Annotated in this window: 80 protein-coding genes, 2 tRNA genes and 1 pseudogene (1 of these 83 cut by a window edge); 18 read left to right on the plus strand and 65 right to left on the minus strand. The window is 71.2% G+C overall.

The genetic code is table 11. The features are described from left to right. The first annotated feature begins 248 nt into the window (after positions 1-248). The 9 genes from ACYVLJ_RS31305 to ACYVLJ_RS31345 all read left to right on the plus strand — a co-directional run bounded on the left by ACYVLJ_RS31305 (position 249) and on the right by ACYVLJ_RS31345 (position 4,072). The gene (locus tag ACYVLJ_RS31305; RefSeq protein WP_460441383.1) at positions 249-419 is read left to right on the plus strand and encodes a hypothetical protein; all 171 of its coding nucleotides are present in this window, start codon (positions 249-251) and stop codon (positions 417-419) included. Between the two features lie 433 nt (positions 420-852). Further along, complete coding sequence (locus tag ACYVLJ_RS31310; RefSeq protein ID WP_460441384.1) at positions 853-1,050, plus strand: hypothetical protein; 198 nt, start codon at positions 853-855, stop codon at positions 1,048-1,050. A gap of 242 nt (positions 1,051-1,292) precedes the next feature. Next, on the plus strand, positions 1,293-1,511 hold the full coding sequence (locus tag ACYVLJ_RS31315; protein WP_460441385.1) for a hypothetical protein: 219 nt from the start codon (positions 1,293-1,295) through the stop codon (positions 1,509-1,511). 226 nt (positions 1,512-1,737) lie between these two features. Beyond that, positions 1,738-2,088: a DUF6011 domain-containing protein gene (locus ACYVLJ_RS31320; protein WP_460441386.1), complete on the plus strand. Its 351-nt coding sequence runs from the start codon at positions 1,738-1,740 to the stop codon at positions 2,086-2,088. A 26-nt stretch (positions 2,089-2,114) separates the two neighbouring features. Continuing rightward, the gene (locus tag ACYVLJ_RS31325; protein ID WP_460441387.1) at positions 2,115-2,795 is read left to right on the plus strand and encodes a hypothetical protein; all 681 of its coding nucleotides are present in this window, start codon (positions 2,115-2,117) and stop codon (positions 2,793-2,795) included. Beyond that, positions 2,792-3,226, plus strand: coding sequence for a hypothetical protein (locus ACYVLJ_RS31330; protein WP_460441388.1), 435 nt, complete (start codon positions 2,792-2,794; stop codon positions 3,224-3,226). Before ACYVLJ_RS31325 ends, ACYVLJ_RS31330 begins: the two co-directional genes overlap by 4 nt. A 14-nt stretch (positions 3,227-3,240) precedes the next feature. Then, positions 3,241-3,708, plus strand: a complete 468-nt coding sequence (locus ACYVLJ_RS31335; protein WP_460441389.1) for a hypothetical protein — start codon at positions 3,241-3,243, stop codon at positions 3,706-3,708. Beyond that, positions 3,705-3,929, plus strand: coding sequence for a hypothetical protein (locus ACYVLJ_RS31340; RefSeq protein WP_460441390.1), 225 nt, complete (start codon positions 3,705-3,707; stop codon positions 3,927-3,929). The genes ACYVLJ_RS31335 and ACYVLJ_RS31340 overlap by 4 nt, the downstream gene beginning before the upstream one ends. Further along, positions 3,926-4,072 (plus strand): hypothetical protein, encoded by a 147-nt coding sequence (locus tag ACYVLJ_RS31345; RefSeq protein ID WP_460441391.1) that lies wholly within the window; start codon positions 3,926-3,928, stop codon positions 4,070-4,072. Before ACYVLJ_RS31340 ends, ACYVLJ_RS31345 begins: the two co-directional genes overlap by 4 nt. A 51-nt stretch (positions 4,073-4,123) precedes the next feature. On the opposite strand, the gene ACYVLJ_RS31350 is transcribed toward ACYVLJ_RS31345, so the two are convergent. From ACYVLJ_RS31350 to ACYVLJ_RS31590, 49 genes are all read right to left on the minus strand, one after another. Next, entirely contained in the window at positions 4,124-4,363 is a 240-nt protein-coding gene (locus tag ACYVLJ_RS31350) for a hypothetical protein (RefSeq protein ID WP_460441392.1), read from the minus strand. Next, entirely contained in the window at positions 4,356-4,880 is a 525-nt protein-coding gene (locus ACYVLJ_RS31355) for a hypothetical protein (RefSeq protein WP_460441393.1), read from the minus strand. Before ACYVLJ_RS31355 ends, ACYVLJ_RS31350 begins: the two co-directional genes overlap by 8 nt. Further along, on the minus strand, positions 4,877-5,353 hold the full coding sequence (locus tag ACYVLJ_RS31360; protein ID WP_460441394.1) for a hypothetical protein: 477 nt from the start codon (positions 5,351-5,353) through the stop codon (positions 4,877-4,879). The genes ACYVLJ_RS31355 and ACYVLJ_RS31360 overlap by 4 nt, the downstream gene beginning before the upstream one ends. Continuing rightward, complete coding sequence (locus ACYVLJ_RS31365; protein WP_460441395.1) at positions 5,350-5,754, minus strand: hypothetical protein; 405 nt, start codon at positions 5,752-5,754, stop codon at positions 5,350-5,352. Before ACYVLJ_RS31365 ends, ACYVLJ_RS31360 begins: the two co-directional genes overlap by 4 nt. Next, positions 5,751-6,128 carry a hypothetical protein gene (locus tag ACYVLJ_RS31370; protein ID WP_460441396.1) on the minus strand — a complete coding sequence of 126 codons (378 nt, stop codon included), beginning with the start codon at positions 6,126-6,128 and terminating at the stop codon, positions 5,751-5,753. The genes ACYVLJ_RS31365 and ACYVLJ_RS31370 overlap by 4 nt, the downstream gene beginning before the upstream one ends. Beyond that, positions 6,125-6,712 carry a hypothetical protein gene (locus ACYVLJ_RS31375; RefSeq protein WP_460441397.1) on the minus strand — a complete coding sequence of 196 codons (588 nt, stop codon included), beginning with the start codon at positions 6,710-6,712 and terminating at the stop codon, positions 6,125-6,127. The genes ACYVLJ_RS31370 and ACYVLJ_RS31375 overlap by 4 nt, the downstream gene beginning before the upstream one ends. After that, complete coding sequence (locus ACYVLJ_RS31380; protein ID WP_460441398.1) at positions 6,709-6,954, minus strand: hypothetical protein; 246 nt, start codon at positions 6,952-6,954, stop codon at positions 6,709-6,711. The genes ACYVLJ_RS31375 and ACYVLJ_RS31380 overlap by 4 nt, the downstream gene beginning before the upstream one ends. After that, a complete protein-coding gene (locus ACYVLJ_RS31385; RefSeq protein ID WP_460441399.1) occupies positions 6,951-7,325 on the minus strand; it encodes a hypothetical protein in 375 nt (124 codons plus the stop codon). Before ACYVLJ_RS31385 ends, ACYVLJ_RS31380 begins: the two co-directional genes overlap by 4 nt. Beyond that, complete coding sequence (locus tag ACYVLJ_RS31390) at positions 7,322-7,570, minus strand: hypothetical protein (RefSeq protein WP_460441400.1); 249 nt, start codon at positions 7,568-7,570, stop codon at positions 7,322-7,324. Before ACYVLJ_RS31390 ends, ACYVLJ_RS31385 begins: the two co-directional genes overlap by 4 nt. Continuing rightward, a complete protein-coding gene (locus ACYVLJ_RS31395) occupies positions 7,554-7,988 on the minus strand; it encodes a hypothetical protein (RefSeq protein ID WP_460441401.1) in 435 nt (144 codons plus the stop codon). The genes ACYVLJ_RS31390 and ACYVLJ_RS31395 overlap by 17 nt, the downstream gene beginning before the upstream one ends. Continuing rightward, on the minus strand, positions 7,988-8,524 hold the full coding sequence (locus ACYVLJ_RS31400) for a hypothetical protein (RefSeq protein ID WP_460441402.1): 537 nt from the start codon (positions 8,522-8,524) through the stop codon (positions 7,988-7,990). Before ACYVLJ_RS31400 ends, ACYVLJ_RS31395 begins: the two co-directional genes overlap by 1 nt. Continuing rightward, complete coding sequence (locus ACYVLJ_RS31405; protein ID WP_460441403.1) at positions 8,517-8,858, minus strand: hypothetical protein; 342 nt, start codon at positions 8,856-8,858, stop codon at positions 8,517-8,519. Before ACYVLJ_RS31405 ends, ACYVLJ_RS31400 begins: the two co-directional genes overlap by 8 nt. Continuing rightward, entirely contained in the window at positions 8,855-9,391 is a 537-nt protein-coding gene (locus tag ACYVLJ_RS31410; protein ID WP_460441404.1) for a hypothetical protein, read from the minus strand. Before ACYVLJ_RS31410 ends, ACYVLJ_RS31405 begins: the two co-directional genes overlap by 4 nt. A 6-nt stretch (positions 9,392-9,397) precedes the next feature. Then, a complete protein-coding gene (locus tag ACYVLJ_RS31415; RefSeq protein WP_460441405.1) occupies positions 9,398-9,862 on the minus strand; it encodes a hypothetical protein in 465 nt (154 codons plus the stop codon). Positions 9,863-9,866: 4 nt separating this feature from the next. Further along, positions 9,867-10,238: a hypothetical protein gene (locus ACYVLJ_RS31420; RefSeq protein WP_460441406.1), complete on the minus strand. Its 372-nt coding sequence runs from the start codon at positions 10,236-10,238 to the stop codon at positions 9,867-9,869. Beyond that, complete coding sequence (locus tag ACYVLJ_RS31425) at positions 10,235-10,459, minus strand: hypothetical protein (protein ID WP_460441407.1); 225 nt, start codon at positions 10,457-10,459, stop codon at positions 10,235-10,237. Before ACYVLJ_RS31425 ends, ACYVLJ_RS31420 begins: the two co-directional genes overlap by 4 nt. After that, positions 10,456-11,097, minus strand: coding sequence for a hypothetical protein (locus ACYVLJ_RS31430; protein WP_460441408.1), 642 nt, complete (start codon positions 11,095-11,097; stop codon positions 10,456-10,458). Before ACYVLJ_RS31430 ends, ACYVLJ_RS31425 begins: the two co-directional genes overlap by 4 nt. After that, positions 11,097-11,405, minus strand: coding sequence for a hypothetical protein (locus tag ACYVLJ_RS31435; protein ID WP_460441409.1), 309 nt, complete (start codon positions 11,403-11,405; stop codon positions 11,097-11,099). The genes ACYVLJ_RS31430 and ACYVLJ_RS31435 overlap by 1 nt, the downstream gene beginning before the upstream one ends. Then, a complete protein-coding gene (locus ACYVLJ_RS31440) occupies positions 11,398-11,757 on the minus strand; it encodes a hypothetical protein (protein ID WP_460441410.1) in 360 nt (119 codons plus the stop codon). The genes ACYVLJ_RS31435 and ACYVLJ_RS31440 overlap by 8 nt, the downstream gene beginning before the upstream one ends. Continuing rightward, positions 11,754-12,128 (minus strand): hypothetical protein, encoded by a 375-nt coding sequence (locus ACYVLJ_RS31445; protein ID WP_460441411.1) that lies wholly within the window; start codon positions 12,126-12,128, stop codon positions 11,754-11,756. The genes ACYVLJ_RS31440 and ACYVLJ_RS31445 overlap by 4 nt, the downstream gene beginning before the upstream one ends. Beyond that, complete coding sequence (locus tag ACYVLJ_RS31450; RefSeq protein ID WP_460441412.1) at positions 12,121-12,459, minus strand: hypothetical protein; 339 nt, start codon at positions 12,457-12,459, stop codon at positions 12,121-12,123. Before ACYVLJ_RS31450 ends, ACYVLJ_RS31445 begins: the two co-directional genes overlap by 8 nt. Then, the gene (locus ACYVLJ_RS31455; protein ID WP_460441413.1) at positions 12,452-12,667 is read right to left on the minus strand and encodes a hypothetical protein; all 216 of its coding nucleotides are present in this window, start codon (positions 12,665-12,667) and stop codon (positions 12,452-12,454) included. The genes ACYVLJ_RS31450 and ACYVLJ_RS31455 overlap by 8 nt, the downstream gene beginning before the upstream one ends. Further along, the gene (locus ACYVLJ_RS31460) at positions 12,660-13,430 is read right to left on the minus strand and encodes a hypothetical protein (protein WP_460441414.1); all 771 of its coding nucleotides are present in this window, start codon (positions 13,428-13,430) and stop codon (positions 12,660-12,662) included. Before ACYVLJ_RS31460 ends, ACYVLJ_RS31455 begins: the two co-directional genes overlap by 8 nt. A gap of 84 nt (positions 13,431-13,514) precedes the next feature. Next, entirely contained in the window at positions 13,515-13,787 is a 273-nt protein-coding gene (locus tag ACYVLJ_RS31465; protein WP_460441415.1) for a hypothetical protein, read from the minus strand. Further along, positions 13,780-14,418 carry a hypothetical protein gene (locus ACYVLJ_RS31470; RefSeq protein WP_460441416.1) on the minus strand — a complete coding sequence of 213 codons (639 nt, stop codon included), beginning with the start codon at positions 14,416-14,418 and terminating at the stop codon, positions 13,780-13,782. The genes ACYVLJ_RS31465 and ACYVLJ_RS31470 overlap by 8 nt, the downstream gene beginning before the upstream one ends. Beyond that, positions 14,415-14,816, minus strand: a complete 402-nt coding sequence (locus tag ACYVLJ_RS31475) for a hypothetical protein (protein WP_460441417.1) — start codon at positions 14,814-14,816, stop codon at positions 14,415-14,417. Before ACYVLJ_RS31475 ends, ACYVLJ_RS31470 begins: the two co-directional genes overlap by 4 nt. Next, positions 14,809-15,201 carry a hypothetical protein gene (locus ACYVLJ_RS31480; protein ID WP_460441418.1) on the minus strand — a complete coding sequence of 131 codons (393 nt, stop codon included), beginning with the start codon at positions 15,199-15,201 and terminating at the stop codon, positions 14,809-14,811. Before ACYVLJ_RS31480 ends, ACYVLJ_RS31475 begins: the two co-directional genes overlap by 8 nt. After that, complete coding sequence (locus tag ACYVLJ_RS31485; protein WP_460441419.1) at positions 15,198-15,629, minus strand: helix-turn-helix transcriptional regulator; 432 nt, start codon at positions 15,627-15,629, stop codon at positions 15,198-15,200. The genes ACYVLJ_RS31480 and ACYVLJ_RS31485 overlap by 4 nt, the downstream gene beginning before the upstream one ends. Then, complete coding sequence (locus tag ACYVLJ_RS31490; protein WP_460441420.1) at positions 15,622-16,224, minus strand: hypothetical protein; 603 nt, start codon at positions 16,222-16,224, stop codon at positions 15,622-15,624. Before ACYVLJ_RS31490 ends, ACYVLJ_RS31485 begins: the two co-directional genes overlap by 8 nt. Before the next feature lie 134 nt (positions 16,225-16,358). Then, on the minus strand, positions 16,359-17,363 hold the full coding sequence (locus tag ACYVLJ_RS31495) for a hypothetical protein (protein WP_460441421.1): 1,005 nt from the start codon (positions 17,361-17,363) through the stop codon (positions 16,359-16,361). Further along, on the minus strand, positions 17,356-18,324 hold the full coding sequence (locus tag ACYVLJ_RS31500) for a hypothetical protein (RefSeq protein WP_460441422.1): 969 nt from the start codon (positions 18,322-18,324) through the stop codon (positions 17,356-17,358). The genes ACYVLJ_RS31495 and ACYVLJ_RS31500 overlap by 8 nt, the downstream gene beginning before the upstream one ends. A gap of 224 nt (positions 18,325-18,548) precedes the next feature. Then, on the minus strand, positions 18,549-18,761 hold the full coding sequence (locus tag ACYVLJ_RS31505; protein WP_460441423.1) for a hypothetical protein: 213 nt from the start codon (positions 18,759-18,761) through the stop codon (positions 18,549-18,551). A 192-nt stretch (positions 18,762-18,953) separates the two neighbouring features. Continuing rightward, positions 18,954-19,385, minus strand: coding sequence for a hypothetical protein (locus ACYVLJ_RS31510; RefSeq protein ID WP_460441424.1), 432 nt, complete (start codon positions 19,383-19,385; stop codon positions 18,954-18,956). Between the two features lie 185 nt (positions 19,386-19,570). Then, positions 19,571-20,464, minus strand: coding sequence for a DUF2303 family protein (locus tag ACYVLJ_RS31515; protein ID WP_460441425.1), 894 nt, complete (start codon positions 20,462-20,464; stop codon positions 19,571-19,573). 47 nt (positions 20,465-20,511) lie between these two features. Beyond that, positions 20,512-20,874 (minus strand): hypothetical protein, encoded by a 363-nt coding sequence (locus ACYVLJ_RS31520; RefSeq protein ID WP_460441426.1) that lies wholly within the window; start codon positions 20,872-20,874, stop codon positions 20,512-20,514. A 31-nt stretch (positions 20,875-20,905) separates the two neighbouring features. Beyond that, a complete protein-coding gene (locus ACYVLJ_RS31525) occupies positions 20,906-21,106 on the minus strand; it encodes a DUF6011 domain-containing protein (RefSeq protein WP_460441427.1) in 201 nt (66 codons plus the stop codon). Beyond that, positions 21,103-21,615: a response regulator transcription factor gene (locus ACYVLJ_RS31530; RefSeq protein ID WP_460441428.1), complete on the minus strand. Its 513-nt coding sequence runs from the start codon at positions 21,613-21,615 to the stop codon at positions 21,103-21,105. The genes ACYVLJ_RS31525 and ACYVLJ_RS31530 overlap by 4 nt, the downstream gene beginning before the upstream one ends. Beyond that, positions 21,606-21,758 carry a hypothetical protein gene (locus ACYVLJ_RS31535; RefSeq protein WP_460441429.1) on the minus strand — a complete coding sequence of 51 codons (153 nt, stop codon included), beginning with the start codon at positions 21,756-21,758 and terminating at the stop codon, positions 21,606-21,608. The genes ACYVLJ_RS31530 and ACYVLJ_RS31535 overlap by 10 nt, the downstream gene beginning before the upstream one ends. After that, positions 21,755-23,248 (minus strand): hypothetical protein, encoded by a 1,494-nt coding sequence (locus ACYVLJ_RS31540; protein ID WP_460441430.1) that lies wholly within the window; start codon positions 23,246-23,248, stop codon positions 21,755-21,757. The genes ACYVLJ_RS31535 and ACYVLJ_RS31540 overlap by 4 nt, the downstream gene beginning before the upstream one ends. Further along, positions 23,245-23,718, minus strand: coding sequence for a hypothetical protein (locus tag ACYVLJ_RS31545; protein WP_460441431.1), 474 nt, complete (start codon positions 23,716-23,718; stop codon positions 23,245-23,247). The genes ACYVLJ_RS31540 and ACYVLJ_RS31545 overlap by 4 nt, the downstream gene beginning before the upstream one ends. Continuing rightward, positions 23,718-25,016, minus strand: a complete 1,299-nt coding sequence (locus ACYVLJ_RS31550; protein ID WP_460441432.1) for a hypothetical protein — start codon at positions 25,014-25,016, stop codon at positions 23,718-23,720. The genes ACYVLJ_RS31545 and ACYVLJ_RS31550 overlap by 1 nt, the downstream gene beginning before the upstream one ends. Then, on the minus strand, positions 25,013-25,924 hold the full coding sequence (locus ACYVLJ_RS31555) for a PD-(D/E)XK nuclease family protein (RefSeq protein ID WP_460441433.1): 912 nt from the start codon (positions 25,922-25,924) through the stop codon (positions 25,013-25,015). Before ACYVLJ_RS31555 ends, ACYVLJ_RS31550 begins: the two co-directional genes overlap by 4 nt. Further along, positions 25,921-26,115 (minus strand): hypothetical protein, encoded by a 195-nt coding sequence (locus tag ACYVLJ_RS31560; protein WP_460441434.1) that lies wholly within the window; start codon positions 26,113-26,115, stop codon positions 25,921-25,923. The genes ACYVLJ_RS31555 and ACYVLJ_RS31560 overlap by 4 nt, the downstream gene beginning before the upstream one ends. After that, positions 26,112-26,456, minus strand: coding sequence for a hypothetical protein (locus ACYVLJ_RS31565; RefSeq protein WP_460441435.1), 345 nt, complete (start codon positions 26,454-26,456; stop codon positions 26,112-26,114). The genes ACYVLJ_RS31560 and ACYVLJ_RS31565 overlap by 4 nt, the downstream gene beginning before the upstream one ends. Continuing rightward, positions 26,453-26,929: a hypothetical protein gene (locus tag ACYVLJ_RS31570; RefSeq protein WP_460441436.1), complete on the minus strand. Its 477-nt coding sequence runs from the start codon at positions 26,927-26,929 to the stop codon at positions 26,453-26,455. The genes ACYVLJ_RS31565 and ACYVLJ_RS31570 overlap by 4 nt, the downstream gene beginning before the upstream one ends. Continuing rightward, positions 26,926-27,174 carry a hypothetical protein gene (locus tag ACYVLJ_RS31575; protein WP_460441437.1) on the minus strand — a complete coding sequence of 83 codons (249 nt, stop codon included), beginning with the start codon at positions 27,172-27,174 and terminating at the stop codon, positions 26,926-26,928. Before ACYVLJ_RS31575 ends, ACYVLJ_RS31570 begins: the two co-directional genes overlap by 4 nt. Next, positions 27,174-27,662: a hypothetical protein gene (locus ACYVLJ_RS31580; protein ID WP_460441438.1), complete on the minus strand. Its 489-nt coding sequence runs from the start codon at positions 27,660-27,662 to the stop codon at positions 27,174-27,176. Before ACYVLJ_RS31580 ends, ACYVLJ_RS31575 begins: the two co-directional genes overlap by 1 nt. Before the next feature lie 78 nt (positions 27,663-27,740). Then, positions 27,741-27,917, minus strand: coding sequence for a hypothetical protein (locus ACYVLJ_RS31585; RefSeq protein ID WP_460441439.1), 177 nt, complete (start codon positions 27,915-27,917; stop codon positions 27,741-27,743). Continuing rightward, entirely contained in the window at positions 27,914-28,183 is a 270-nt protein-coding gene (locus ACYVLJ_RS31590) for a helix-turn-helix domain-containing protein (RefSeq protein WP_460441440.1), read from the minus strand. Before ACYVLJ_RS31590 ends, ACYVLJ_RS31585 begins: the two co-directional genes overlap by 4 nt. Positions 28,184-28,327: 144 nt before the next feature. Between ACYVLJ_RS31590 and ACYVLJ_RS31595 the strand changes: the two genes are divergently transcribed. Together ACYVLJ_RS31595 and ACYVLJ_RS31600 are read left to right on the plus strand one after the other, a co-directional pair. After that, positions 28,328-28,765 (plus strand): helix-turn-helix domain-containing protein, encoded by a 438-nt coding sequence (locus ACYVLJ_RS31595; RefSeq protein ID WP_460441441.1) that lies wholly within the window; start codon positions 28,328-28,330, stop codon positions 28,763-28,765. A 159-nt stretch (positions 28,766-28,924) separates the two neighbouring features. After that, positions 28,925-29,242, plus strand: a complete 318-nt coding sequence (locus ACYVLJ_RS31600; RefSeq protein ID WP_460441442.1) for a hypothetical protein — start codon at positions 28,925-28,927, stop codon at positions 29,240-29,242. 43 nt (positions 29,243-29,285) lie between these two features. Here ACYVLJ_RS31600 and ACYVLJ_RS31605 read toward each other — a convergent pair whose 3' ends face one another. Continuing rightward, the gene (locus ACYVLJ_RS31605) at positions 29,286-30,752 is read right to left on the minus strand and encodes a recombinase family protein (RefSeq protein WP_460441443.1); all 1,467 of its coding nucleotides are present in this window, start codon (positions 30,750-30,752) and stop codon (positions 29,286-29,288) included. An 88-nt stretch (positions 30,753-30,840) separates the two neighbouring features. On the opposite strand from ACYVLJ_RS31605, the pseudogene ACYVLJ_RS31610 reads away from it, so the two are divergent. Beyond that, positions 30,841-31,980, plus strand: a pseudogene (locus ACYVLJ_RS31610) (acyltransferase family protein); the annotation flags it as partial. 21 nt (positions 31,981-32,001) lie between these two features. Here the strand turns inward: ACYVLJ_RS31610 and ACYVLJ_RS31615 are convergent. The 7 genes from ACYVLJ_RS31615 to ACYVLJ_RS31645 all read right to left on the minus strand — a co-directional run bounded on the left by ACYVLJ_RS31615 (position 32,002) and on the right by ACYVLJ_RS31645 (position 37,288). Then, positions 32,002-32,898 carry an amidohydrolase family protein gene (locus ACYVLJ_RS31615; RefSeq protein ID WP_460441444.1) on the minus strand — a complete coding sequence of 299 codons (897 nt, stop codon included), beginning with the start codon at positions 32,896-32,898 and terminating at the stop codon, positions 32,002-32,004. Then, the gene (gene smpB / locus ACYVLJ_RS31620) at positions 32,895-33,377 is read right to left on the minus strand and encodes an SsrA-binding protein SmpB (RefSeq protein ID WP_043776590.1); all 483 of its coding nucleotides are present in this window, start codon (positions 33,375-33,377) and stop codon (positions 32,895-32,897) included. The genes ACYVLJ_RS31615 and smpB overlap by 4 nt, the downstream gene beginning before the upstream one ends. 47 nt (positions 33,378-33,424) lie before the next feature. Continuing rightward, positions 33,425-34,318: a permease-like cell division protein FtsX gene (ftsX, locus tag ACYVLJ_RS31625; protein ID WP_451982217.1), complete on the minus strand. Its 894-nt coding sequence runs from the start codon at positions 34,316-34,318 to the stop codon at positions 33,425-33,427. A 46-nt stretch (positions 34,319-34,364) separates the two neighbouring features. Beyond that, positions 34,365-35,054 carry a cell division ATP-binding protein FtsE gene (gene ftsE / locus ACYVLJ_RS31630; RefSeq protein WP_451982220.1) on the minus strand — a complete coding sequence of 230 codons (690 nt, stop codon included), beginning with the start codon at positions 35,052-35,054 and terminating at the stop codon, positions 34,365-34,367. A gap of 115 nt (positions 35,055-35,169) precedes the next feature. Beyond that, positions 35,170-36,267, minus strand: a complete 1,098-nt coding sequence (prfB, locus tag ACYVLJ_RS31635; protein ID WP_460441445.1) for a PCRF domain-containing protein — start codon at positions 36,265-36,267, stop codon at positions 35,170-35,172. A gap of 63 nt (positions 36,268-36,330) precedes the next feature. Beyond that, positions 36,331-36,831: a PadR family transcriptional regulator gene (locus tag ACYVLJ_RS31640; protein ID WP_451982226.1), complete on the minus strand. Its 501-nt coding sequence runs from the start codon at positions 36,829-36,831 to the stop codon at positions 36,331-36,333. Positions 36,832-37,211: 380 nt separating this feature from the next. Further along, positions 37,212-37,288: transfer RNA gene (locus ACYVLJ_RS31645), tRNA-Met, on the minus strand. A 327-nt stretch (positions 37,289-37,615) separates the two neighbouring features. Here ACYVLJ_RS31645 and ACYVLJ_RS31650 point away from each other — a divergent pair. After that, positions 37,616-37,765, plus strand: coding sequence for a hypothetical protein (locus tag ACYVLJ_RS31650; RefSeq protein ID WP_460441446.1), 150 nt, complete (start codon positions 37,616-37,618; stop codon positions 37,763-37,765). Positions 37,766-38,073: 308 nt separating this feature from the next. Here ACYVLJ_RS31650 and ACYVLJ_RS31655 read toward each other — a convergent pair. Both ACYVLJ_RS31655 and ACYVLJ_RS31660 read right to left on the minus strand, forming a co-directional pair. Beyond that, positions 38,074-38,147: transfer RNA gene (locus tag ACYVLJ_RS31655), tRNA-Met, on the minus strand. Between the two features lie 67 nt (positions 38,148-38,214). Then, positions 38,215-41,202, minus strand: a complete 2,988-nt coding sequence (locus ACYVLJ_RS31660; protein ID WP_451982262.1) for a UPF0182 family protein — start codon at positions 41,200-41,202, stop codon at positions 38,215-38,217. 167 nt (positions 41,203-41,369) lie between these two features. On the opposite strand from ACYVLJ_RS31660, the gene ACYVLJ_RS31665 reads away from it, so the two are divergent. After that, positions 41,370-41,900, plus strand: coding sequence for a PPA1309 family protein (locus ACYVLJ_RS31665; RefSeq protein WP_451982229.1), 531 nt, complete (start codon positions 41,370-41,372; stop codon positions 41,898-41,900). On the opposite strand, the gene ACYVLJ_RS31670 is transcribed toward ACYVLJ_RS31665, so the two are convergent. Beyond that, entirely contained in the window at positions 41,897-42,922 is a 1,026-nt protein-coding gene (locus ACYVLJ_RS31670) for a YlbL family protein (protein ID WP_460441463.1), read from the minus strand. The two genes, ACYVLJ_RS31665 and ACYVLJ_RS31670, sit on opposite strands and share 4 nt — an antisense overlap. 172 nt (positions 42,923-43,094) lie before the next feature. Between ACYVLJ_RS31670 and ACYVLJ_RS31675 the strand changes: the two genes are divergently transcribed. After that, complete coding sequence (locus ACYVLJ_RS31675) at positions 43,095-44,510, plus strand: zinc-dependent metalloprotease (RefSeq protein ID WP_460441447.1); 1,416 nt, start codon at positions 43,095-43,097, stop codon at positions 44,508-44,510. Positions 44,511-44,641: 131 nt separating this feature from the next. Here the strand turns inward: ACYVLJ_RS31675 and ACYVLJ_RS31680 are convergent, their stop codons facing one another. Beyond that, positions 44,642-45,151, minus strand: a complete 510-nt coding sequence (locus ACYVLJ_RS31680; RefSeq protein WP_451982235.1) for a M48 metallopeptidase family protein — start codon at positions 45,149-45,151, stop codon at positions 44,642-44,644. A 230-nt stretch (positions 45,152-45,381) separates the two neighbouring features. Here ACYVLJ_RS31680 and ACYVLJ_RS31685 point away from each other — a divergent pair, with 230 nt between their 5' ends. From ACYVLJ_RS31685 to ACYVLJ_RS31695, 3 genes are all read left to right on the plus strand, one after another. Next, entirely contained in the window at positions 45,382-46,428 is a 1,047-nt protein-coding gene (locus ACYVLJ_RS31685; RefSeq protein ID WP_460441448.1) for a ThiF family adenylyltransferase, read from the plus strand. A gap of 102 nt (positions 46,429-46,530) precedes the next feature. Further along, positions 46,531-47,832: an ABC1 kinase family protein gene (locus tag ACYVLJ_RS31690; RefSeq protein WP_451988718.1), complete on the plus strand. Its 1,302-nt coding sequence runs from the start codon at positions 46,531-46,533 to the stop codon at positions 47,830-47,832. Between the two features lie 162 nt (positions 47,833-47,994). After that, a complete protein-coding gene (locus ACYVLJ_RS31695) occupies positions 47,995-48,879 on the plus strand; it encodes a hypothetical protein (RefSeq protein ID WP_460441464.1) in 885 nt (294 codons plus the stop codon). Between the two features lie 360 nt (positions 48,880-49,239). Here ACYVLJ_RS31695 and ACYVLJ_RS31700 read toward each other — a convergent pair whose 3' ends face one another. The 4 genes in view from ACYVLJ_RS31700 to ACYVLJ_RS31715 are tightly spaced (at most 57 nt apart) and all read right to left on the minus strand, a layout consistent with a single transcriptional unit that may run on beyond the window. Beyond that, positions 49,240-49,425: a hypothetical protein gene (locus tag ACYVLJ_RS31700; RefSeq protein WP_460441449.1), complete on the minus strand. Its 186-nt coding sequence runs from the start codon at positions 49,423-49,425 to the stop codon at positions 49,240-49,242. Beyond that, entirely contained in the window at positions 49,422-50,285 is an 864-nt protein-coding gene (locus tag ACYVLJ_RS31705) for a class I SAM-dependent methyltransferase (RefSeq protein ID WP_460441450.1), read from the minus strand. Before ACYVLJ_RS31705 ends, ACYVLJ_RS31700 begins: the two co-directional genes overlap by 4 nt. A 57-nt stretch (positions 50,286-50,342) precedes the next feature. Then, positions 50,343-50,600 (minus strand): hypothetical protein, encoded by a 258-nt coding sequence (locus tag ACYVLJ_RS31710; RefSeq protein ID WP_451988713.1) that lies wholly within the window; start codon positions 50,598-50,600, stop codon positions 50,343-50,345. After that, a protein-coding gene (locus tag ACYVLJ_RS31715) for a WhiB family transcriptional regulator (protein ID WP_285999640.1) crosses the window boundary here: on the minus strand, positions 50,597-50,852 show its 3' portion. Its footprint extends 101 nt past the window's final position; 256 of the gene's 357 nt are visible here — the last part of the coding sequence; its start codon lies beyond the right edge, outside the window — the gene reads right to left on this strand; its stop codon occupies positions 50,597-50,599. The genes ACYVLJ_RS31710 and ACYVLJ_RS31715 overlap by 4 nt, the downstream gene beginning before the upstream one ends.

A 50,852-nucleotide genomic window follows, 5' to 3' on the forward strand; every position in this document is an offset into this window, starting at 1 on the left:
TGGTAGCTACCGAGAGGTCGAGAGACCGGAAGGCGGCGCCGAGCTGCCCTCGTCACGCGCACGCTCGCGCACACGTCCCCAGGCCCACGCTCCCGCCCGCACGCAGGCTCGCCGGCGACGGCGCACGCCCACACCCCATACCCGGAGCGCTACTCCGTTCGGCCCAACTTGGCGAGCCTGGTTGACAACCGTAAGGCTGCCTTGCTACTGTAGTTCTCACAGGGAGCGAGAGACACCAGGAGGACACCATGGCACTGCAGATCAAGAACCTCAAGACCGAGACCCTCGAGCAGGACATCGCCACCTACACCCGCCTCGCGGCCGACTACGGCTTCCAGAGCCCGAGCCTGCGGCAGCACCTGCAGGAGATGAAGACGGAGCTCGCTCGCCGGACTGAGCAGCCGGAGGACCGGGCCTGAGGGCCCGGGCCCCCGGCCCGCCGGCCGGGGGCCCACTGCCCAGGAGTACCAGGCCCTCCTGGTCCCCGGGCTCGCCCGCTGGCGCGCGGCCTGACCGGGCGCCAGCGGGCGGGCCCCTGCGGGCCTGAGCGCGCGCGAGCGGGCGCACCTGCCCGTGCGGGCGCCCGCCTCCGCCTGCGCGTGCTCACGCACCCCTGCGCGCCCCTACGCCCGCGTGCCTCCCCGCGTGCGCCCTCGGCTGCGCGCGTCCCTGGGCCCGCCCTCGCCTGCTCCCGCGAGGGCGGGCCCTTGCCGTTGCCGGGCCACGAGTGCCACCCCGCGAGCGTTGCCAACTCACCTCGCAAGGTGACTTGACAACTGTAAGGGCGTCTCGCTACTGTTGGTCTCGTAAGGCCGGGGACAGCCCCCGCCAGGCCCACAGGAAGGCAGGCAGATGTTCGGCAAGGGCGGCGACGAGCGGACCGAGAAGCGGCGAGCCAAGGAGGAGGCGCACGACCGGACGGTCCGGGCGAACGAGGACGAGGTGATCGCGATGGCCAACGAACCGGACGCGACGGACTACGTCAAGGAGGTGGCGGAGGACATCAAGATGCGCCGGGCGGGCTACAACCCGCACGGCCGCAACAACTAGCGACCCCTCCTGCAGGCCTGCCCTCGCGCGCTCCGCGTGAGGGCAGGCCTGCGTTGCGCGCAGGCGCGTCCGCGCGCACGAGGCAGGCCTGCAGGTGCGCGCCGGCGCCTGGGCGCGGGCGCGAGGTGTCGATCTTGGTCGAACCGTCTCGGGGTCAACATTGTTAGCTGACTTGACAACCGTAAGTCAACCTTGCTACTTTGGTTCTCGTCAGGTCAGCGCAGAGCCGAGAGGACCACGAGATGCGAGTCGACACCGAGGCCATCCTCAAGGCGCACCAGGAGCAGCAGGCCGCCAAGCTCGCCACCTTCCGCGTGAGCCTCAACCTGGTCGACGACCGCGCGCTCGCGCAGCTGGTGGCCGACTACCGCCGGAAGGTCGCCCGCGACCCGCGCAACGCCTGGTACCAGGGCAAGCTCGACGCGTGCCTCGCGGCGCAGCGCGCCCGCGGCCAGGCCTGAGCGTGCACGCGCGCGACCATTGTCGATCTTGGTCGCACCAGACTTGATCTTGAACGGACCAGTCCCGCCGGCCGGCTTCGCCCCAGGAGGGCGAGGCCGGCCTTTTCGTTGGTCGCCAACCGCGCACCCGTGAACCCGTATTGCGAAGTAACTTAACAAGTCCTGTTGACACTTGAGAGGTCGCCTTGCTAGTGTGGTTCACATCAGAGAGAGCACGGAGGCCCCGATGACCACCACCGCCCACACCGCCAAGTGCAAGCGCTGCGGCCGGACCCTCCGCTCCCTCGACAGCATCGCCCGCGGCCGCGGCCGCCACTGCGAGCGCCTGTACCGCCAGGAGCAGGCCGCGAAGCTGATCTTGGCCGCCTACACCGACGTCCAGGTCGAGAAGGTCAAGCAGTTGCTCGCCGACGGCGGCATCGCCCGCGTCGACCGCACGACCTTCCTGGCCGTCGCCTCCAACGGCGTCGACCGCTACGAGGTGTCCACCGCGCACGCGACGTGCACCTGCCCCGCCGGGGCGCACGGGCGCGCCTGCTACCACCTCGCCGCCGCGACCCTCGCCGCCACCGCCTGACCGTCCACACCAGACAGGAGCTCCCGATGAACGCCACCCGCCAGCCGACCACCGAACACCGTCAGCACATGGCCACGGTGCCCACCGCGGACTTGACTCGCTGGCTCGGCGAGGGCATGTACGGACCGGGCCCGCTGCACACGGCGGCGATGGACGAGCTGCACACCCGCGCAGGCCGCGAGAACGTCGCCCGCTCGATGGCCGCCGACGACCTGCGGGACATGCTGCCGGACTTCGCGGAAGTCGCGTCGGTGTGCGGCATCCGGCCGGAGCAGGCCGAGATCAACCGGCAGATCGTCGTCGACGAGCTGCGCCGCCGCGACGCTCGCCACGGCTCGACCGTCCAGAAAGGACGCACCGTGCGCAACCGCAAGTCCGACATGATCGCGCAGTTCCGGATGAGCCCGGCCGCCGAGCTCGTCGCCATCACCGACGAGCTGCGCGCCGAGGCCGCCGTCGAGAGCCCCGCCTTCCGCCACCGCCAGGACCTCGCCCTGCAGCTGCTGCAGGGCGAGCAGGACCACCGCAGCATCACCGACCCGGACGCCGCCCACGCGCACGTGCTGGCTGACCGCGACGGCATGAGCTGCGAGCACGGCTACAACCCGGCCGTGTGCGACGGCCACGGCAACGTGACCCGCCGCGACGGCTACACCTTCACCGGCGGCCGCTGGATCGAGGACGACCAGCCCGGCGACGACTGGTGACCGAGTTCAGCATCGACGTCACCCGCACCTGGTGCGGACGCACCCGGGCCCGCCTCACCGGCCGGGCCTGGGGCGTGACGATCGACGTCGAGGTCACCGGGTGGCGCCGCGCCTCCGTCCTCGCCGAAGCCCAGGCCACGTTCGAGGCGGTCGCTGCCGACCCCACCCACCCGCTCCCCCAGCCGAAATGGAACCGGATGCTCCGCGCGCTGCTGCTCCTGCTCGTCGCCCTGGTCCTGCTCGTCGGTCTCCCCGCGAGCACGCCCGTACGGCACGCGTTCGCCGACAGCGCCCCGCTCGACACGTCGCAGGTGATCGACATGCGCGACCTGTACGGCGAGCTGATCTGCCGGCCGGGCGACGCCGTCCCGGCCGACTGCGAGATCGACTACCACCCGACCACCGTCCACATCAGACAGGGGATCAGATGATGACCTTTCAGCCCGTGACCGAGCCGCGGCTGCGCGCGCTCGCCGCCGAGCTCGGCGTGTCGATCTTGGTCGACCCGACCATGACCCGATTCACCCGCCACGTCATCGGCGCCACCATGATCGACCGGCTCGGCCCGCGCCGCTGGTGCGTCACCCCGTACCCGTGCGCAGGCCGCCCCTTCGCCTACTTCTACCGCTCCCGGCAGGCCGCTCTCGTCGCAGCCGCAGGCCTCGACCCGGTGCACCGGTGGCCGCTGAGCGCGGCCGTGCACGGCATCACCGCCCGCTACCCGCTGGACTACCTGACCAGCGAGCCGGACGAGTTCCTCATCGAGTGCATCCGCGACCACGAGTCCGACCTGACCAACACCCGGCCGATCGACGGGCTCACCTGGGCCCAGGCCGAAGAGCGGTACGTGCAGGAGCTCGCCGACGTCGTCGCCGAGCTCGCCGCGCGCGCGTGGACGGAGGCGGGCCGGTGAGCGCACGCTACGAGTTCGCCGAGGGCGGGACGGTCGAGGTTGGCTTCACGCCGGTGGCGGAGATCGACGAGAACCTGCACGGGCAGGCCATCGTGATCGGCGACCCGCAGGCGACCGCCTTCGTGGTGTGCGGCACGGTCGCCGAGCTGGCGCGGTTCGCGACCGCAGTCACGCGCGCAGTCACCGCGGCCGCGCTGCACGTCGAGGGACGGCGCCGGTGACCGCGCGCGACGCCGCCGACGAGCTGCTCGCCGAGATGCTCGCGGCCTGGCGCCGGGACATCGACGACGAGCCCTTCCCCACCTTCGAGGCGGCCGTGCTGCGCGGCGAGCACAGCACGGCCCACGAGCTCGCTGCCCGCTGACCGCCCGCACAGCAGCGCCCCCGGCCAACCTGGCCGGGGGCGCACTGTCGTTCAGACCGCGGGGAGCTCGATCGCGAGGTGCGGCTCGACCCCGTCGACGATCTTGACCGGGACGTTGAAGATCAGCCTCGCGCCCCGCGCCTCCTCCGTCGGCAGGATCCACACCCACCGCATCGGCGGCCGGTCCTGTCCGAGCTGTCGCATCAGCAGGTACCCCGCCTGGAACCACGGCGACTCGCCGATCTCGGCCGAGTGCCGGAGCGCCTCCTCGTACGCCGCTGCGTCAGCCACCGCCGGCGTCCTCCTCCCCCGCGTCGCGGAACGCCGGGGCGTTCCACCCGCGCGCGATCTCCCCGAGGATATGCGGCAGCTGGTCGTCGCGGATCACCTGTAGCGGTTTGCCGGTGTCGTGGTCCACCCAGTCGCTGTCGAAGATGCCGAGGTGGGTGCGGAGCACGGCCTCGATCAGGCCGAGCCGCTTGGACGGCGGCTCGGCCGGCGCCTCCGGGTCGGTGGCCAGCTCGGTGTCGGGGTCGGTGTCCGGCGCGACCTGCACGGCGAACGGCGGGAAGATCCCGCCGTAGATCGACAGCCACACGTGCCCGCCGCGCGCGAGGTCGGCGAGCTCGCCGGGTTCGAACTCGCAGCGGATGGACCGGACCGGCATGCCGCCGACTTCGGAGCGCCAGAGGACGGCCTCGACCGCGGCGATCTGGCCGGTGGTGTCGTCGGGTGGCGGGCCGATGGTGACGCGCTGCCCGTTCGGCCAGAGGGCCGCGGCGTGGTCGGGGATCTTGGTCGGTTTCATCGCGGGCCCTCCCTGTAGTTGATCGAGAACCCGGGGATGCCGAGCCCGAAGTCGGGGTCGGATGATGCCGGGCGGATGGGGGCGCGCAGCTCGGTCTCGTCGATGCTGACTGCGGGCCGGGACCGGAGGATGCCGGCGGGCAGGCCCATGAACCGGAACGGTTCGTCGCACTGCGCGCACTTGATCTTGATGTCGGCGGAGAACGCGATCACCGGGCCGTCGTCGGTTTCGGTCAGCCGGCCGACCTGCACGTCGCCGATGAAGACGGTGTGCGGGCAGGGCTTGTCCGGGTCGGCGGGCGCGGGCCGCGCCCCGTCGTCGAGCTGGTCCAGGCGCACGGTGCGGACGGACCCGGTGCCGTGCTCCATCACGTTGATCTCGCCGGGCGGGAGGTCGCGCGGCGTGCGCATGACGGTGAACGGCTTGCCGGTGATCGTCACCGTCTGGCCGACGTAGAAGTCCTCCCGCGTCATGCCGTCACCGCCGAGGGCAGGTCGAGCACGGTGCTCAGGCGCGCCAGGCGCTCGGGCCACCAGCAGCCCGGCATCGGCGCCCGCTCGGCGAGCTGCCGCTGCGGGCTACCCTCGGGCGCCTGCTGCGCGAGCGCGAGCAACTTGATCCAGATCGCGTCCACCCACACCGTGTGGTGCGGGTGGTAGCCACCGCGGTGCCCACGGCTCCGGTCCGGGCAGCCGAGCTCGACGAGCGGGTAGGAGTAGCGGCCGATCAGCAGGTCGCAGGCCTCGTGACCGGCGACGCCGCCGAGCACCGCGGCCTCGGCCCGTTCGCGGCCGCCCGAGCCGGAGCTGAACTCGAGGTCGAGCTCGATCGCCGGGTCGTGCGAGAGGCACAGCAGCCGGTACGTGCTGCTCACGTCGCGTCCCCCGATGCCGCCTCGAGGGTGGCGCCGTGCGCGAGCACGACGACGCGGTGCTCCGGGAACAGCTGCGGCAGCAGCTCGAGCACCTCGGCGTGCTGCTCGTCGCCGTGCTCCGGGCCGAGCGTGACCTTGACGACGTCGTCCGGCTGCAGCTGCAGCCGCTCGGCCTGGCCGAGCAGCACGCCGGCGCAGGCGGCCTCGGCGATCAGCTCGGCGGAGACGTTGACGTACGCGGTGACGTTCGCTGGCGGCTCGGGCGTGGTCTCGTGGATCTTGGCGACCATCGCCTCGAGCGCAGCGGCGAACGTCGCCGGGGCGACGTCGTCGGGCAGCTCGTAGTCGATGACGAGCGCGAACCGTTTCGTCACGCCGGCACCTCCATTGCAAGCATCAGGTCGAGCAGCACTGCGCCGATCGACTCGCCGGTGCGGCCTTCCTCGGGGACAAGCCACGTCTCGGTGTAGTCGCACATCGTGTAGTCGCCGCCCTTCCAGCCCTGGAAGGTGCGGCCGAGCGCGGTCTGCGCCGCGGCCAGCATGTCGCCGACGGCCACGTTCTCGGCGCGCGCGAAAGCCAGCTGCTCGTAGTAGCCGCGGTACGAATGCGGGCTCGTGAACCCGACCCGGACGTGCTTGGTCGGGTTGGCCTGGTGCTCACGGTCGAGCCGGGCGATGAGCTCTCCGAGGCTCAGGTGCGACGGCTCCTCGGAGATCTTCGCGCCCGGTGCGGTCCACCCGAGGGCGAGCAGCGCGATGCGAGTGCGGTCGTCGACCTGCACGTCGGTGTCGACGTCGAGCGCCTCGACGAGGCCCATGTCGACCACCGCCGTCGTCCCGCGTCCCGGGCCCTGCGCGGTGATGGTGACGGCGGAGACGGCGTTCGCAATGTCGGTCCCGTTGACGACGATGCTGCCGCCGCCGTGCTCGTTGAGGGTGATCTTGGAGCGGGTCACAGGTCGGTCCCCTCGGGCAGCGGCCAAGGCGCGACCTGGTCCACGGTCACGGTCTCCAGCTGGCCGGCGCCGTCGGCGAACACGACGTTGCCGTTCTCGTCCCGCTGCAGCCGGGTGAGGGTGACCTTGCCGTCGTCGACGGTGATGTCGCTCAGGATCGGGACGTCGCCCGGCTCGACGCCGTGTGCAGCGATCCAGTCCTGAACCTCTTGGTGGTAGCGGGTAACCGCGTACGTTGTCACGTTTCTGTCCTATTCGGAATGGAAGTGTCCAGGTTCTGTCCGGCCCCGGCCGGCGACTGCCGGAGCACGGTGAGCTCGCCGGCCTCGACAACGGCGACCCGGTGCCCGGGGAAGGCCTCCCGCATCCGGGCGTGCAGCGCGTCGAGCTCGGCCGCCGAGTGCGTGCGGCCGTGCACGGTGAGCGCGACGACGTCGTCGCGCCCGACCCGCAGCGCCCGGGTGGGGCCGGGCAGCGACGCGGCCGGGTAGAGCTCCCCGACCGCGGCGACGATCGCGCACGCGAGCCCGGCCTGCCCCGGCACGTACGCGCCGTGCGCGCGCAGCTGCCGGTGCACCACGGCCCGGATCTGCTCCGGGCTCGGGGCGGTCATGTCGTCGCCTCGCCGGTGCTCGGGGCGAACCGGCCGCGGCGCGCGGCCCGGTCGCTCGCGCAGCTGGTGCACGCGTACAGGCCGTCGCCGTCGTAGGACCGGCCGCCCGAGCAGTCGCCGCCGCAGTACCGGCAGCGCGGGCCCGGGCCTTCGGGCGGGGTCCAGCCCATCGCGATCAGCGCCTCCCGGGCGCGGTCGTCGAGGTCGAGCCGGAGCTTGACGGTGATCTCACTCGGGTTGGCCATCGGCCGGCACCTCCTCGACGAACGTCGGGGCCTCGATGAGGGCGGGCACGGCCTCGGCGCTGAACCGGCAGATCAGGACGTCCGTCAGCCGCAGCGGGTCGGCGCGCGTCCACAGGACGTCGGTCCGCTGCGCGGGGATCGGGTTCGCGTCGTTGAAGACCCCGCGGTCGACGCGCTCGGCGGCGCGCCGATACCACCGCGGCGGGTTGATCTTGAGGACGGCGAGGCGCTGTTCGACGGCCGCCTCGAGGAAGTCTTCGCGGATCTTCTTCTCGATGAGGTCGATCATGAACTCGGTGCCCTCATGGGCGTCGATCCAGATCGTGCGCTCAGCGATCGTCCGCGTCGGCCACATCCGCTCGAGGTGGGCGAGCAGCTCGGCCGGCAGTGCCGCGGGCGCCTTGATCTTGGCCGCCATCACTTGCCGCCCGTCAGCTCGTCGATGCCGGTCGAGACCAGCCGGGCTCGGCCGTCCTCGGTCCGCTCGTACGTCGGGTTGACCTCCCACGGCGTGCAGTGCGGCGGGACTTCCGGGATGTCCGGCGACGAGAGCACCACGGCGAGTGAGAGGCCGTGGTGGCCCGGCGCGACGTGCAGCACCTCGACGTCGTCGGGCAGGCCGAGCAGGTCATGCACGATCGGCATGGCCACGTGCATCACCGCGCGCCGCGGGTACTTGTAGGTCACGGGCGCGACGTCGTCGGGCGCCTTGGTGGCCGACTCTTCGGTCATGATCTTGGTACCTCCTGAATCGGGGAACTTCTCCGTCTCGGCCCGCGCAGGCCCGAACAGCACAGCCGGCTGCCCGGTGCCCTTGCACGGGTACGTGCTTCGCCAGTACGTCCGGTAGATCCGCTTGTGCGTCCCCATCACCGCGCCGGCCCGCAGCCGCCGGAGCTCGCCGCACACCGGGCAGATCCCTTGCGGCCGCGGGCCGACGCGGTGGTCAGCCACGGTGCAGCGCCATCCCGGCGATGCCCTCGACCGGCGGCGGCGTCCAGCCCGAGGTGAGCAGGCCGCGCGCGATGGCCAGCGGCGTGTAGCCGGCGAGCGTCATCGAGCCGATAACCAGCGCGAGCTCGTCCTCGACCGTCGTGTTGAACGCGGTGGTGACGAGGAACGCGACCTCGGCAGGCTCGTCGGCCGGGTGGTCGTCGGCGTAGTCGAGCCACCCGTCGAGGTGGGGCGTGCAGATGAACCACACCGTGCCGTCGCGGTTGGTGGCGCGGGCGATGGCCGGGTTGGCGAGCTCGGCGCCGACGAGCTGCTGGCAGCGGGTGCACTTCACGTGAGGGCCTTCGGGTCGATGCCGTTGATCTTGTAGTTCACGGTGAAGTTCGACGTGGTGTCGACCCGCACCGGCGAGTCCGACCCGACGATCTTCGCCTTGCGCTCCAACAGGTTCCGGATGGTGTTGATCGCCTGCAGCTTCGGCGCGTCGTCGTGCACAGGCGCGCCCTGACCCTCGGCGATCTCGGCCTCGCCGTCATCGTTGACGAACGGCTTGCCGATCCGCACGACCCGGCCCTGCGATACCGCGATGTGGTCCCGGCGCATCACGGCGAGCGCGGTCCGCAGCGCCTCGTCGATCAGCTCGAGGTCTTCGGCGCGGTGCTCCTGCACCTCGAGCGCGGGGATGTCCCGGAGCGCCTTCTTGTACAGCTCGTGCATGTACTGGCGGGTGAACGGCTTCTCGCGCCCGGGCGGGGTGAGGCGCCGGCCGATCTCCTCGAAGGGGACGCGGTCGCGGCGCCACGCGACGATCTGCCGCATGTTCTCGGCAGTGAGCTCTTTCTGCTCGGGCGTGGTGGTGTCGGTCATGGCACGTCACTCCTTGGCGCGCTTGAGGTCGACGAAGTTGCAGTCGTAGCCGTGCGTCCCGGACCACTGGTAGGCGCGCTTGCAGGTGATCGACAGCGTGTCGCCCGGCTTCACGCCGGCCGCGCGGGTGTCGAGCACGCCGTACTGCTGCGGGTTGCCGCGGAAGGTGACGACGAACTTGTCCTCGGTGGCGCCCTGGTCGCCGGTGGCGACGCGTCGGGAGTCGACGGTGTCGACGACGCCCGACACCGGGTTCCAGTGGTGGTACTCGGATTTCCACGGGTACATGCCCCACCAGAACGCGCCCGCGACGACGGCACCGGCGATGAGGACGACGAGGGGGTAGCCGACGCGTTCGCGGCGGTTCTCGGCGATGAAGAACGAGAGGGGCAGGGCGAGGAGGAAGACGAGGGCGCAGGCGACCATGCCGAAGATGGCCCCGAGAGTTCCGCCGCTCAGCTCGGATTGCATTGGTCTATACCTCTTTCGGTTTTGGTTGGTAGCGATGGCAGGCCGGCCACCAGGCCCGGCAGTCCGTCCCCGGCCCGCCACTGGCGAAACGCCAGTCGCCGCCGTAGTTGCACTTCGGGTACCGCCCGGCCACCTCACGCACCGGCACCACGCGGTGCACGCAGCTGCCGCACCGCGGGCCGGGCGCTTTGCGGTCGTCGCCGCGCGGCGCGTCCGGGTGCAGCGGGATGTGCGTGCGCAGCGCCACGCCGAGCGGGTGATAGCCCGCTCGGATCGCCTCCGCCTGCCGCTGCGTGCGCCGGACGTCCCGGCTCACCTTCGCCGGTGCCGGTGCCGGGTCGGGTGCATCGGGCAGGTCGAACAGGGCGCCGGTCATAGCCGCCGCCCCGCGGGCCGGACCACGACCTCGACGTCCTCGCCGCGACCGAGCGCGAGCCCCGCCTCGATCACATCGAGAACCTCCTGCGCGCGCCGCGGTTCCTGGGCGGCCAGCAGCTTGAGCAGGCTGAGCACGATCTTGAACTCGCGCTCGGCGAGCGCCGTCCCGATGGACTCGACGATCTGGTCGGACGTGAACTCGCGCTCGGTCGTGGTCATCGCCGAGCCGCCTTGACCGCGGCCCGGATGGCGAGGGTGAGCTCGAACGCGCCGACGGCGAGCGCGGCCGCCAGGACCGCGACGAGCAGCAGCGGCAGCGTGATGACGAGCAGCACGGTGCCCGCCCGTCCGTGGAACAGCCGGACCGCGCGGTCGGCGAGGCGTCGCCACCACGGCCGCCGCGGCTGCAGGTAGATCACCGGCGTACCGAGCAGCCCACCGCCGAGAGGCGCGTTGATCGCCGCGTCCGGCGCGTGCTTGAGCAGCTTGTCGAACTGCGGCCGCAGGTCGTCAGGGACGACGAACGCGCCCGGCGGCCGCGGCATACCGGCATTGAGCGTCTGCGCGTAGAGGTCCGTCAGCCTGTCCACGGGCGACACCGTGGGCGCGGTCTCGACCGGGCCGAGGTTGCCGCCCCCGCCGGGGGTGATCACCGTCGCGAGGCCGGCCTCCTCGTACAGGCAGCGAGGGATCCGGAACGGGACGCTGTCGTCGGCCCGGTCCGTCGGCGGGCGCACCACGCCACCGGCCGCCAGAGTCGGCTCGCCGTCAGGCTCCCCGAGCGTCGTCGCGATCTTGGCCAGCGAGTCGGGCAGCTTCCGGAACGCCGCGCCGTGGGACGGCTTCTCGTCGGCCATCAGATGAACTCCGTCCGCGGCACCTCGGCCCACGCCACCGAGTCCTGCCGGTAGTGATCACGCAATCCGGTCAGCGACCGCCGCAGGTCGGGCACCTTGGCCGCCGGGAGCTCCGCGCACACGCACGCGTTCTGGTACGGCGAGCCCGGCTCCGAGAACCACACGCCGTGCACGTGCGCCGCGTCGACGAGCATCAGCGACCGGAACTGCGCGACGTACCGCGCCCACTCGGCCTGCGTCAGCTTGTCGTCGCTGTTGCCGATCGACACGTACACCGTGATCGTCTCGGGCTTGTCGTTGCTAGACAACGGGATTCCTCCGTAGTTCGTTCTGGATCCGGCCGGTCAGCCAGTCAAGCGGGCGCCACACTCCGCCGTGGTCGCCGAGCTCCTCGAGCCACCGGGCCTGATCGAGCCGCGGCTTCGCCGTCTGCCGCTTGAGCTCCCGCAGCAGCACCCGCCCGCCGCGGGCGAGAACGAGGTCGGGGAAGCCGGTGTCGCCCTTGATCGCGGTGCGCCACTGGTCCTCGCCGTCGTCGCCGCGCACGCGGGCCGGCCTGTGGTGGACGACGAGCCAGCCCTGCAGCTTCGCGGCCTCGATCACGTTGTCCTCGAGCTCGTCCTCGGACATCGCCTTGGCGAGCACCTCGATCGCCCTCACCGCGGGCCCTCGAGTTCGGCGAGCAGCACCTCGAGCGTCCGCTTCTCGTGGGCGTACACGGGCTCGCGCAGCCGTGCCTCAACCAGCCCGCGCACGCGGTCGAGCCGCTGCTCGGCCTCGGCCTGCAGGTGCCTCGCCGACTCGACCACGACCGACCGCGTGGGCGACACGGTGGCGAGCACGTCCTCGTCCTGCCACAGGTCCGACAGGGCAGCCAGCACCGCCGGGGCGGTGAGGTTCCGCTCGCGCAGCACCCGGCACACGGCGATCAGCCCGTCGATCAGCGACACCGTCACGCCGTCCGGGGTGCGGCAGTCGCCGAACGTGTGCTCGGTGCCGTCGCCCTTCCACGGGATCCGCGACTCAGGCATCGGCCACCTCCTCGGCGGTGAACAGGACGGAGGGCTCGGCGGCGTCCGGTGCCGGCCTGTACTCCAGCTCGTCGCGGTCTTCGCTGGTGCAGAACAGCCGCCACCGCGTCGGGCCCAGCTGCGGGCGCGCGGTCAGGCCGGAGCCGAAGTAGTGCCGGACAGCGGCGTCGGCGAGGGCCTGCGCACGCTCGACGTCGTCGGTGCCCCAGACGAGGACGCCGCGGCCGCCGTCGAGGAGGGCGCTGTTGTCCCAGTCGGACGCGGTGAGGCGGCCGTCGACGTAGGCGGTGCCCGAGTGGGTCTTGCGCAAGGACAGCGGGGTATCAGCCACCGGGGTTCACCTCCCGCGGGTTGGCGGCGTACCAGTCGACGGCGTCGCGGACGGCGGCGAAGTGCGCGTCGGGGTTGCGCCGGTAGTTGTCGGTGACGGCGCAGCGGAGGTCCCACGGGAGCCGGGCCCAGTCGGCCGGGCAGGCGAGCTTGCTGCGGGGGATCTGCGCGCCGCACTTGCCGGGGCAGGCGTGGGTTCGGTCAGCCACCGGACACCTCCGGGGCACGCTCGACGAACCGGCCGGGGCAGCTCTTGCCGTCGGACATCCGCGAGTGCGGGAGCACCCCGGCGGGGATGGGCTCGGTGCCGGCGTAGACCATGCCGCAGTCCTGCGTGCACGGGATGAGGGTCGGCAGCGCCCGATCGTCCACAATAGACTTCGAATCGCTGCGGATCCCTTGTGCTGCGGGTCCGGATGAGCCTGCCCGGAGCCCGCGCTCGACCGCGTACAGCCGGGCCGCCACCACATACCAGGCGTCCCGCCAGTAGCGCACGTGGTCGTGCCACATCCGGGTCTCGCGGCCTTTCTCCTCGAGCTGCGCGTCGAGGCTGGTGCACTGCCGGTGCCAGTTGTCGGCGTCGACGCGCGCCGCCCGTGCCCAGTGCGGCAGCAGGCGCGGGTCGTCGAGGACGGCGAGCACGACCTTGTGCCACAGATCCCGCTCGATCCCCTCGGCCGGGAGGTCGCCCTCGAACATCGCGTTGTGCCCGCGCTCCGCCGCGGCGTCGAGCAGCTCGAACGTGCTCAACGTCGTCTCGTCCGGCGCAGTCCATCCGCCGAGCGCGAGCCCGGCCGCGGCGAGGCACGCGTCGCGCAGGTTCCAGGCCCTCACCGTCACGGTGAACGGCAGCCCGGCCGGCTGGTCCGCATCGACGTACGGGCCGTCGCCGACCCGGTAGGCGCCCTGAATGTCGACGCTGAAATGGAACTGGTGGCCGTCGGCCGGGTTCGTGGTCAGGTCTTCGGTCATAGCTTCCCCTTGCAAACGGACACGATCACGACGACCAGCAGCGCCGCCGGGACACCGCCGATCAACGCGGCCAACACGAGCTCCTCAGCCATCGGCCACCTCGACCCCCACCGCCGCGCGCAGCCGGGCGAGCGTGGCCGGGTCCAGCGGGGGCGAGCCGACCCGGCGCCGCCTCGCGGACGGCTTCCGGGTGTGGCGCTGGTAGCAGTTCGTGCACCGGTCGCGGGCCCCGAACTTGACGAACCCCTTGCTGCGCCAGTCCTCGCGGTTCCGTTCGAACGCCAGCGCGGTGACCATCTGCTCACCGCACTCGGCGCACGGCCCGCGCTCGGGGCCCTCCCGCAACGCCTTAGCCACGGGACACCCCCCGCATGTCGGGCGCCTCGTAGTCGGCGAGCGCGTCGGTGACCGTCTGCCAGCAGCGGCCCTCGCCGGGCCGGGACACCAGCCGCACCCGCAGCACGTCGGCCGGCATGAGCAGCGCGCCGAGGACGTCACCGTCCGGAGACACCGCGACGTTGAAGGTGTTGGCGTAGACGGCGAACCACGGGTACAGCTCGAGCTCGTGGTGCAGCCCGTCGCCGCCGGGCGTGGGCACCCAGCCGCCGCAGTCGCAGCCCTTGACGAAACAGCGCTGCCCGCGGCCGCCCTCCGACAGCCGCCGCCCGGTCGGCGCCTTGGTCGCTTCGCCGGCGACCACCGGGCACGCGCGGCTGGTGTAGACCGCGCACTCCGGGTGCAACGGTGGCTCGGCGAACAGCAGCTGCCGCAGCGCGGTCGGGCCGCCGAGCAGCACCACCGGCTCGGTGAGCGGCTGCGCGCACACCTGGCACCGGCGGGCCTTGAGGGCGGCGCGGACGCGGGCGGTGTGCTGCGACCGGAAGTCGACGCCACCGTCGGCGAGCTGCACGTTGATCCACGGGATCACGCGGCCGCCGATGGTCGGGCGGTGCGCGCAGCGCGCGGGGATGGGCGGGACGGCGGTCACGTGTCGGCCTCCCGCTCCTCGAGGGCCGCGGCCGCCAGGTCGGCGCGCTCGCGCAGCTGGGCGGCGAACGACGGGGAGAGCGCGGCGTGCACCGAGTCGACCGCGGCCTTGAGCCGGTCGCGGACCATGGCGCCGTCGTGCTCGCCGAACATCGCGGTCTTGATCGGCCCGTCGGGGATGCAGGCGCGGGCGAGCCGGACGGCCAGGCGCAGCTCCTGGATCGCGAGCATCTCGGGGTGCTCGAGCATCCGGGCCTTCGCCACGCGGACGATCTCGTCGACGGCCTCGCGGCCCTCGGCGTCGAGGGGGCGTGGGCCGTGGATCGTCGCGGCGACCTCGCCGTCCGCGCCCCTGATCACGGTCACGTGCTCGCCGATGTCCGGGTTCCGGTCAGCCACGGGTCACCGCCTCGAGGTCGGCCAAGGCCTGCGGCCACGACGTAAACCGGATCCCCCGGTCGTCGATGTAGGCGATCGCCGGCAGCTTCCGATCGGTGACGAGCACGAGGTCCTGCCGGGTCCAGAACGTGAGCTCCCCCGGTTCGTTCGACACGTCTGCCTCGCAGACGGCATCGCAGGTCCCGTGCCGAGCGAGCCATGCCGCGACGTGCACGGGGTTGCGGGTGGTGTGGACGAACACGGCGAAGGTCTTGCGCAGCGTGCGCAGGCCTTCGAGCGCGCCGGCGATCGGCACGTCGTAGATCGTGCCGTCGTGCCAGCCCAGGCGGTAGGCATGGATCACGCCGTCGAAGTCGACGGCCACGGTGGCCACGCGTTCGGTCATGGGCTACCTCCTGTGGTGTCGGCCTGCCGCGCGGCGATCGCTGCGTCGGTCTGCGCGGTGCGGTGTTCGGCGAGGGCCTCGTCGAGCTGCGCGATGATCCGGGCGGGCATCGCCACCCGTTCGGCGATCTCCGGCCACCCGGCCAGCCGGTTCGTGGTCGCCGTCGTCTGCCACTCGGCGCGGATGCCGCGCAGCGCCGACAGCAGCCCGGCCGGCGCCGGGGCCTCCTCGCCTGCGGCGAGCCAGCCGACGGTCACGCCGAGCTCGGCGGCCAGGGCGACCAGCTGCGGGACGGTGGTGTCGGACATGCCGCGCTCGATGTTGGCGATGGTCGAGCGGTGCCGGCCGACGCGCTTGGCGAGCTGCCGCTGCGTGAGGCCGGCGTTGGTGCGGGCGAGGGCGAGGCGTTCGCCGAGGGAGTCAGCCACCGGACGCCCCTGCCGTCGAGGCCTGCGGCTCGACCGTGGCCAGCGCGGCCGCCGCCGTCGTGTACGTCGGGCACGGATGGGTGAGCCGGTCGCCTACGCAGTCGGTGCAGCGCATGCAGTGCGTCGAGCCGGGCTCGTCCGGGTCAGGCACGTGCTGGCCGAGAACGGCGCGCAGCGCGCCGCGGTACCGGATCAGGTCGGCGCGCTCCTGGAACAGCGAGACCGGCGTGAGCATCCCGCAGCGGGCGAGCTCGCGGACGGCGGCGTAGTCGGTCGCCGCGGGGTCGCCGTGCGGGGAGAGCCCGAGCTCGAGGCAGAAGGTGGCGTGGACGACGCGGGCGGCGTCGTCGATCAGCCGCTCGGCGGAGGCCTCGACGGCGGGGTCGGGCGCGGGCCGGTAGTCGCGGATCAGCTGCCAGAGCCAGTCCGCGTCCGACTGCGCGACGTGCGCGCCGTTGGACGGTTGCACGACGAGGTGCGTCGGCTGCCCGTCGCCGTCGACGGATCGGGAGACGTGCACGCCCCACGGGCGGGACTCCGGGCGCTCGTGGGTCGGGTCGCAGTGCGGGCAGGGGTCGGGTTTCCGGTCAGGCACGGCAGTCTCTTTCCAGGGGGTCGAGCGGCCACGGCTCGCGGTTCGGGTTGCTCGAGCAGGTCTGCGCGTGGGAATCCCGGGCGCCGGAGTCGGTGAACTCAGCGCCGCAGTGCGGGCAGCGCGGCACGGGTCCGTCAGGCGCCACGGGTGGCCTCCTCGAACCCGGGCAGCAGGCCGACGCGCACGAGGGAGTGCGCGGCCTGCTGCTGGTCGTCCGGCAGCGGCTCGCCCTGGCCGTTGACCCACTCGTCGGAGGGGCGCACGTAGCCGAGCTGGTCGGCCTGCTGCAGCTTGAGCACCGCGGCGACCGGCTCGACTGCAGGCCCGTCCGGGCGGTGGTCGAGGATCTTGAAGCCGATGACACGGCCGTCTGGGGCGAAGTCCACGTTCACGCCGTGGCCGGTCTCGTGGGTCTTCCAGACGTTCACGCGCGCCCGGAGGCCGCAGTAGGTGGCGGCGGCCCGGGGGTCGTGATCGACGTACCAGTTGGCGGCAGTGGCGCTGGTGGGGCGGCGGACGTCTTCGCGGCGGCAGTGCTTGGCGAGGCCGTACTCGCGGACGTCGACGCGCTGGTCGCCGTAGTCGCGGGCGACCGTGCCGACCCGCCACTGGCCGTAGGTGTGGTCGTAGAACTCGACGGGCTCGTCGAGGTCGAACCGCTCGAGCGTGAAGCCGGGCGGTGCCCACCCGTCGTTGAGGAGGGTCTCGATCAGCTCGGCGCCGCTGTGGTTGCAGCGGTAGACGAGCTGCAGCAGTTTGGCCCTGAGATCGTCTCTGCCGATCTTGACGTCCTGGCCTACCGGGGTGGCGGGGTTCGTGGCTCCTGGGGCGGATGGGGCGGCCGGAGCGATGGCTTGGGCAAGATCGGCTCGGGCGTCCTCGGGGGTCTCGTGCCAGCCCTTGCCGCCGCAGCCCACGCAGCGGGGCGCGCCGAGCCGGTGGGAGGCGACCCGGGTGCACTCGACGGCGCGGCCGCCGAGGATCCGGTCGGCGTCGGCGGTGCAGCCGGCGCAGCCCCCGAGAGGGCCTTCGTTGCAGGGCAGCAGCACGGTGGGCGGCTGCTCGGTGGGGCTGACCTTGTCGCCGGTGCCGATCCACCAGCCGTGCCGGGTCCACCCGGCGTCGACGACGTCAGCCACGACCGGCCTCCTCGGCGCGCTCGCGCAGCACCGCCATGACGGCCTCGGTGCCGCGCTCGAACGTCGGGTCCTCGAACTCGATCCCGGCGTAGGCGTCGCCGAGGGCGAGCGCGATCGCCTCGCTCAACGAGCCGACGCCGGACGCGGTGAGCTCGTCGTCGGCCGGGCGGTAGCGGCGGGCGAGGAACGGCGGCAGCTTCGCCGGATCCGTCCCGGCCGGCAGGTCCGGCTCGAGCCCGTCCTCCTCGGCCTCCGGCTGCTCGACCTCGACCGCGGTCTTGGTCATCCCGGCGTAGGTGCCCTGGTTGTCGGCGATGAACCGGTCGACCACCGCCTCGTCCGGGGAGGCGTGGATCGGGCCGTCCTCGTCGGCCACGACCCAGATCACCGGCTCGGTCACCTCGGCGGCCGGCGCCAGGCCGACCCGCTCGAGCGCGGCCTTGACCGCGGCGTCGGCGGCCGGGCTCGACGGGGCACCGATCCGGAGCTCGATCTCGGCCTGCTCAGCACGCACGCGGCCCTCCAGCGCCCGGTGCGCGTCGGCAACGACCGACTGCATCTCCAAGATCCGCTCGTTGTGCTGCGCTGCCCCAGCACCCGCCTCCGCCTGCAGCTCGAGCACGGCCAGCTGCACGTAGCCGCAACCGATCGTCGCCGCCGCCTGCGCGAACTCGCCCGAGCCGGACACGTGCTCGAGGCGCTCGGCTGCCTGGTCGAGGAACCGGCGGCCTTCGCGCGCGCACTCGAAGACGGACGTCAGTTCGCCTTGGTCAGGCATGGGTTGCTCCTGTGGGTGGGGTGGGCCGTAGATGGCGGTGAGGCAGGTGGGGCAGGTGAGGGGGTCGGTGACGACGGTCCATTCCGCGATGAGGCCGCATTCGGTGTGCCAGCCGTCGAGGTCGTGGTGTCCGAGGTGGACGTGGCCGCTGTTGTTGAGGGCGACGATGTGGGCGGTGGTCATGGGTCAGTCCTCGCCGCAGTAGCAGCCGTCGCAGTTGGTGCACATGCCGCAGCCGCGGGTGCAGCGTTCGCGTTCGAGGCAGCCGCAGGGCTGGAAGCGGCCGGTGGGTCCTTCGTCGAATCGGCCTTGGGGGCAGGGGATGGCGATGGAGGCTTTGCAGTGGTCGGCGGTGGGGCAGCTGCGGGGGCAGCCGGTCTTGTTCGTGGGTGTGGGGGCCGGGGTGGTCACGGGTGCTCCTGGTGGCGGGTGGCGCGGATGGTGTCGGCGTCGGCGATGGCGCGGCGGAGGTTTTCGCGGGAGAGGTGGGGTTTGCAGACGAGGCAGGGGCGGGCGGGGTTTGCGTCGCGGTCGATCCATCCGCCGTCGCATCGGTGGGGTGGCTGGGCCGCGGGGTCGTCGTCGTCGATTTCGTCGCCGGTGCGGTCGTGTCGGGCCATGGGTCACCTCCGGGTGCTTTGGCGGGTGGTGGGGGGCGGTTTGTCCACAGGCGACGGCGGCGCGTGGTGGGTTGCGTCGGGTGTCTCCCCGTGCTCTTTGGTCGCTCCTCGTACTCCTCTTACTCCTTAGTAGGACGGTTTTCGTCCTACGGTCCGGACGGATTCCGTCCTACGGTGCGACCACAAACCGTCCTACGGTGGAATGGTTTTCACGTTTGGCGGTAGGACGGTTTTCGTCCTACGGGCGGCCAGTTCGACGACTTGTCCACAGCCCTCGTCGTCGGGTTGTCCACAGGACGAATTCCGTCCTACGGTCGGGTCGAGCAGCAGCAGATAACGGACCGTCGGATGTTCGTTCCGACGCCCGTTCGCGGCGCGGTCAGCGATGATCGCTTCCTTCTGCAGCAGCGGGCTGATCGCGCGCCGAACCGCCCGCAGGTCCGCGTCGTCCGGGTCCGGGCGGTTCATGGCGTGAATGGCGAGCGCTTTGTGCCCGAGCCCGAACCACGGTTGTTCGTCGTGGTCGCGCGACACCAGCGCCATGTAGACCAGCAGCTGCATCGACAGCGGCGGCACCTTTCCCGCAAAGCGCACGTACGCGGCGAGCGCGTTCGCGGCGCCCATCACGTACCCATTCCGCGTAGACCGATCAATTCGTGCACCCCCGATTTCGTGCGTATGCCAAGTGCCGCCCCGTCCCCGGCCGTACGTGACGCGGCCGGGGACGGGACGGGTTACCAGCCCGGGCAGCCGGCGCGGTGGCATGCCCGGTGCGCAGCGGGCCGGCCGGGGCAGCGCCGGCCCGCGAGTCACTGCTGCGGCGCGATCGCCCCCGGCGGGGTGCCGAGCAGCACGGGCACCTCGTAGCCGAGGTCGTCGGGGTTCAGGGCGGTCCGGATGCTGGTGCGGATCTCCTCGAACGCGTCGCGCTTCACGACGTCGGGGCGGTGCAGCTTGAACCCGATCCGCAGATGCCCGCCCTCGATGTCCCACCGGAGCCGCCCGGCCACCTGGACCGGCGGGTAGCCGAGCCACGGCGTCAGGGCGACGGTGAACGTCTTGGGCAGCGGAATCTCCCCGGCCCGGCTGACGTCCTGCCGGACCTCCTCGGTGTACTCCAGCTGCATCGTCTTCGTGTCGAGGTCGATCGCCGAGGAGAAGTTCGCCTTCCGGTGGGCGCGGAACGCGACCGCGATCTCGAGCAGGGTCGCCGCGTCCGGCTCGATGAACACCGCCGCGTAGTCCTGCAGGAACTCGGCGAAATCCTGCTGCGTGGTCAGGCTGCCGTCGCGCTGCATGAAGGTGTTCCAGTCCGGATCGGACTGCAGCTGCAGCGTGGCGGTGTGGTCGCGCCACCCGGCGACCGCCGGGTCCTGGTGGTCGTTGAACACGGCGGTGAACCGCGAGGCGCTCTCGGCGCCCCACACGGTCAGGCCCAGGCTGGACAGCCGGCGGACGTACTCGGTGAAGTCGTCCGGGCTGTGCAGCGTCGCCGCGCCGCGGACCCGGGTCGGCTTGTCGAGCCAACGCTCGAGGTTGTACGTCCTGAGGTCCTCGTCGTCGCGCTCGATGCGCGCGATGATGTGCGAGCCCTCGGCGAGCGCGTAGTGCTCCGGCGCGGCCGCCGACTCCGCCGCCCGGCGGGCGAGGTCCTCGATCAGCGCCCCGTCGCCGCGGTCTGCGGTCAGCAAGGTTTCGGTCACGTGCGTGTGCTCCTGTTCAGGGGGTTAGTGGTGGTGGCGTGCCGGGGTCAGAGGCCCGGCAGTTCCTGCTGATTGCCCGGGTTGCGCGCGAGGCCGCCGTCTTCGGTGGCGTAGAAGATCGATCCCTGCTGGTCGAACTTCGGCAGCTTGGTGCCGACGCTGGCGGTGACCAACATCGCGTTGGCGATCCCGAGGTTCTTCTGCGGCTTGACGTTGATCGTGAGGGTCAGGCTGCCGCCCTTCTTGGTCTGCTCGACCGCCGTCACGAGCGCGGCCATCTGCTCCGACAGCTCCCGGTGCGCCCGGCCCTGGCCGATGCCGAGCAACGTCGCCGCGAAGTCCGGCGGCGCGTCCTTCGCGTCCGCGTCGCCCTTGGTGCTGGTGTCCTCTGTGGACATAGTGGCGGTCACCTGTCTTTCCTTCCGTTACCCTGCAACACTTCTACGAGGTCTCGACCAGTTCCGGGAATCCGGTGATCACCTCGTCGTCCTCGCCCGGGCGCGACGGCGGGCGCCGCGCGTACCCGGCGTTCTCCTCGGCCTCGAGGCGCTCGCACTTCGGGCCGATCCCCTTCCGGCGGCTGCGCGCGGTCCGCAGCGGCCGCTCGCAGCGCCGGCAGTCCACGTGCTCGGGCGCGGTCATGCCGCGCTCCCCGACCGCCAGGCAGCCACCGCGGGCAGCACCGTCGACGCGAGGTCCGGCAGCGGCGCCGAGTCGACGTCCGCGCGCCACGACGCGAAAACCGGGTCGAGCGGATCCACATACAGCCACCCGACCCGCAGGGCGACCAGCACCGCCTCCTCGCGGCTGGACACGCCGAGCTTGCGGAACAGCCGCTTGAGGTGCTCCTGCACCGTGCCGAGCGCGATACCGAGCTCGGTCGCGATCTCCGGGTTCGTGTAGCCGGAGGCGACCAGCTGCAGCACCTGCAGCGCCCGCAGCCCGAGGCCGCGGCTGCCGTGGCGTCCGCGGTCGGCGTTGACCTCGAACACCTGCCAGCCGTCCAGCTCGGGCGCGCGCAGGCCGGAGTCCTTGACGTCGATCCCCCAGTCGGCCAGGTAGCCGAGCGCCGTCGCGAGCGTCTCCGGGTCGAGGCCCCAGACGGCGACGCGGGGCTGCACCCGGGTGGCGACCACTCCGTTCAGAACCACGGCGTGCTCACCTCCGCCGCGATCCGCTCGTCGACGCCCGGCCACCCGTCCTCGACGAGCGGCGGCCGCGGCGGGACGACCGGACGCCGGGCGGTCACCACCGTGACCACCCGGCCGATCAGCGCCCGCAGGACGCCCGTCACCCTTGGCCACCCGCGGGCTCGTCCGGCACCACGGCCAGGTCGGTGACCGTCGCGGCCTCGTCGACGCCCGGCCACACCGGCTCGGTCTCGGCGGGCGGGCCCTCACCGAAGACCAGCTCGACGAACTCGTCGTCCTCATCCTCGGTCGTGACCTCCGGCGCGGCCGGGACCGGCGGCGTCATCGACCCGACCGTCACCCGGGCCCGCGCGGCGTGCGTCTCACCGGGGTGGCCGCAGCCGCCCGGCTCGAGCCCGCCGACGCACGCGAGGGTCGTCGGGCTCAGCTGCGGCTCGTCGAACGTCCGGCAGCACGGGCAGCCCTCACCCGCCCGGCGGGCGAGCGCGGCCGCGCGGCGGGCCTTCATGCGCTCGAGGCGCTGCGCGTTGCTCGGCGCGCCCCAGCTGTGCCAGCCGACCGGGTCGATCCACTGCCCGCCGTGCTCCCGCTGCCCGATCCCGCACCAGCGGCAGCCGTTCGGCTCCGCGGCCGGCCGGACGTCCGGGATCGCCTCGGCGACCTCGGGCACCTCGACCGCGGCCGCGGCCTCGGCGACGTCAAGCGCGTGGTAGGGCGAAGGCTCCGGCGCGGGCAGCTCGACGGGCGGCCGGTGTCCGGCGGCGATGTAGGCGTTCGCCGCGTCGAGCAGGAACAGCGACCAGGCCTTGTCGTGCGCGCCGACGGTGACGGCGATCTCGTGGTCGTTGCCCGGCCCGCAGTACAGGTGCCGTGCCACGTGCTTGCTCAGCCGGATCGGCCCCGCCGGGGGCTCGCCGAAGTGGAAGGCGAGCAGCCCGGGCAGGTCGTCGAGCGCGACCACCGGCTCCCAGCCGCACCAGTCCCGGTGCGCGCCACCGCCCGGCACCGCCTCGACGGGCGCGTCGCAGGTGCACACGTCGTCGTCGCGACGCTCGAGCAGATGGCCATAGCCGAGGCTGTAGCGCTGCTCCATCGCCGGGCGTGGCCGCCGGTCGACGTCGTCGCCGGTCGACTGGCACAGGCCTTCGATGACGTCGTGCAGCATGTTCACGTTCCGCACCGCGGCCGCGTACAGCCGGTCGACCCGCCGGTACTCAACCGGGTCGATCCTGGACTTGAGCGCGCGGATCTTGTCCAGGGCATGCCCGCTATCTGGGGCGACGTCGAGCAGCTCGAGAGAGATCTCGCCAAGGAAGTCGTGCGCGCGGTGGATGTTCTTCTGCAGCCGGAGGTTCTCCTCGCGCACGCTGTCGAACACCGCCATCGCGACGACGGCCAGGCCCTCGGCGATCTCGTTGTCGGAGGCCTCGCTCGCCCGCGCCACGGCGATGAACGGCTGCAGCCGGTTGGCCACCGAGTTGCGCAGCTGCAGCCGCTCGAAGTCGACCTCGCCGCTCGTGGCCTTCTCCCGCAGGTACTGCAACCGGTCCGCGGCGTCGACCTCCATCGCCCGCTCGACCGCGGTCTGCTCGTCGACGGGCGCCTCGTCCGGGCACGTGTAGGTGTCGGTCATGCCGGCACCGCCACACGGTCAGCCACGAACTGCTCGAGCACCGGCAGGTCGACCACGCCGACAAGGTGCCCGTCGTGCATGGCCCCGGCCGGGAGCGTGACGTACACGTTCAGCGCCGCGCCAGACCGGAGGTAGCCGGAGACCTGCAGCATGCCGACGACGTCGCGGACGTGCCCCGTGATCAGGCGGTCGGCGAGCGACTTCGCCCACCGGACGAACGTGTCGACCTCACGGTCGCGCAGCGTCAGCACCGCCCCGCCCGCACCTGAGCTGTCGAACTGCTTGTAGTAGCGCGGCACCTCGTTGAGCTGAGCGTGCTCGGCGATCTCACCCAGAATGTCCACGGTGGGCATCCGTTCCTCGTCCTTCCGGCAGAGCCGATCGATCCCCAGGTAGAAAAGCCATGGCACGCCGAAGAAACCGACGATGATGGCGAGCAGGACCACCGATCCCGCGTCCGACATGGACATCACACGCCCGCTTCCTGGCGGGCACGCTGCACCGTGGTCTCGAACAGACCGTCCTTCACGAGCGAGGGGATCCGGTTGAACACGTAGGTCGCCTCGTCCGCCGACAAGTCACTGAACGCGGGGAGCGGCGTGTTGAGCAGGATCCCGACGATGGCGAGCTGCAGCGTGCGGTTGTCCTCGACGCCGTTGTCCTTGAGCAGCGTCGTGATCGCGCTGATCTGCGCCTGCCGCGCCTTCGGGCCGCCCGCCTTCGGCGGCGCGTCGCCCTCGCCCTCGGTCTCTTCCCCGGCGGCCGCCGACGGCGTGCTGCCCGGCCCGGGCAAGTCCTCGCCCTCGACGTCGGTCTGCTCGGTCACCGTGCCGACGCCCGGCACCGCGGGCTTACCCTCCGGCTCGCCGTCGCCGCCTTCCGGTGCGCCCGTCGCCGGGGTGGCCGGGAGCGCCGGCTTCGCGGTCACCGCGTTCTCGCCCTTGCCCGCGATCGCGTCGGGCGTCTGGTCGTCGGTCTTCGGGAACTCGAGGTCGCGGGTGGTCTCGCCGTTGCGCAGCGAGGTGAGCGTGATCTCGATGTTCGCCGCGTCGACCGGGGTCCACTTCGTGTGCGGCCGCCCGACCTTCCGCTCGAGGTCGTCCATCGTGATGCCGTCCTGCGCGTAGTGCGCCGCGAGGTTCGCGATGCGCTTGTCGAGCGGGACACCGCCGCCGTCCTGCAGCGTCTTGAGGCACAGCTCCTTGGCCTCGTCGACGAACCACGGCGGGAGAATCGACTTGATGCACTCGCGTTCGCGGCGCGCCGCGTGGTTGGCGTTGTTCTCGTAGATGTCCCGGCCCTGCGTCAGCGGCGCCGTGCCGCCGTCGACGTCGCGGGTGTGCTTGACCACGAACGTCTTGGACACCCGCGAGTTGGTCTCGAGGTCCCAGGCGTAGGACAGCATCTCCGACTCGCCCGCCTCGTAGTCGCTGCGCATCTCGACGACGCCGCACTCGGCGTTGCCCCAGATGCGCAGCAGCTCCCGCATCAGGTAGACGGTCTCGCCCTGCACGCTCGTGCCGCCGCGCGGGAACTTGTAGAACGCGCGCTTGGCCAGCTGCGGGTAACGGCACGACTCGCGCATCATCCGGATGGCCTTCTGCATGTCGCGCGGGAACTGCTGCGCCACAACGACCATCGCCTGAACCTGCGCGACCGCGCGGGACTGCTCGACCGCCGTCCCCTGCCCGATGCGGCCCGGCCCGGCGACCGCCGTAGCGAGCGCCAGTTCCTTGCTGCTGCGGCCGTTCTGCGTCTCGGTGCTCACTTCTTCTTCCCCTTGATGTCATAGACGCCGGCGTCGAGCTCGTCGTTGAACTTCCGCTCCTCATACGGCGGGAGCGGGGTCTGCACGATCGACTCGACGTAGCCCGGCCAAACCCCGGTTTCGGTGCACTGCTTGTAGATCTCCAGCGCAGCCCTGTTCTTGATGTCCGCGATGTCCATTGCGGACTTCGGGATCCGCGCCACCGTCACCACATACGGCGGCTCTTTTTCCTGCACGATCAGCAGCGGGACAGGCCGCGTGGTCAAGCCCAGTTCCATGGCGCCGCTGATGTACCAGTCGAACTGTTGGTGGTAGCCGCGGTCGGCGATCACCTTGCTGATCTTGGAAGGTTCCGAGCTGACCGCTGTCTTGTAGTCGACGATCAGCAGCTGCCCTTGAGCGTCGTTGCGCATGCAGTCGATCCGCGCCCGGCACATGACGCCGGTGATCTTGTCCCGCCACACGAGCGTGACCTCGACGTGCGTGAGCTCCGGGTCGAGCAGCATCGACGCGTACTCGTGCTGCCGCAGCGCGAGCGCCATGTCCTCGATCTGGTCGTACTCCCACGGCAGCACCGGGATCTCGCCCGCCGCGTAGGCCGCGGCCTTCGCCTGCTGCGCGGCCTTGGTCTTGTAGTCGAGCGCGTCGATGATCTTGAGGTCGGCGCCCTTGCCGAGCAGCATGCTGTGTGCCGCCCGCCCGAAGTCGAGCTCGCGCTTGGGCGGCCGCGGGTGCGACCGCTCGTAGTGGAACTTCGCCGGGCACGACGGCGGCTGCAGCTTCCGCGCACCGGTCGAGGACAGGCTGCCGCCGACGACCGGGTCGCGGTGGTAGGTCTCGTCCGGGATGTCCAGGTACACCCCGGGCGCGGCGATGGCGAGGTCGAGCGGGAGGGCGGTGTCGGTCATCGGCCCGCCCTCCGCTCGCCGAGCTTGCCGTCGATGGCGGCCGCGATCGTGAACGCGACGATGCCGACGAACACGACGCCTTCGGCGACCCGCTCGAGGCACCACCCGGACCGGCGCGGACCACCGCGCGGGTACGGGTTGTCGTCGTCGGGCCCGAGCTCCGAGCGGATCATGTCGTCGGCCTTGCTCATGACGGCAGCACCAACGGCTCGTACGCGACCGGAGACTCGCTGGCCATCTCTTTTGCACTCGCCGACTTCTGGACCTTGAGCACGCCGAAAGTTGCGATCACGGTGCAGTTCTCGGGCTCGTTCCTGACCTCCACGTCGGCACCCGCGTCGCGCATACCGGTCGCGAACGCGGTCAAGTTCTCCCGCGCCGGGCCGTCAAACGAGACGTAGACGGAGGTGAGATTCTCGACGAGGTATTGCATGCCGTAGCTCATGTCAGCGCCGGACGCGACGGCGTCGGCCAGGCGGTGCAGGCCTTCGGCCTGCTGGACGTGCAGCGGTGTCTCGTCGGTGGTGGTCATCGATTCGTCACCTCGATGTCCTTTGTGGACCCCGCAGTGACGTACGCGGTGAGCTGTTCCAGGGGGATGATCACGGGCTTGCCGTCGTTGAGCCACGCGTGCAGGTCACCGGTCTCGGTGTGCCACACCCGGACCCGGAACTTGTCGATGCCGCCGAGCGCCGCGACCCGGGTCTCCCCGGCGCGGGCGCACGGGCTCAGCTCGATCACGGCGTCGGCGAGCGTCGCGGCCCAGGCCAGCACCGCGGCCGCGCCGCGCGGCTCGTCCTGGAACCAGTGCGTCGAGACCACGAGGTCGAGCTGGAACCCGTCGATGTACGGGCGGCCGTTGACGTCGACGTTCGGCAGCGTCGAGTTGTGGCGCAGGTGCCGGCCGAGGGCGATGATCCGCTCGGCGAGGCGCAGCGCGGGGGAGTCCGGCGCGGTCGCGGGCGGGGAGGCCGGCGCGGGCGTGGTGGTGGGCTGGTCGGTCATCGCACACCGCCGATCGCGCAGACCGGGCCGTAGGCGGCGCAGCCGGTCAGGGTCGGCGCCTTGTACGGCTGCGGCATCGAGTCGATCGCGGCCGCCCAGGCGTAGCCCACGGCGAACCCGAACGCGACGATGGCGGCCAGGACGAGGACGCCCTGCAGCAGCCGCATGGGGCAGCTGATCCCCGGGGTGGTGCCGTCGCCGGTCGGGACGACGACGCGGGAGGTGACGCGGGTTCCGGCGGCCACTACTCGCACACCTCGATCCAGAGGTCGCGGTCGACGGTGCGGGCCTGCGACAGCGCGAGCGCGACGGCGCCGTTCGAGCCGATGCCGCACCAGAAGCAGGTGTCGATCACGCCGTCCGGGCCGCCGAGCGGGCGGATGACGGCGGGGTGCGGGTCGACGGCGTAGATCCGGATGCAGGTGATGTTCGGCCGCTCGGTCTCGCAGCGGCCGCACTCGCCCGGGACGAAGTGCGGGTCGATCGTGACGTGCACGCCCGCGTTCTGCTCGATCATCGCGATGCGGTCTTCGAGCGGCGGCATGAGGTCACCGACCGCGGCGAGGATCTCCGTGGAGTCGGCGTCGTACGCGGCGGGGATGGTGGCCGCGCGGCGCCGCCGGGTGAACAGCGCGCACACCGCGCGCAGTCCGAACCGGGCGCGGGTCTGGTCGCGGGTGGCGCTGGCGCGGTGCCGTCCGACCGTTCCCGGGTTAACCTGAGTGCTGATCATGAGAGCCCTTTCCTGTGCCTCTCGTGTTCGGCCCGCCCCCGCCCTGGACCGGCAGGGGGCGGGCGTCTTTCTTCGTGATCAAGCGGCGTCCTCCGCCTGCTCGGCCGTGACCGGCGGGAGCAGGCGGCGGAGCTCGGCGGCGAGCTCGGGGCCGGGGCGTCCGGCGGCGGCGACGACGCGGGCGATGAACTCCGCTTCCGTCTCGCCGGGCAGGGCCTCGATCACGAACTCGTCGTCCTGGTGGGGGCTGGTCACAGCGCGACGGCTTCCGGCTCGTCGGTCACCGGCTGCTGCTGCAGCAGGTCGGCGACCTTCACGCGGAACACCTGTGCCAGGGCCTTGAGCTGCGGAGCGGTCGGGCGTTCGTGACCGTTCTCGATGCGGCTCAGTCGCGAGCGCGGAATGCGTGCCCCTCGTCGCGCAGTCCGCTCGGTGACGTCGCCCTGGTGCCAACCCCGCAGTTCCCGCAGTTCACGGATGCGTGCGCCGTCCGTCGGGAGTTTGAGGATCGTTCGTGCCATGTGTCGAAAGTACTCACACGTGTGTCGAATGACAACACATAGACACACATGTGAGGTCACGGGTTGATCTCGCAACGCTGAGTGTTGTCCCGACAACCCGTGTGCGTTAATGTGTGTCTATGTGTGGACAAGGACGGGGGAAGCGTGAACGAACGTCGCGCCCGACTTGCGCAACTCCTTGAAGATCAACGGGAACGCCGACACATCAAGTGGGTCGACGTAGCACGCGAGCTACACATGACACCCCAGAACCTGACGCGCATCCGCGACGGAAAGATCAGCATCTCGGACAAGGCCGCATCGATGATCGAGCGATTCCTACTCTGGGAACCGGGCGGCATGGAGATCTTTCTGGCGGGCGGCGAGCCGACACCTCTCGGCGTACCCGACACACCCCGCGGCCGGCATCACACCTGGTCACCGGAGTCGATCGACCGCATCCGCGCGATGCCGTTCGACGAGATCATGGAAATCGGCCGGCAGTTCAAGGCCACCAGCGGCGAGGACGCCGCCGTGCTCTGGCTCGCCGAGGCCTGGCAGATCAAGAAAGAGCAGGTCACCCTAGACCGAACGGCCACGTAAGCCAAGGCTGTGATCGGTTTGTGCCAACATTACGTCACCCACGTGGCGCAATTTGTCGTAAATCTCGGCGATGTCCTAACACAATGGACAGTCCGGACGAACCTACCTGTGACAGATGGCGGAACATCGCCACCCAAACGGGCAAGGAGGCCCCGAAGAATGTCCACGTTCCCGGACCAGACCACCACCGGAACCGACGTCCCCAAGGTTCCCCTGCACGTCGGGATCCTGTTCGGCATCGCCGCGGCGGTCACGCTCATCAACGCCGCCGTCTGCGTCGCCACCACGATGCTCGACTGGTCGCCGGCCCCCCTGAACCTCGGCCTCGCCTCGATGGTCGTCCTCTGGCTCGCAGCCCTGCTCGAGCTGTTCGAGTTCCGCAGATCAACACCACCAGCTGTACCGGCCTTCCCCGACGCCGCTCGCGCGCTGGAAAGCGCATTCAACGACCTCGACCGCAAGCTGCGCGACTACTGACGCCGCGGCGGGCGGGCGACTGGGGAACGCCCCGCCCGCCGCGCTACGCGGCCGCCCGCCGGTACACCCGCACTCGATCCAGCAGCGGCACCGGCACCGCACGCCGCCCCCGCCCCACCGGCTTGACCTGGATCTCACCGACGTACTCGGGCACCAGCAGCGACCGCGCGATCCGCCGCTTGCTGTCAAGCTGCAGCTTCTTCCACCGTTCCGCCACGTCCGGCCCCGGCTCGATCAGGCCCTCGAGGATCGACGGCCGCAGCGCCTTCTCCTCCGCCTCGAGCTTCGCGATCCGCTCCTCGATACCGGCTGCCACCTTCGCCGCGAACGCCAGCGAGAACCCCGGCTCGTTGCGGCCGACCCGCTCGGCGAGCTCGTCACGGTCGGCGATCGCCTTATCGAGGTCCGCGCGCACCTCGCCGAGCCGCTCGTTGGCCGCGGCGTCGGCCCGGCCCAGCACGCCGTAGCAGTCCGGGTCGGCCAGCCACGCCAGCATCAGGCCGGTGGCCAGTCGGTCGAGGTCGTCGTACCCGACGCGCGAGCAGCCCTTCGCCGAGTGGCAGGCGTAGCGCAGCTCGCCGGAGGTCCGGCACGGACGCGCCGAGACCACCGAGCCACACACGGCGCACTTCGCGATCATCGACAGCAGGTGCCGGGCGCCGCCGTCCCGGGTCGTTTTCCGCTCCGGTTCGCTCAGCAACCGCTGCACGTCGTCGAACGTCTTCTTGGACACCAGCCCTTTCCAGACAGCCTGGACCTTCCGCGCGCGCGGGCCGAGCTTCGGCCTGCCGGCCTTGCGGTCCGGGTCGTGGATCCGGATCCCGGCGTAAGCCTCGTTGATCAGGATCGTGCGCAGGTGCGCCGGCGTGAACGGACCACCCGACCGCTTCTCCACCCCGCGCTCCTTGAACCGCTCGGCAACCGACCGGATCGACTCGCCGCGGCGGACGCGCCGGAACAGCTCACGCACGATCGGCGCCTCGGTCTCCTCGGGCACCTGCTCGAGGAACTCGCCCGTCCGGTCGTCGTAGATCCGGCGGTAGCCGTAGGGGATCCGGCCGTGGGGCTTGCCGTCTGTGGCCGCCTCGCGGGTGCCGCGGCACGAGCGGAAGCTGATCAGCGCCGATTCGTATGCAGCGTCCGCGGCCGCCTTCACGAGCTCGCGGCGGTCGTGCGGGTCGGCCGGGTCCATGATCTTGCCGAGCATCTCGATCCAGAACACGACGCCGCGCAGTTCGGCCAGATCGATTAGCTTGATCCACTCGCTCTCGCGGCGGGATCCGCGGGAGTTCTCCCACATCATCAGGATCTTCGCGCCAAAGCGGTCGAACTCGAGGTCCTCGATGAGGCGTTCGAAGTCCTTGCGGTGCTCGGGCCCGAACTTGGACGCGGACACGAGGTCGCGGTACGACGGGCCGACCAGCTTCCACCCGCGCTCCTTGGCGGTGCGCCCGTGGTCGCGGTGCTGGTCGTCCGGCGACTTCTCCTTGCCGAACTTGTCGTGCGACACCCGGACAAGATCGCGTGCGTTTGCGCCGTCGAGGGTGTTCGTTGCGTGTGCGCCGACCATGTGCGTAAACTACCATAAAGAAGGGTCCACCCAGGTCATGCCACTGGTCTTCTTCGCCGGCGGCGCGGCCAACCTGATCTCCCTGCGCCGCGCGGAATCCACGCAGAAGTGGCTCGCCGGGCGCGTCAAGCGGCTGATGGTGCCGGTGCTGCCGCTGATGGCCGTCTGGCTGGTCGTCCCGGACTTCCTGCGCGGCATGGGCGTTCCACCGCAGCCGCTCCAGGTCGGCAGCGCGATCGCCGCGCAGCTGCTGTGGTTCCTCGCGGTCTACATGCTGGTCGTGCTGCTGACGCCGCTGATGGTCGCCGCGCACCGCCGGTGGGGCCTGAAGGTCCCGCTGGTCATGGGAGTCGCCGGGATCCTCGTCGACGTCGCGCGCTTCAACGACTTCGGCTACATCGGCTACGCCAACGCGATCTTCGTCTGGGTCGCCGTGCACCAGCTCGGCTTCCACTACGTCGAAGGCCGGCTCGGCACGCTCACCCGCCGCGGCGCGCTGACGCTGTCGGCCGCCGGCTTCGGCGTCACCGCGCTGATGGTCGCGTTCGGCCCGTACCCGGCCAGCATGATCGGCATGCCGGGTGCGCCGGTGTCGAACATGAGCCCGCCGACCGTGCTGCTCGCGTTCCTCGCCGTCGGCCAGATCGGCCTCCTGCTCGCCTTCCGCCCGCAGCTGAACGCGCTCGCGGAGCGCCCCGGCATCGGGCACGCGCTCGGCTGGCTCGGCGCGCGGTTCATGAGCGTCTACCTCTGGCACATGCCGGCGCTGATCGTGGTCGCGGGCGTGACGGTCTACGGCCTCGGCTACCAGACGCCCGAACCGGGCACGGTGTTCTGGCTCGTCATGGCGCCCGCGTGGTTCGCGGTGTGCGGGCTGGTCCTGCTGGGCCTGCTGAAGCTCTTCGCGCACTTCGAGACGCAGCGCGACACCGCCGTCGTGACGGCGAGGGTGCCGCAGCTGGTCGTCGCCGGCCTGATGATCTCCGGTGGCCTGCTCGGCCTGGCCGCGCACGGCTTCGCGCCGCTGTCGGACGGCATCGCGCACGGCCCGCTGCCGTGGGTGGTCCTCGCGACGGCCGGGTTCCTCCTGGCGGGCAAGCAGGTTCCGGTGGTCGACCTGCTGGGCCGCGCGGTCGTGGTGAGCGAACGCGCGGCGCTGCGTCGCTGAAAGAACGGCGCTGAAACGGCTTCAGGGCTTGAGCAACCGCAAGGGCGAGTCGTGCAGGACGGCCCGCAGGAACGGCTCCCCCAGGCGATCGTCGGCCGCCCAGCCGGCGATCGCCTGCAGCTGCGTCGCGTACGAGTACGGGATGTTCGGGAAGTCCGTGCCGAGCACGACGCGGTCGGCGTACTCGGCCAGCCGCGCGGTCCAGTCCGGCGGCAGCGGCGACATCTTCTCCGCGAACGGGACCCCGACCATCGTCGTGTCCAGGTGCACGCGCGGGTACTTGGCCAGCAGGTCGAACGCGGCGCCGAACTCGGGCATCGCCGCGTGCGCGAGCACCGCCGTCAGCTTCGGGTGCCGCTTCAGGACCTCTTCGAAGACCGACAACCCGGTGAAGTCACCCCGCAACGGACCGTGTCCACAGTGGACGACGACGGGCACGCCCGCGTCGGCGAGCGCACCCCAGACCGGGGTCAAGTGCTCGTCACGCGGGTCGTACGCGCCCACCTGCACGTGCGCCTTGAACACCCGGGCGCCGGCGCGCAGCGCACCGTCCACAGCGGAGCCGGCGCCTTCCTCCGGGTAGAACGTGCCGGTCGGCACGGCGTCCGGGACGCGCGATGCAAACTCGAGCGCCCACGAAGTCAGCCACTCGGCCATCCCCGGCTTGTGCGGGTAGACGAGCGGCGCGAACCGCAGCACGCCCAGCGAGCGCAGGGTCTCCAGCCGCTCGTCCTCGGACGTCCGGTAGTGCACCGGCCAGTCGGTGCCGTAGTGCGTCGAGGCCTGGTCGAAGTACGCCCAGACCTTGTCCATCACCGGTTTCGGCAGGAAGTGGACGTGCAGGTCGACCAGGCCCGGCAGGCCCAGTGACGCCGTCCAGCGCGCTACGTCGCTGTCGGAGGCCGGGCCCGCCGTCACTCCGTGAACCGGCCCTTCAGCGCGCGGCCCATGGCCTTCCTGATGTCCCGCTCCGCGTCGCGCTTGGCGAGCGTCTGCCGCTTGTCGTAGGCCTTCTTACCCTGGGCCAGCGCGATCTCGACCTTGACCTTGCCGTCCTTGAAGTACATCGACAGCGGCACCAGCGAGAGACCGCTCTCCTTGGTCTTGCCGATGAGCTTCTCGATCTCCCGCCGGTGCAGCAGCAGCTTCCGGGTGCGCCGCGGCATGTGGTTGGTCCACGTGCCCTGCGTGTACTCCGGGATGTGCACGTTGCGCAGCCAGACTTCGCCGTCGTCGACCGTCGCGAACGCGTCCGCCAGCGACGCCTTGCCCTCGCGCAGGCTCTTGACCTCGGTGCCGACGAGCACGAGACCGCACTCGTAGGTGTCGAGGATGGAGTAATCGTGCCGCGCCTTGCGGTTCGACACGATCACCTTCTGGCCACGTTCCTTGGGCATACGACCACTCTACGTGATTCCGGAAACGACAAGCAGCTGGTTAAACGCTAGTGCCGGACGTACAGGCGCAGCGTGACGTAACCGGTGATGGCGGAAATCACCACGGACACCGCGAGCAGGATCGGCGCCACCGGGAACAGCAGCTCCAGCGTGGTGATCTTCGGGAACACGTCACCGGTGAACACGGAGTCGAGGAAGCCGGCCTTCGTGATGATCAACATGATGATCCCGATGACCGCACCGAACACGCCGGCGACCACCGCCTCCAGGAGGAACGGCAACTGCGTGTACCACCGCGTCGCGCCGACGAGCCGCATGATGCCGACCTCGGTGCGCCGGGTGAACGCGGACACCTGGATCGTGTTGGCGATCAGCAGCAGCGCCGCGATGGCCATGATGAGCGCGGCGCCGAAGGCCATGTTCCGGACGCCGTTGAAGGCGTTGAACACGCGGTCCAGGAACTTCTTCTGGTCGTCGACCTTCCGCACGCCCGGCTTGGTGCCGTACTCCTGCACGATCGCGTCGCTGCGGTCCGGGTCCTTCAGCTTCACGTGCAGCGACGCGGGCAGCGACTCCGGCCCGGTCAGCTGGATGAGCTCCGGCTGGCTCTCGAAGATCTTCTTGAACCGGTCGAAGGCCTGGTCGCGGTTCTCGAACACGACCGACTCGACACCGTCGTTGCTCTGCAGGGAAGAGCGCAGCGACTGGCACAGCGACTGCGTGCAGTTCTTGTCGGTCGCGCTGATGTCGTCGGTGAGGTAGACGGAAACCTCGACGTCGGCGAGGAAGTTGGACTTCATCTTGTCGATCGTGCGCACGGCCAGGAGACCGCCGCCGAGCATGGCGAGCGACACGGCCGTGGTCAGGATCATCGCGATGGTCATCGTGACGTTCCGGCGCAGGCCGGTGATTACCTCGCTGAAGACGAAACTTGCGCGCATGTCGGGGTCAGGTCCTTGGGGGTCGGGGTGGTTCGGGCGGGGTGGGTCAGCGACCGATGCCGTAGACGCCGCGGGCGTCGTCGCGGATCACCCGGCCGAGCTGCAGCTCGACCACGCGGCGCCGCATGGAGTCCACGATGGAGTGATCGTGGGTGGCCATCAGGACGGTCGTGCCGGTGCGGTTGATCCGCTCCAGCAGCAGCATGATGTCCTGGCTGGTGTCGGGGTCCAGGTTCCCGGTCGGCTCGTCGGCGAGCAGCACCAGCGGCCGGTTCACGAACGCGCGCGCGATCGCGACGCGCTGCTGCTCACCACCGGAGAGCTCGTTGGGCAGCCGGTCGGCCTTGCCGTCGAGGCCGACGAGCTCGAGCACCTCGGGCACGACCTTCTTGATGGTCGGGCCGGGCTTGCCGATGACCTCGAGGGCGAACGCGACGTTCTCCGCGACGGTCTTGTTGGCCAGCAGGCGGAAGTCCTGGAAGACGCAGCCGATGGTCTGCCGCAGGCGGGGGACCCGGCGGCGGGCCAGCTTGGCGACGTCGAAGTTGGACACCATCACGCGGCCCTTGCTCGGCGTCTCTTCGCGCAGCAGCAGCCGGAGGAAGGTCGACTTCCCCGATCCCGAGGGACCGATGAGGAAGACGAACTCACCCTTGTCGATGTCGACGGACACCCGCTCGAGCGCGGGCCGCGTCGAGGTCTTGTAGACCTTGGAAACCTCTTCGAGCCGGATCACGATTCGGCATACTACCCACCGGTCTCGTGAAGCCCCGGTTGCCCGGTCCACCCGGGTGGAGCAAGGGTCGTTTGCGCACGGTGAGCGGTCGGCCGAACACCGCGCGCCGACCGGCCTAGCTGCTCTGCTTCCGCCAGCGGATCCCGGCGTCGAGGAAGCCGTCGATGTCGCCGTCGAGCACCGCGGTCGGGTTGCCCACCTCGAACTCGGTCCGCAGGTCCTTGACCATCTGGTACGGGTGCAGCACGTAGGAGCGCATCTGGTTGCCCCAGCTGGAGCCGCCGTCCTTGAGCGCGTCCATCTCCTTGCGCTCCTCCTCCTTCTTGCGCTGCAGCAGCCGCGCCTGGAGGACCTTCATCGCGGCCGCCTTGTTCTGCAGCTGCGACTTCTCGTTCTGGCAGGAGACGACGATGTTCGTCGGGATGTGCGTGATGCGCACCGCACTGTCGGTCGTGTTGACGCTCTGGCCACCGGGGCCCGACGAGCGGTAGACGTCGACCCGGATGTCCTTTTCCGGGATGTCGACGTGGTCGACCTCTTCGACCTCGGGCAGCACCTCGACGTGCGCGAACGACGTCTGGCGGCGGCTCTGGTTGTCGAACGGCGAGATCCGGACGAGCCGGTGGGTGCCCTGCTCGACCGAGAGGGTGCCGTAGACGTAGGGGGCGCTCACCTTGAACGTCGCCGATTTGATCCCCGCCTCTTCGGCGTAGGAGATGTCGTAGACGTCGGTCGGGTAGCCGTGGCGCTCCGCCCAGCGCAGGTACATGCGGAGCAGCATCTCGGCGAAGTCGGCCGCGTCGACGCCGCCGGCCTCGGAGCGGATGGTGACGACGGCGTTGCGGTCGTCGTACTCGCCCGAGAGCAGGGTGCGGACCTCGAGGCCGTCGATGGCCTTGCCGAGGTCGGCGAGTTCGGCCTCGGCCTCGCCCATGCTGCCGGAGTCGCCCTCGGCCTCGGCGAGCTCGTACAGCACGCCCAGGTCGTCGAGCCGCTGGCGCAGGTCGGAGACCCGGCGCAGCTCGCCCTGCCGGTGGGACAGCTGGCTGGTGACCTTCTGCGCCGCCTCCGGGTCGTCCCAGAGCGTCGGGCTCGAAGCCTGCTGCTCCAGGTCGGCCACCTGGGCACGCAGCGCATCCAGGTCCATCACCGACTCGATCTGCGTCAGCTTGCCGGCCAGGTCCTTCAGTGCCGCGTCGAACTCATCACTCACGTTTGTCAAGGTTACGGCAAAACCCACGACCGGTTGCGAGGACCGGTCGTGGGTGCGCGAACCTCAGGCCGCGGGAATGGCGTCGAGCAGCTTCAGCGCGGCCTTGGCCTGCGCTTGGGCGAACTCGGCCACGGCCTTCTCGTACGGCCCGTCGGCCGCCTTGGTGGCCGCCTTCGCGTCGTCGAGCTGCTGGCCGTAGCTGGCGCGGGCGGCCTCGAGCAGCGTCTGGCGCTGCTTGGCCGTCAGCGACCCCGCGTGCACGAGCCGCAGGATGAGCGGGCTGCGCAGGTGGTCGGGGCCGGCCTCGGAGGTCAGCCAGGCCTTGAAGGCCTTCTTGCCGGCGGCGGTGATCAGGTACTGCTGGCTGGAGCGCGGGCCCTGCTTGCCGAGCCGGACGAGGCCTTCCTTGGACAGCGCCGGGAGCTCCCGGTACACCTGGCTGCGGGTGACGCTGAAGAAGGCGCCGAAACGCTCACCCGCTCCCGCGACGAGCTGCCCGCCGGTGGCGGGACCGTCGTGGAGCAGACCGAGCAGGGCGGCGGCTGTTGCATTCAATTCGGACACGCCCCCTAGATTCCCACTTATCGGCCGCTGTGTCCACAGTGGTCAGCGGATCTGTCCATTGTGGCTAGTGAGATCCCCTCGTTCGGCCCAATGCGACCAGGTCCACTGTGGACCCCGGACACGCTGCGCAACCACGGTGGCCACGCATTGGTCCGACCAGCCGCACGGGAACGGCCCCGGCACCTCCAGGCAGGTGAGTCCGACGGGCGGCGCTCCCCGGCTTGGCCGACTCCGGACACACAGGGCAACCACCCGCGAACGGGTTCACATCGTGGGATCCGCAGCGGTTCGACGAATTCACGGAAAAGTCGGCACCGAAAACCGTACGGACATGACAAAAGAGGCGCGTTCCCCGATTTTTCAGGGAACGCGCCTCTTGGTGGTAGCGGGGACAGGATTTGAACCTGCGACCTCTGGGTTATGAGCCCAGCGAGCTACCGAGCTGCTCCACCCCGCGCCGTTGTGGTACTTGAATAGATTACACGCTGCTTCCACCCCGTTTACGGCGGGGTCCCCCAAGCGGCTGACCAGGCGTTACGCCACTTCGAGCCCCCGCGGTGCTCCGATGAGGACGCTCTCGGACCGCGCACCGTGCGCGACGGCGTCCCACTCCCCCACCGGCCCGGACGGCCGCCGGTCCTCGGCGGAGCCCCGCTACGTCCGGGTCGCCATCTCGTCGAGCGTCCTGCCTGGCCAGGGCCCTTTGCCTCCGTCCCCCTCGCCGTGCTCAACCGGACCGGGCGGAAGGCGGTCGTGCACGACCGTCGCGGACGGGCACCTCGCGATGATCCCGGCACCCCACCAGGTGGACATCCCCCAGGCCCAGGCCGCACTGGAGCGCCTGGCCGAGCAGGTCACAACGGTCAGCCGACCGGTTCAGGCGGTCCACGAGCGCTTCGGCGCGGCGCAAGCCCGCCTCCCGACTTCCCGCTGACCAGCGGCTCAGTGAGCGACGGCTTCCACAGTGGAAGATTCGTCCGGCTGACGACGCCCCTGCGGCAACCGTCCCACCCGGACGTCAGGATGAAGCGAGCGAACGCACTCCCCTGACCCACCCGACAAGCCCGCCGGTCCACCCGCACGCTCAACCACTGACGACCGCGGACTCACCACGAAGGCAACCACCCGCAGGGGGTCCAGGGCGGCGAAGCCCCCTGGCGGGGGTCCGGGGGTTCGACCCCCGGGGCAAATGCGAAGGAGGCGCGGCCCGCGATTTCCGCGAGCACACGCCTCCCACATCCGTAGCGGGGACAGGATTTGAACCTGCGACCTCTGGGTTATGAGCCCAGCGAGCTACCGAGCTGCTCCACCCCGCGTCGTGACACCTACCTTACGCCCTGGTTTCCGACGGGTGCAAAGCAGGTGCCTCGAAGGTAAGTGACGTCACCCGCCAGGCTGGGTGCTGGACGGCGGGGCACCGCTGCTCGGCGCCGCGGCCTTGGCGGATTCGTATTCCTTGGCCGCCGCGTCCAGGGCCGCCAGCGCCGCGCCCTGGTCGCTGAAGTTGCCCGACTGCTGCGCCGCCCGGAGCTTGGCGATGGCCGACTGGATGTCGGTCACGGCCTTGTCGAGCGCCGCGTTGCCGCCGCCCGTGTTGGGTGGTGTGGTGGTCGGGGTGGTGGTGGGTGTCGTCGGCGGCGTCGTGGTGGGCTGGCCCGCCTGGGGTGGTGTGGTCGTCGCCTCGCCGGTGCCGGCGCCGAAGATCTGGTCGAGGGCTTCCTGCAGCGTCGCGCCGTAGCCGACCTTCGGCCCGTACGAGACGAGGACGCGGGCCAGCTGCGGGTAGCTGTTCTGGTTGCGCTGCCGGATGTACACGGGCTCGACGTACAGGAAGCCCTGGGCGACCGGCAGCGTGATCAGGTTGCCGTAGATCGGGATGACGTTGGGGTTGTTGAACAGCGTCCGGTCCTGCGCCACCCGTGGATCGCTCTGGAACCGGTTCTGGACCTGGACCGGGCCGTCGACCTGCGTGGCTCCGGTGGCCGCGCTGGGTAGCTGGAGGACGCGGATCTTCCCGTAGTCGTTCGGGTCGGACGAGACCGACATCCAGGACGCGAGGTACTGCCGTTGCAGGCCGGTGAGCGAACTGGTCAGCTGGAACGTCGGTTTGCTCTGGCCGGGCGTGTCCGCGAGGACGTAGTAGCCGGGCTGGTTGGCCGCGCCGGCCGCCGCCGGGTTCGAGCCGCCCTCGGCCGTCGGGTCCTGCGGGACGCTCCAGAACGCCTGCTGCGAGTAGAACTCCTGCGGGTTGCTGACGTGGTAGCGCGACAGCAGCTCACGCTGGATCTTGAAGAGGTCCTCCGGGTAGCGGAAGTGCGCCCGCAGGTCCGGGGAGATGTCGGAGCTCGGCTTCACCAGCCCGGGGAAGACCTTCTCCCACGCGTTGAGGACGGGTTCCTTGTCGTCGATCGAGTACAGGGTCACGGTGCCGTTGAAGGCGTCGACGGTGGCCTTGACCGAGTTGCGGATGTAGTTGATCGAGCTGTTCGCCTGCCGCGCGACGCCGTTGAGCGAGTCGTTGGTCGCCGCGCCGAGCTGGGTCTGCTGCGAATACGGGAAGTTGTTGATCGTCGTGTAGCCGTCGATGATCCACTGGATCTTGCCGTCGACGACCGCGGGGTACGGGTCGCCGTCGAGGGTCAGCCACGGCGCGACCTTGCTGACGCGCTCGCGCGGGTCGCGGTTGTACATGATCTTCGAGTTGTCGCCGATGGCGTCGGAGAACAGGATGTTGCGTTCGCCGTACTCGGCCGCGAAGGCGAGGCGGTTGAACCAGTTGTCGACCGAGACGCCGCCGCTGCCCTTGTAGGTGTAGCGGTCGGTGGTGGTGTCGTACTCGCCGGGCGCGTTGCCGGAGGTGCCGCCGACGATCGCGTAGTCGGAGTCCGCGGCGGACAGTTCCCCGTAGTAGATCCGGGGTTCCTTGACCTCGATGCCCGGCTGGTTCGGGCCGGGCGAACCGGCCCCCGTCGGGTTCTGGGTGTCGCTCGTGGTCGCGATCGGGTAGCCGCCGTCGGAGTTGGCGTCCTTCACCGCGCGGTCGATCGTGTTCGCGGGCGCGGCCACGAAGCCGTTGCCGTGCGTGTAGACGAGGTGCTTGTTGATCCAGCTGGTCTGGTTGCCGGTCAGGCCCTCGGTCTTGATCTCCTTCGCGGCGACGATGTAGTCCTGCGTGACGCCGCCGACGGTGTAGCGGTCGATGTCCAGCTTGGCCGGGAAGCCGTAGAAGTTCTCGCGGCCGACGCGCTGGGTGAAGGTGTCGGAGAGGATGTTCGGGTCGAGCAGCCGGATGTTCGACATCGTCCCGGTGTCGGCCTTCAGCTGGTCCGGCGTGGCGGACGAAGCCCCGTTGTACGGCTGGTACTGGACGTCCGTGAGCCCGAAGGCCCGGCGGGTGGCGTCCATGTTCCGCTGGATCGACGTGGCTTCCTTCTCGTTCGCGTTCGGTTTGACCGAGAACTGGTCGAGGATCGCGGGCCACGCGACGCCGACGAGGATGCTCGAGAGGATCAGCAGCACGAGCGCGATCGCCGGCAGCTGCAGGTTGCGCAGGAAGGCCCCGGCGAAGAACGCGATCGCGCAGATCACCGAGATGCACAACAGGATCAGCTTCGCCGGCAGGACCGCGTTCAGGTCGGTGTAGGTCGCGCCGATGAACAGCGGCTGGCCGCGGTCGGACAGCAGCAGGTTGTACCGGTCGACGAAGTACTCGGCCGCCTTCAAGAGCACGAAGATGCCGACGGTGATGGCGAGCTGCGCGCGCGTCGGGCCGGCGAGCTGGCCGCCCTTGCCCGCCAGCCGGATGCCGCCGAAGACGTAGTGCGCGATCAGGGCGCCGAAGAAGGAGATGACGACCGTGATGAACAGCCAGCCGAGGAGCCAGTTCAGGAACGGCAGGTCGAAGGCGTAGAAGCCGACGTCGTTGCCGAACTCGGGATCGGTCTGGCCGAACGACGTGCCGTTGAGGAACAGCTGCACGACCTGCCAGTCGCCCTGGGCGGACAGGCCGGCGATGAGGCCGGTCAGCGTCGGGATGCCGATGCCGAAGAGGCGGATCCGGGCGACGATCGCGGACCGGTAGCGGGCCAGCGGGTCGTCGGCGCCGGAGATCGGCACGAACACCGGGCGCGTCCGGTAGGCGATCATCAGGCTGACCGCGAGCGCCCCGCCCACGAGCAGCCCGACGGCGAAGAAGAGCACGATGCGAGTCACCACCTGGGTGGTGAACACCGAACGCGCACCGACCTCGCCGTACCACAGCCAGTCGACGTAGGTGTCGAGCAAGCGGGCCCCGAGCAGGAGCGCCAGCACGATCACCGCGGCGATGATGAGGAGGATCCGGCTCCGCCGGGACAGCTTCGGCAGGCTCACCGGGGGCCGACTCGCCACGGCACACGCTCCTGTCTTCGTCAGCACTCGAGCAGGGGCGCACGCGCCCCCTGATTCCCTAACTCTACGGATGCCGGGTGAAGTTCCCGGGACCCGCCCAAACCGGACTCGCGGCGGCGTCGCGCGGACCCGCCTGCCACGATGTGCGCATGGAACCGCAGCAGGCCGGCGTGGCCGCTCTCGCCCGCGAGATCGAGGACTTCATGGCCGCGGCCGGCTGGGACCAGCCGCCGCAGCTGTTCGCGCTGGTGCCGACGGCGGCGCTGCTGGACGAGCAGCCGGAGCTGGCCGGGCAGCTGGACCGCGCGAACCCGCTGACGCCGGTGGCGCAGGAGGCCCTGCCCGAGGGTGACCTCGCCGAGGCGCTGGCTCGGATCGCGTGGCCCGATCTGGTGATCGGGTGCGCGCTGGCGCAGGAGATCATCGTGCTGCCGCCGGGGTCGGAGTCGGAACTGCCGGACGTCGCGGAAGCCGACGCGGAGAGCCTGCGGCGCGCGGCCGCCGACCACCCGCAGCGGACGGAGGCCCGGCTGGTGGCCGCGGTCCTGCGCGACGGCGACGGCGCGTGCGTGATGCGGCTGCGCGGGACCGGGGCCGAGGAGCCGGTCGACGAAATCATCGAAAGCCCGGACCTCGCACCGAACCTCGTCGAAGCGCTCAAGGCGACCCTGCTGCCCTAGCAGGACGCCGTCGGCCGCCCGGCCTTCAGGTTGGCCAGCTGCGTGAGCGCGTCGTCCAGTGTGGACACCTTGATGAGGTTGAGCCCGTCGGGCGCGCTCGTCTTGGCTTCGGCGCAGTTGTGCTCGGGCACCAGGAAGTCGGTGGCGCCGGCTTCGCGCGCGCCGACGACCTTGAACGAGATCCCGCCGATCGGGTCGACCTCGCCGGTCTCGGTGATCTCGCCGGTGCCGGCGATGTGCCGCCCGCCCGCGATGTCGTCGCCCTTGAGCCGGTCGATGATCGCGAGGGTGAACATCAGCCCGGCCGACGGGCCGCCGACGTCCTGCAGCGAGATGTTGACGTTGAAGGGCGCCTCGGCGCGGTCGGTCGCGGTGAGCCCGATGAAGCCCTCCTTGCGGTCCGAACGCGCGGCGAGCGTGAGCGGCACGGTCCGCTCGGGCTGGCCGTCCGCCTGGAAGGTGATCTGCACGGTCTGGCCCGGCTGCGTGCCGGCCAGCGCGGCCCGGACGTCGGCGGCCTCGGCGATCTTCTTGCCGTTCACCGTGATCAGCCGGTCGCCCGGGGAGAGCACGTGGTCGGCCGGGCTGCCGGAGACGATCTGCTTCGCCAGCACCTTGATCGGGTAGCCCAGCTTGCGCAGGGCGGCGACCTGGGCGTTGGACTGCGAGTCCTGCAGCTGCTGGATGTTCTCCTGCTTGACCTGCTCGTTCGTCTCGCCCGGCTTGAAGTACTCCTCGCGCGGCGCGAGCGCGTAGCGGCCGCTGGCCCAGAAGCCGAGGCCCTGGAAGAGGGTGACGCCGTCGTGCAGCGAGACGGTCGTCATCCGCAGCTCGCCCGTCGTCGGGTGGGTTTCGTGGCCGGTCACCTGGATGACGGGGTTGCCCGCGGCGTCGCGACCCAGCGTGTCGTAGGTCGGGCCGGGGCTGATGGCCACGAACGGCACCGGCACGACCAGGCCCAGCACCACGAAGACGACGAAGAGCGTGCCGCTGACCACGAGCGTCCAGCCGCGGCGGGTCATCCGCCGGGACTCACCGGCGGGCTCGGCGCCGGGATCCGGGCTGCTCTTCGCGGGCGCGGTCTGCTCGGAGGACTTGGTCACGCCCGACAGCGTACGGTGACCGCGTTCGCTTCTCGGTGAAGGCCACGCACACGACGCGCTGGAGCCTTCCCGACCCGCGTACGGTGGACACATGAGCAAACCCCCGTTCGGCTTCGGACCTTCCGATCCCGACAAACGAGGTGAGAACGACCCCTCGGAAGGCGGGCAGCAGTCCGGCGCCGAGGCCTTCAACCAGCTCGGGCAGATGCTGAGCCAGCTGGGCCAGATGCTCAGCCAGGCCGGCAGCTCCAGCGGGCCGGTGAACTACGACCTCGCCAAGCAGATCGCCCTGCAGAACCTCGGCAGCGCCGGCAACACCGGCGAGAGCCACCTCGGCTTCCGCGGCGGCGACGACTCGAACGCCGCCGTGCGCGACGCCGCCCACCTGGCCGAGCTGTGGCTCGACCCGGCGACGATCCTGCCGGCCGGCGCGACGTCGGCGGTGGCCTGGTCGCCGCGCACCTGGGTCGAGAAGACGCTGCCGACGTGGCAGCGGCTCTGCGACCCGGTCGCGCAGCAGATCTCGGGCGCCTGGATGCAGGCGCTGCCGGAGGAGGCCAAGCAGGCCGCCGGCCCGCTGCTGCAGATGATGGGGCAGATGGGCGGGATGGCGTTCGGCTCCCAGCTCGGCGGCGCGCTGGCCCAGCTCGCGCAGGAGATGCTGACCGCGTCGGAGATCGGCCTGCCGCTGGCCCCGGCCGGGACGTCGGCGCTGCTGCCGGCGAACATCGAGAAGTTCGCCGAGGGCCTGGAACTGCCGAACAGCGAGATCCTGGTGTTCCTGGCCGCGCGCGAAGCCGCGCACCAGCGCCTGTTCACGCACGTGCCGTGGCTGCGCCAGCGGCTGCTGGCGACGGTCGAGGAGTTCGCCCGCGGCATCACGGTGGACACGTCCGCGCTCGAGTCCCTGGCGGGCCGGATCGACCCCGCCAACCCGGCGAGCATCGAAGAGGCGATGTCCTCGGGCCTGCTCGAGCCCCAGACGACGGACGAGCAGAAGGCCGCGCTGAACCGCCTGGAGACGCTGCTCGCCCTGGTCGAGGGCTGGGTCGACGTCGTGGTGGCGGAAGCGGTCGGCGACCGCTTGCCGGGCGCGGACGCCCTGCGCGAAACACTGCGCCGCCGCCGCGCGACGGGCGGCCCGGCCGAGCAGACGTTCGCCACGCTGGTCGGCTTGGAGCTGCGCCCCCGCCGCATGCGGGCCGCGTCGGCCCTGTGGAAGCTGGTGGGCGACCGCCACGGCCTGGAGAAGCGCGACGGCCTCTGGTCCCACCCGGACCTGATGCCGACGGCCGAGGACCTGGACGAGCCGATCGACTTCGCGGAGCGGGTGGGGGCCGCTGATTCGCTCGACGGTCTGGACCCGATCGCCGAACTGGAGCGCACCGAGCAGGCCGAGCGCTCGGCTTCGGAGTCCTCGGAGTCTCCGGCGTCCTCGGAAGCTTCCGACGCTTCGGACGAGAAGGGCAAGGACACCCCGCCCGAGGAGGGCGAGACCCGGGCGTAAGCCTCAAGCCCCGTCTTCCGGAGAGCCGGTGATCCGCACGCGGGCCACCGGCTCTCCGCTGTCCGGGGAAGTTCGGCTGCCGGCAAACGCGACCGGGGCGGCCCACAAGCCACCCCGGCCACCTCACCCGCTCAGTCCTCGGCCTCGATCCCCCAGCCCGCGGCGGCCGACAGCCCCTCCAGGTAGCCCATCGCCCGCTCGGTCTTCGGGTACCGCCGCACCAGCGTCCAGAACGCCGCGTCGTGCCCGGGCTCGCGCAGGTGTGCCAGCTCGTGCACCAGCACGTAGTCCAGCACCCACGGAGGGACCTTGCGCAGCCGGTCGCTGACCCGGATGGTCGCGTCGACCGGCGTGCAGGACGCCCACCGCGTGCGCATCGGCGGCACCCAGCGGACGCTCGCCGGCACCGCGGTGCCGCCCAGGTACTTGCCCGACAGCACTGCGCAGCGCGCCAGCAGGGCTTCGTCCGACGTCTTCGGGGACGCCGGCCGACGTGGTTCCGAGCGCTGCAGTTTGCGCTCCATCTCCGCGACCCAGTGTTTCTCCTCCGCCCTGGTCATCCGCGCCGGGATGAGCACGACGAGCGTGTCGTCTTTCCAGTACGCGGTGACCGTCCGGTGCCGGCGCTGGCTGCGCCGCACTTCGACCTTGTGTCCGGGTGTGTCCGACGGGGGGTTCGTCTCCCCCGGGCCTCTCAGCGAGGGCATGCGTGCTTCGACCACCCGACAACGGTAAGGCCAGGCACCGACAATCCAGAGCGCATTGAGGTCACAGCCCCGAGTTGTCCACAGGCTTTCCCGGTTGTGGACAACTCGGCCGTTCCGGCGTCTTCACGGGCTCGGCGGACGGGGCCGGGTGTCATTCTTCGGACATGTTCCTCTCCACCGCGGACATGCCACCGGTCCTCCTGCCCACCCATCCCGCCCTGCTCCCGGGCCTGGTCGTGCTCGACCGCGGCTCGCGCGAGATCCAGATCGGCCTCGACCCGCGCCACGGCGTGATCGTCGAAGGCCTGCCGGCCGCCCTGGTCGATCGGCTGCGCGCCCTCGACGGCAGCAAGCCCGTCGAACGGCTTTTGCTCGCCGAGAGCGAACACCGCGACCAGTTTCGGACGCTGCTCCGGCAGCTGACCGCGCTCGGCCTGGTCACCGACGCCGGCCGGCCCGACGGCCCCGGTCTGCGCGGCGAAACCGGGCTCTGGTCGCTTCGGGCGCGCCACCACCAGACCGCCCTGACCGACCGGCGCCGCGCCACCGCGGTCACCGTGCACGGCGACGGCCGGGTGGCCGTCGCGGCCGCCGTGCTGCTGGCCAACGCCGGGATCGGGCACGTCGAGCTGCAGCTGCCCGGCACGGTGACCGAGCGCGACCTCGGCACCGGCTTCACCGAGGCCGACCTGGGCCGGCCGCGGCGGCAGGCCCTCGGCGACCTGCTCCGCCGCGTCGACCCCGAGGTCCGCGTCACGCGGCTGCACGACCGGTACCCGGAGCTGGCCCTGCTCACCGACGCCGTCGTGCCGGCCCCGGAAGTCGTCGCCGAGCTGATGGAGGACGGCGTCCCGCACCTGCCCGTGCGCGTCCGCGACGGCACCGGCATCGTCGGCCCGCTGGTCATGCCGGGCCGCAGCTCGTGCCTGCGCTGCGCCGACCTGCACCGGACGGACCTCGACCCGTGCTGGCCCCGCGTCGCCGGCCAGCTCACCGGCCGCCACCAGCGGCCGGACCTCGGCGCGGTCCACGCCTGCGCATCGCTGGCCGTCGCCCAGGCCATGCGGCTGTTCTCGCCGGCCGAACCACCACCCCCGGCGTGGAACGCCACCCTCGAGATCGACGCCTTCGACGGCCGCATCCGCCACCGCGGCTGGCCCCCGCACCCGCTGTGCGGCTGCGGTGCTCAGCCCGTGCAACAGGAGACGTAGGCCACTGACACCGCGCCAGCAGGCTGCGCGCCGCCGACGATGCAAGGCAGAATCGCCGGTGTGACCGAGGACTTCCGCGACCCAAGCGATCGTGACACCGCGATGCCGCGCCGGGGTGCCGCCCGGACCGCCAAGCTCGCCAGCCTGCCGCTCGGCATCGCCGGGCGGGCGGTGGGCGGCTGGGGCAAGCGGCTGGCGGGCCAGAGCGCGGAGCAGGTGAACGCGACGCTCTCGGCGAAGGCCGCGGAGCAGCTGTTCGAGGTGCTCGGCACGCTCAAGGGCGGGGCGATGAAGTTCGGGCAGGCGTTGAGCGTCTTCGAGGCGGCGGTGCCGGACGACATGGCGAAGCCGTACCGCGAAGCCCTGACGAAGCTGCAGGCCGCGGCACCGCCGATGTCGGCCCGGCAGACCCACCGGGTGCTGGCCGAGCAGCTGGGCCGCACCTGGAGCAGCCGGTTCGCCTCGTTCGACGACGAGCCGGCGGCGGCCGCGAGCATCGGCCAGGTGCACCGCGCGGTCTGGCACGACGGACGCGAGGTCGCGGTCAAGGTCCAGTACCCGGGCGCCGACGAGGCGTTGCGCAGCGACCTCCGGCAGCTGCAGCGCTTCAGCAGGCTGTTCCAGGCGTTCGTGCCCGGCACCGAGGTCAAGCCGCTGCTGGCCGAGCTTGCCGAGCGGATGAACGAGGAGCTCGACTACCAGGCCGAAGCCCAGCACCAGCGCGCGTTCGCGAAGGCCTTCGACGGCGACCCCGGCATCCTGGTGCCGCGCGTGGTGGCCAGCGCGCCGAAGGTCGTCGTGACGGAGTGGGTCACGGGCACACCGTTGTCCAAGGTCATCGCGGACGGCGACCGCGAGACCCGGAACCTGGCCGGCCGGCTGCTGGCGGAGTTCCACTACTCGTCGCCCGAGCGCGTCCACCTGTTGCACTCGGACCCGCACCCGGGCAACTTCATGATCACCGAGGACGACCGGCTGTGCGTCATCGACTTCGGCGGCGTGGCCCGGCTGCCCGACGGCATCCCCCGCCACCTGGGCGAGATGACGCGGCTGGCCCTCGACGGCGAGTCCGCCGACCTGATGCGCCTGCTGCGGGAGAACCGGTTCATCCGCGCCGACAGCGACCTGACCGCGGACGAAGTGCTCGCGTACCTGGCGCCGTTCACCGAGCCGCTGGCGAAGCCGACGTTCCACTTCACGCGCCGGTGGATGCAGAAGCAGGCGTGGCGGGTCGGCGACAGCCGCGGCAACGACTTCCGGGTCGGGCGGTCGCTGAACCTGCCGCCGGAGTACCTGATGATCCACCGCGTCACGGCGGGGTCGACGGGCATCCTCTGCCAGCTCGACGCGGAGATCCCGGCCCGCGGAATCGTGGAGCGCTGGCAGCCCGGCTTCGCCGCCTGAGTTGTCCACAGGTGGGGCCGTGAGGGGCCGAATGCGGGCGAGTTGTCCACAGGTGGCGGGGATGGGGTTCCACCCGGTTGGCCGAGCGGCCATGCTCGATGCATGGCTGCTACTCAATGCACTGATCCCCTGACCCTCAGCAACCCCGGCACGTGCGAGGTGATGAGCCTCGAACAGTTGCGCAGGGCCGGGGTGTCGGATCGAAGAACCCGGCGGCTCTGCGGCCCCGGCGGGCCGTGGCGCCGCCTGCACCCCGGTGTCGTCCTGCTGCGCAACAGCGCCCCGACGCGGCAGCAGCTGCTGCACGCCGCGCTGGCGCGCTACGGGCCGAGGGTGGTGATCACGGGCGCCGACGCACTGCAGGCCCACGGCGTGAAGTGCCCGGCGGACGACGAGATACGCCTGCTGGTACCCGGCTACTGCCGGGTCGCGGCGTGCGACGGCGTCAGCGCGGCGCGCACGGCCCGCATGCCGGCGCCGGTGGTGGTCGACGGCCTGCCGTTCGCACCGGCGGCCCGCGCCGCACTCGACCTGGCGAGGTCCGCCCCCGAACCGGCACGGATCCGGCACCTGCTGACGTTGCCGCTGTACTGGGGCCTGTGCGACCGGCAGGAGCTGCTGGCGGAGCTGGACGCGGGCCCCCAGCGCGGCACGGCGGTGGTCCGGAAGGTGCTGCGCGAGCTGGACGAAGGCCCGATCCAGGCCCACGGCCTGGCAACACAGGTCCTGGACACGGCCCGGCTCCCACCCCCGATCTGGGACGTCACGATCTGCGACCGCCGAGGCCGCCGCATCGGCGATGCGGACGCCTGGTGGGACGAGATCGGCCTGGCCTGGCAGTACCGCTGCGGCCCGGGCACGGGCGGCTTCAGCCACCTGGCGTTGGCGGCAACGGGCATCGTGCTGGTCCGCTGCACGGTCCGCCAGCTGCGCCAGGTCCCCCGCGAGGTGGCCCGAGAGCTGGCCCAGGCATTCGCCGAGGCCTCCCGCACAAGACGCCCCCGAGTCCGCGCAATCCCCACAACCCCGATAGGCGACGCAGCATGACCCGGCACCTCACCACACCCTGGGCAAGGACGGCGTGGGCAAACAGCTGGCTGGCCCGCACCATCAGCGGTCGCCTGCAGTCCAGGGATGCCACACCCAACCCATCGGCGCGGCCGGCCTGGCCCCTCATCAGCCATGCCCTCCACCGCGCGGCTGATCCGTCAGCGAGCCCGGCCCGGCTCCTCGGCCGCGCGGCCACCCACCAGACGGCGGCCGATCCACCGGCGCGGCCGGCTTCCGGCAACCTCAGCAGGCTCCTGATCGGCTACGCCGTCGCCAGAAGCTGTTCCGTTCTGGTCGGCGTCGCCTTCGTGATCGCGTGCGCCGCCGTCCTCGGCAAGCCTCCCCGGCGCGGATCGATCACCAATACTCGTCGGGCAGCTTGCCTTCTATGTCGCGAACATGCTGCCGCGCGCAGTCCGGGCACAACCACCTCACTGCACCCCGCTCGCGACTGGAAACCCAGGCGAGCGCCGTAGCCGGGTCCTCGTCGGCTCCGCGGGTGCGCCCGCACCGCGTGCACACGACCGCTTCCGGGGCGCTCACCGCAACCGTCCACAGTGGATCGCCTTGGCGCCGAGCAGGAAGAGATCGTCGCGGCGGCCCAGGAAGTCCGGGCCGGCCGGGTCGGTCAGCGCGGCGACGGCGTCGCGGTCCTCGGCGTCGAGCCGGTCCTTGACCGACTCGGCGAGCCATCCGACGCGATGCACGACGTACTCGCGAAGCAGGTCCGACCCGGGCATGGGGTGATCGATGAGCGCCCCGAACGACTCGACGTCCTCGAGCCCGGCCTCGCGAAGCGCGCGCGGCCAGCCGTAGGGCATCGCGACGCTGCCCGGCAGCCCGGCCCGCATCGCGGCGAACCACTCGACCCGCGCGGCGAGCAGCCGTTGCTCCAGCCCGGGCCGGCCGACCCCGAGATCCCAAGGGAGGCACCGCATTTCGAGTCCGCCCTCGCCGATGGCGAGCGTCCCGCCGGGCCGCAGCAACCCGGCGAGAGTGCGCAGGGCGACCTGCTGGTCACCGACGTGGTGCACGACGCCCGACGCCCACACGAGGTCGGCGGCGGGCACCCGTTCGCCCAGCCGCGGGTCGGCGAGGTCCCCGTGCACGCTCACGACCTCGACGTCCTCGCCGGCGGCCTCGCGCGCGGCCCGCTCCGCCTCGGCGAGCAGTTCGGGCGTGGCGTCCAGGAGCACGACGGTGCCCCCACCCGTGCGGGCGAGCTCACGCGCGAAGAGCACGCTCATCCCGCCTGCCCCGCACCCGACGTCCAGCACGGTCGCCCGTCCGCCGAGCAACCGCCGCGCGACGGGGGCGAGCGCGTCGGCGTCGAGGGCGTCGGCCATCCGGAGCTGCGCGAGCCGGTCCGCCCAGTCGATGTCGTCGTGGGTGTGTACGGACATCACCCCATTCAACAGCACCAAGGCCCCCACCACCCGGAGGTGGCAGGGGCCTCGCGCTCAGTACTGGTCCTGCTGGTACCGCTCCGCTCGCCGAGCCGCCCATCGGGCCACTCGCGTCCAGCGGCGTACGGCACGCGCGCTACCTCGGGCCCGCTGGGCGCGGACCCCTTCTTCCAGATCCCGTATTCGGGCCCTGGACAGTTCTTCGTAAAGCAACATCTCGCTGATCTCCTCGATCTCGGTCTTCGTCAGTTGCAGCTGCGGACGGCACATCCGCGCTTCGTAGTCCTTCGCGGTGACCGGTTCGACGCTCATGCGGCGGCGCTCCGGTGGTCGCCGCCGGCCTTGGCCGCGGCGGGCTCGACAGCGGCGTTCTTGCGCGGACGGCCACGGGGCCGCTTGCGCGCGATCACGACGCCGCGCTCGAAGATCTCGCCGCCCCAGACGCCCCACGGCTCGCGCCGGGCCAGGGCACCCGCGAGGCAGGCCTCGCGGACCGGGCAGTCGGCGCACTGCGCCTTCGCGCGCTCGAGCTCGGCCGGGGACTCGGCGAACCACAGGTCCGCG

Source organism: Amycolatopsis stemonae (genome assembly GCF_054781455.1).

Coding starts and splice junctions, on each gene's coding strand:
- ACYVLJ_RS31480 (WP_460441418.1), bottom strand. CDS start 15,201: ATGACCGAACGCGTGGCCACCGTGGCCGTCGACTTCGACGGCGTGATC.
- ACYVLJ_RS31305 (WP_460441383.1), top strand. CDS start 249: ATGGCACTGCAGATCAAGAACCTCAAGACCGAGACCCTCGAGCAGGAC.
- ACYVLJ_RS31420 (WP_460441406.1), bottom strand. CDS start 10,238: ATGACCGGCGCCCTGTTCGACCTGCCCGATGCACCCGACCCGGCACCG.
- ACYVLJ_RS31555 (WP_460441433.1), bottom strand. CDS start 25,924: ATGACCGACACCGCCCTCCCGCTCGACCTCGCCATCGCCGCGCCCGGG.
- ACYVLJ_RS31310 (WP_460441384.1), top strand. CDS start 853: ATGTTCGGCAAGGGCGGCGACGAGCGGACCGAGAAGCGGCGAGCCAAG.
- ACYVLJ_RS31410 (WP_460441404.1), bottom strand. CDS start 9,391: ATGACCGACACCACCACGCCCGAGCAGAAAGAGCTCACTGCCGAGAAC.
- ACYVLJ_RS31580 (WP_460441438.1), bottom strand. CDS start 27,662: ATGATCAGCACTCAGGTTAACCCGGGAACGGTCGGACGGCACCGCGCC.
- ACYVLJ_RS31690 (WP_451988718.1), top strand. CDS start 46,531: ATGCCGCGCCGGGGTGCCGCCCGGACCGCCAAGCTCGCCAGCCTGCCG.
- ACYVLJ_RS31570 (WP_460441436.1), bottom strand. CDS start 26,929: ATGACCGACCAGCCCACCACCACGCCCGCGCCGGCCTCCCCGCCCGCG.
- ACYVLJ_RS31560 (WP_460441434.1), bottom strand. CDS start 26,115: ATGAGCAAGGCCGACGACATGATCCGCTCGGAGCTCGGGCCCGACGAC.
- ACYVLJ_RS31525 (WP_460441427.1), bottom strand. CDS start 21,106: ATGACCGCGCCCGAGCACGTGGACTGCCGGCGCTGCGAGCGGCCGCTG.
- ACYVLJ_RS31710 (WP_451988713.1), bottom strand. CDS start 50,600: ATGAGCGTCGAACCGGTCACCGCGAAGGACTACGAAGCGCGGATGTGC.
- ACYVLJ_RS31320 (WP_460441386.1), top strand. CDS start 1,738: ATGACCACCACCGCCCACACCGCCAAGTGCAAGCGCTGCGGCCGGACC.
- ACYVLJ_RS31360 (WP_460441394.1), bottom strand. CDS start 5,353: ATGACGCGGGAGGACTTCTACGTCGGCCAGACGGTGACGATCACCGGC.
- ftsX (WP_451982217.1), bottom strand. CDS start 34,318: ATGCGCGCAAGTTTCGTCTTCAGCGAGGTAATCACCGGCCTGCGCCGG.
- ACYVLJ_RS31395 (WP_460441401.1), bottom strand. CDS start 7,988: ATGGCGGCCAAGATCAAGGCGCCCGCGGCACTGCCGGCCGAGCTGCTC.
- ACYVLJ_RS31545 (WP_460441431.1), bottom strand. CDS start 23,718: ATGTCCATGTCGGACGCGGGATCGGTGGTCCTGCTCGCCATCATCGTC.
- ACYVLJ_RS31460 (WP_460441414.1), bottom strand. CDS start 13,430: ATGACCGAAGACCTGACCACGAACCCGGCCGACGGCCACCAGTTCCAT.
- ACYVLJ_RS31500 (WP_460441422.1), bottom strand. CDS start 18,324: ATGACCACCGCCCACATCGTCGCCCTCAACAACAGCGGCCACGTCCAC.
- ACYVLJ_RS31665 (WP_451982229.1), top strand. CDS start 41,370: ATGGAACCGCAGCAGGCCGGCGTGGCCGCTCTCGCCCGCGAGATCGAG.
- ACYVLJ_RS31685 (WP_460441448.1), top strand. CDS start 45,382: ATGTTCCTCTCCACCGCGGACATGCCACCGGTCCTCCTGCCCACCCAT.
- ACYVLJ_RS31565 (WP_460441435.1), bottom strand. CDS start 26,456: ATGACCACCACCGACGAGACACCGCTGCACGTCCAGCAGGCCGAAGGC.
- ACYVLJ_RS31355 (WP_460441393.1), bottom strand. CDS start 4,880: ATGAAACCGACCAAGATCCCCGACCACGCCGCGGCCCTCTGGCCGAAC.
- ACYVLJ_RS31695 (WP_460441464.1), top strand. CDS start 47,995: ATGAGCCTCGAACAGTTGCGCAGGGCCGGGGTGTCGGATCGAAGAACC.
- ACYVLJ_RS31540 (WP_460441430.1), bottom strand. CDS start 23,248: ATGACCGACACCTACACGTGCCCGGACGAGGCGCCCGTCGACGAGCAG.
- ACYVLJ_RS31510 (WP_460441424.1), bottom strand. CDS start 19,385: ATGGGCGCCGCGAACGCGCTCGCCGCGTACGTGCGCTTTGCGGGAAAG.
- ACYVLJ_RS31325 (WP_460441387.1), top strand. CDS start 2,115: ATGAACGCCACCCGCCAGCCGACCACCGAACACCGTCAGCACATGGCC.
- ACYVLJ_RS31505 (WP_460441423.1), bottom strand. CDS start 18,761: ATGGCCCGACACGACCGCACCGGCGACGAAATCGACGACGACGACCCC.
- ACYVLJ_RS31670 (WP_460441463.1), bottom strand. CDS start 42,922: ATGACCCGCCGCGGCTGGACGCTCGTGGTCAGCGGCACGCTCTTCGTC.
- ACYVLJ_RS31385 (WP_460441399.1), bottom strand. CDS start 7,325: ATGACCGCCCCGAGCCCGGAGCAGATCCGGGCCGTGGTGCACCGGCAG.
- ACYVLJ_RS31590 (WP_460441440.1), bottom strand. CDS start 28,183: ATGGCACGAACGATCCTCAAACTCCCGACGGACGGCGCACGCATCCGT.
- ACYVLJ_RS31415 (WP_460441405.1), bottom strand. CDS start 9,862: ATGCAATCCGAGCTGAGCGGCGGAACTCTCGGGGCCATCTTCGGCATG.
- ACYVLJ_RS31675 (WP_460441447.1), top strand. CDS start 43,095: ATGAGCAAACCCCCGTTCGGCTTCGGACCTTCCGATCCCGACAAACGA.
- ACYVLJ_RS31600 (WP_460441442.1), top strand. CDS start 28,925: ATGTCCACGTTCCCGGACCAGACCACCACCGGAACCGACGTCCCCAAG.
- ACYVLJ_RS31430 (WP_460441408.1), bottom strand. CDS start 11,097: ATGGCCGACGAGAAGCCGTCCCACGGCGCGGCGTTCCGGAAGCTGCCC.
- ACYVLJ_RS31390 (WP_460441400.1), bottom strand. CDS start 7,570: ATGGCCAACCCGAGTGAGATCACCGTCAAGCTCCGGCTCGACCTCGAC.
- ACYVLJ_RS31705 (WP_460441450.1), bottom strand. CDS start 50,285: ATGTCCGTACACACCCACGACGACATCGACTGGGCGGACCGGCTCGCG.
- ACYVLJ_RS31650 (WP_460441446.1), top strand. CDS start 37,616: ATGATCCCGGCACCCCACCAGGTGGACATCCCCCAGGCCCAGGCCGCA.
- ACYVLJ_RS31425 (WP_460441407.1), bottom strand. CDS start 10,459: ATGACCACGACCGAGCGCGAGTTCACGTCCGACCAGATCGTCGAGTCC.
- ACYVLJ_RS31445 (WP_460441411.1), bottom strand. CDS start 12,128: ATGCCTGAGTCGCGGATCCCGTGGAAGGGCGACGGCACCGAGCACACG.
- ACYVLJ_RS31315 (WP_460441385.1), top strand. CDS start 1,293: ATGCGAGTCGACACCGAGGCCATCCTCAAGGCGCACCAGGAGCAGCAG.
- smpB (WP_043776590.1), bottom strand. CDS start 33,377: ATGCCCAAGGAACGTGGCCAGAAGGTGATCGTGTCGAACCGCAAGGCG.